The 57,099-nt window shown below is 61.7% G+C and carries 52 protein-coding genes, 1 other RNA gene and 3 pseudogenes (1 of these 56 cut by a window edge); 20 read left to right on the top strand and 36 right to left on the bottom strand.

All coding sequences use genetic code 11. The features are described 5' to 3' along the window. On the top strand, positions 1-251 hold the final stretch of the coding sequence (locus LQK84_RS09480; protein WP_230828455.1) for an inorganic phosphate transporter. It extends 754 nt beyond the left edge of the window; only the last 251 of its 1,005 coding nucleotides appear in the window; its start codon lies off the left edge, out of view; its stop codon occupies positions 249-251. Positions 252-255: 4 nt separating this feature from the next. On the opposite strand, the gene LQK84_RS09475 is transcribed toward LQK84_RS09480, so the two are convergent. From LQK84_RS09475 to LQK84_RS09455, 5 genes are all read right to left on the bottom strand, one after another. Continuing rightward, positions 256-657, bottom strand: coding sequence for a DUF1398 domain-containing protein (locus LQK84_RS09475; RefSeq protein ID WP_230828454.1), 402 nt, complete (start codon positions 655-657; stop codon positions 256-258). A 36-nt stretch (positions 658-693) separates the two neighbouring features. Continuing rightward, entirely contained in the window at positions 694-1,146 is a 453-nt protein-coding gene (locus tag LQK84_RS09470; protein WP_230828453.1) for a MarR family winged helix-turn-helix transcriptional regulator, read from the bottom strand. A 66-nt stretch (positions 1,147-1,212) separates the two neighbouring features. Then, a complete protein-coding gene (gene chrA, locus LQK84_RS09465) occupies positions 1,213-2,415 on the bottom strand; it encodes a chromate efflux transporter (protein ID WP_230828452.1) in 1,203 nt (400 codons plus the stop codon). A 188-nt stretch (positions 2,416-2,603) separates the two neighbouring features. After that, positions 2,604-3,176: an acetolactate synthase small subunit gene (ilvN, locus tag LQK84_RS09460; protein ID WP_230828451.1), complete on the bottom strand. Its 573-nt coding sequence runs from the start codon at positions 3,174-3,176 to the stop codon at positions 2,604-2,606. A gap of 21 nt (positions 3,177-3,197) precedes the next feature. Further along, positions 3,198-4,955: an acetolactate synthase 3 large subunit gene (locus LQK84_RS09455; protein WP_230828632.1), complete on the bottom strand. Its 1,758-nt coding sequence runs from the start codon at positions 4,953-4,955 to the stop codon at positions 3,198-3,200. Between the two features lie 330 nt (positions 4,956-5,285). Between LQK84_RS09455 and LQK84_RS09450 the strand changes: the two genes are divergently transcribed. After that, positions 5,286-7,256, top strand: coding sequence for an ATP-binding protein (locus tag LQK84_RS09450; protein WP_230828631.1), 1,971 nt, complete (start codon positions 5,286-5,288; stop codon positions 7,254-7,256). Positions 7,257-7,278: 22 nt separating this feature from the next. Here the strand turns inward: LQK84_RS09450 and miaA are convergent, their stop codons facing one another. Then, entirely contained in the window at positions 7,279-8,160 is an 882-nt protein-coding gene (gene miaA, locus LQK84_RS09445; protein WP_230828450.1) for a tRNA (adenosine(37)-N6)-dimethylallyltransferase MiaA, read from the bottom strand. A gap of 11 nt (positions 8,161-8,171) precedes the next feature. Here miaA and serB point away from each other — a divergent pair, with 11 nt between their 5' ends. Together serB and LQK84_RS09435 are read left to right on the top strand one after the other, a co-directional pair. After that, on the top strand, positions 8,172-9,056 hold the full coding sequence (gene serB / locus LQK84_RS09440; protein ID WP_230828449.1) for a phosphoserine phosphatase SerB: 885 nt from the start codon (positions 8,172-8,174) through the stop codon (positions 9,054-9,056). Next, a pseudogene (locus LQK84_RS09435) lies at positions 9,053-9,607 on the top strand (GNAT family N-acetyltransferase). The gene serB and the pseudogene LQK84_RS09435 overlap by 4 nt, the downstream one beginning before the upstream one ends. A gap of 118 nt (positions 9,608-9,725) precedes the next feature. Here LQK84_RS09435 and LQK84_RS09430 read toward each other — a convergent pair. The 10 genes and pseudogenes from LQK84_RS09430 to LQK84_RS09385 all read right to left on the bottom strand — a co-directional run bounded on the left by LQK84_RS09430 (position 9,726) and on the right by LQK84_RS09385 (position 17,456). After that, complete coding sequence (locus tag LQK84_RS09430) at positions 9,726-9,938, bottom strand: hypothetical protein (protein ID WP_230828448.1); 213 nt, start codon at positions 9,936-9,938, stop codon at positions 9,726-9,728. Between the two features lie 25 nt (positions 9,939-9,963). Further along, positions 9,964-11,463: a Do family serine endopeptidase gene (locus LQK84_RS09425; protein WP_230828630.1), complete on the bottom strand. Its 1,500-nt coding sequence runs from the start codon at positions 11,461-11,463 to the stop codon at positions 9,964-9,966. Positions 11,464-11,639: 176 nt separating this feature from the next. After that, positions 11,640-11,834, bottom strand: coding sequence for a DUF2065 domain-containing protein (locus LQK84_RS09420; RefSeq protein WP_330166402.1), 195 nt, complete (start codon positions 11,832-11,834; stop codon positions 11,640-11,642). Further along, on the bottom strand, positions 11,831-12,781 hold the full coding sequence (gene hflC / locus LQK84_RS09415) for a protease modulator HflC (RefSeq protein ID WP_230828447.1): 951 nt from the start codon (positions 12,779-12,781) through the stop codon (positions 11,831-11,833). The genes LQK84_RS09420 and hflC overlap by 4 nt, the downstream gene beginning before the upstream one ends. Next, positions 12,778-13,878, bottom strand: a complete 1,101-nt coding sequence (gene hflK, locus LQK84_RS09410) for an FtsH protease activity modulator HflK (RefSeq protein ID WP_230828446.1) — start codon at positions 13,876-13,878, stop codon at positions 12,778-12,780. The genes hflC and hflK overlap by 4 nt, the downstream gene beginning before the upstream one ends. A gap of 142 nt (positions 13,879-14,020) precedes the next feature. Continuing rightward, positions 14,021-14,536 carry a dihydrofolate reductase gene (locus tag LQK84_RS09405; protein ID WP_230828445.1) on the bottom strand — a complete coding sequence of 172 codons (516 nt, stop codon included), beginning with the start codon at positions 14,534-14,536 and terminating at the stop codon, positions 14,021-14,023. Continuing rightward, positions 14,533-14,814, bottom strand: a pseudogene (thyA, locus tag LQK84_RS09400) (thymidylate synthase); the annotation flags it as partial. The pseudogene thyA (LQK84_RS09400) and the gene LQK84_RS09405, both read right to left, overlap by 4 nt. 596 nt (positions 14,815-15,410) lie before the next feature. Next, positions 15,411-16,322, bottom strand: coding sequence for a thymidylate synthase (thyA, locus tag LQK84_RS09395; RefSeq protein ID WP_230828444.1), 912 nt, complete (start codon positions 16,320-16,322; stop codon positions 15,411-15,413). Between the two features lie 198 nt (positions 16,323-16,520). Further along, positions 16,521-17,042: pseudogene (locus LQK84_RS09390) on the bottom strand (thymidylate synthase); the annotation flags it as partial. 105 nt (positions 17,043-17,147) lie between these two features. After that, entirely contained in the window at positions 17,148-17,456 is a 309-nt protein-coding gene (locus LQK84_RS09385) for a DUF2853 family protein (protein ID WP_230828443.1), read from the bottom strand. Between the two features lie 136 nt (positions 17,457-17,592). Here LQK84_RS09385 and ssrA point away from each other — a divergent pair. The 4 genes from ssrA to LQK84_RS09365 all read left to right on the top strand — a co-directional run bounded on the left by ssrA (position 17,593) and on the right by LQK84_RS09365 (position 19,183). Further along, positions 17,593-17,966, top strand: a transfer-messenger RNA (tmRNA) gene (ssrA, locus tag LQK84_RS09380). A 264-nt stretch (positions 17,967-18,230) separates the two neighbouring features. Then, positions 18,231-18,740: an SspB family protein gene (locus LQK84_RS09375; protein ID WP_230828442.1), complete on the top strand. Its 510-nt coding sequence runs from the start codon at positions 18,231-18,233 to the stop codon at positions 18,738-18,740. A 12-nt stretch (positions 18,741-18,752) separates the two neighbouring features. Then, positions 18,753-18,971, top strand: coding sequence for a DUF4169 family protein (locus LQK84_RS09370; protein ID WP_230828441.1), 219 nt, complete (start codon positions 18,753-18,755; stop codon positions 18,969-18,971). Further along, a complete protein-coding gene (locus tag LQK84_RS09365; RefSeq protein ID WP_230828440.1) occupies positions 18,968-19,183 on the top strand; it encodes a ribbon-helix-helix domain-containing protein in 216 nt (71 codons plus the stop codon). Before LQK84_RS09370 ends, LQK84_RS09365 begins: the two co-directional genes overlap by 4 nt. Positions 19,184-19,189: 6 nt before the next feature. On the opposite strand, the gene LQK84_RS09360 is transcribed toward LQK84_RS09365, so the two are convergent. From LQK84_RS09360 to LQK84_RS09340, 5 genes are all read right to left on the bottom strand, one after another. Next, entirely contained in the window at positions 19,190-22,918 is a 3,729-nt protein-coding gene (locus tag LQK84_RS09360; RefSeq protein WP_230828628.1) for an AsmA family protein, read from the bottom strand. Between the two features lie 124 nt (positions 22,919-23,042). Next, positions 23,043-24,455 (bottom strand): FAD-binding oxidoreductase, encoded by a 1,413-nt coding sequence (locus LQK84_RS09355; protein ID WP_230828439.1) that lies wholly within the window; start codon positions 24,453-24,455, stop codon positions 23,043-23,045. Positions 24,456-24,576: 121 nt separating this feature from the next. Continuing rightward, positions 24,577-25,056 (bottom strand): type II toxin-antitoxin system VapC family toxin, encoded by a 480-nt coding sequence (locus LQK84_RS09350; protein WP_230828438.1) that lies wholly within the window; start codon positions 25,054-25,056, stop codon positions 24,577-24,579. Beyond that, positions 25,049-25,303 carry a type II toxin-antitoxin system Phd/YefM family antitoxin gene (locus LQK84_RS09345; RefSeq protein WP_230828437.1) on the bottom strand — a complete coding sequence of 85 codons (255 nt, stop codon included), beginning with the start codon at positions 25,301-25,303 and terminating at the stop codon, positions 25,049-25,051. Before LQK84_RS09345 ends, LQK84_RS09350 begins: the two co-directional genes overlap by 8 nt. Positions 25,304-25,405: 102 nt before the next feature. Further along, complete coding sequence (locus LQK84_RS09340) at positions 25,406-28,021, bottom strand: autotransporter outer membrane beta-barrel domain-containing protein (protein ID WP_230828436.1); 2,616 nt, start codon at positions 28,019-28,021, stop codon at positions 25,406-25,408. A 361-nt stretch (positions 28,022-28,382) separates the two neighbouring features. On the opposite strand from LQK84_RS09340, the gene LQK84_RS09335 reads away from it, so the two are divergent. Beyond that, a complete protein-coding gene (locus tag LQK84_RS09335; RefSeq protein ID WP_230828435.1) occupies positions 28,383-30,938 on the top strand; it encodes an ATP-dependent helicase in 2,556 nt (851 codons plus the stop codon). 31 nt (positions 30,939-30,969) lie between these two features. Here LQK84_RS09335 and LQK84_RS09330 read toward each other — a convergent pair whose 3' ends face one another. The 4 genes from LQK84_RS09330 to LQK84_RS09315 all read right to left on the bottom strand — a co-directional run bounded on the left by LQK84_RS09330 (position 30,970) and on the right by LQK84_RS09315 (position 35,526). Next, entirely contained in the window at positions 30,970-32,205 is a 1,236-nt protein-coding gene (locus tag LQK84_RS09330) for a GGDEF domain-containing protein (protein WP_230828434.1), read from the bottom strand. Between the two features lie 157 nt (positions 32,206-32,362). Beyond that, positions 32,363-33,175, bottom strand: coding sequence for a TylF/MycF/NovP-related O-methyltransferase (locus tag LQK84_RS09325; protein WP_230828433.1), 813 nt, complete (start codon positions 33,173-33,175; stop codon positions 32,363-32,365). A 169-nt stretch (positions 33,176-33,344) separates the two neighbouring features. Further along, the gene (locus tag LQK84_RS09320; RefSeq protein WP_230828432.1) at positions 33,345-34,088 is read right to left on the bottom strand and encodes a polysaccharide deacetylase family protein; all 744 of its coding nucleotides are present in this window, start codon (positions 34,086-34,088) and stop codon (positions 33,345-33,347) included. 154 nt (positions 34,089-34,242) lie between these two features. Further along, the gene (locus LQK84_RS09315; protein WP_230828431.1) at positions 34,243-35,526 is read right to left on the bottom strand and encodes an NAD(P)/FAD-dependent oxidoreductase; all 1,284 of its coding nucleotides are present in this window, start codon (positions 35,524-35,526) and stop codon (positions 34,243-34,245) included. Positions 35,527-35,753: 227 nt separating this feature from the next. Here LQK84_RS09315 and LQK84_RS09310 point away from each other — a divergent pair, with 227 nt between their 5' ends. Next, complete coding sequence (locus LQK84_RS09310) at positions 35,754-37,847, top strand: S9 family peptidase (RefSeq protein WP_230828430.1); 2,094 nt, start codon at positions 35,754-35,756, stop codon at positions 37,845-37,847. Positions 37,848-37,910: 63 nt separating this feature from the next. On the opposite strand, the gene LQK84_RS09305 is transcribed toward LQK84_RS09310, so the two are convergent. Next, entirely contained in the window at positions 37,911-39,890 is a 1,980-nt protein-coding gene (locus tag LQK84_RS09305) for an acyltransferase family protein (protein WP_230828429.1), read from the bottom strand. Between the two features lie 928 nt (positions 39,891-40,818). Here LQK84_RS09305 and LQK84_RS09300 point away from each other — a divergent pair. The 4 genes from LQK84_RS09300 to LQK84_RS09285 all read left to right on the top strand — a co-directional run bounded on the left by LQK84_RS09300 (position 40,819) and on the right by LQK84_RS09285 (position 44,733). Beyond that, complete coding sequence (locus LQK84_RS09300; RefSeq protein WP_230828428.1) at positions 40,819-41,940, top strand: SbmA/BacA-like family transporter; 1,122 nt, start codon at positions 40,819-40,821, stop codon at positions 41,938-41,940. 71 nt (positions 41,941-42,011) lie between these two features. Further along, on the top strand, positions 42,012-43,499 hold the full coding sequence (locus LQK84_RS09295) for a protein adenylyltransferase SelO (RefSeq protein ID WP_230828427.1): 1,488 nt from the start codon (positions 42,012-42,014) through the stop codon (positions 43,497-43,499). Positions 43,500-43,603: 104 nt separating this feature from the next. After that, a complete protein-coding gene (locus LQK84_RS09290) occupies positions 43,604-44,053 on the top strand; it encodes a MerR family transcriptional regulator (protein WP_230828426.1) in 450 nt (149 codons plus the stop codon). 284 nt (positions 44,054-44,337) lie between these two features. After that, positions 44,338-44,733, top strand: coding sequence for a GNAT family N-acetyltransferase (locus LQK84_RS09285; RefSeq protein ID WP_230828627.1), 396 nt, complete (start codon positions 44,338-44,340; stop codon positions 44,731-44,733). Positions 44,734-44,852: 119 nt separating this feature from the next. Here the strand turns inward: LQK84_RS09285 and LQK84_RS09280 are convergent, their stop codons facing one another. From LQK84_RS09280 to LQK84_RS09260, 5 genes are all read right to left on the bottom strand, one after another. Further along, on the bottom strand, positions 44,853-45,767 hold the full coding sequence (locus LQK84_RS09280) for a c-type cytochrome (RefSeq protein WP_230828425.1): 915 nt from the start codon (positions 45,765-45,767) through the stop codon (positions 44,853-44,855). Between the two features lie 85 nt (positions 45,768-45,852). Then, positions 45,853-46,290, bottom strand: a complete 438-nt coding sequence (locus tag LQK84_RS09275) for a c-type cytochrome (protein WP_230828424.1) — start codon at positions 46,288-46,290, stop codon at positions 45,853-45,855. A gap of 291 nt (positions 46,291-46,581) precedes the next feature. Then, positions 46,582-47,184, bottom strand: a complete 603-nt coding sequence (locus LQK84_RS09270; RefSeq protein WP_230828423.1) for a superoxide dismutase — start codon at positions 47,182-47,184, stop codon at positions 46,582-46,584. Between the two features lie 176 nt (positions 47,185-47,360). Then, positions 47,361-47,747, bottom strand: coding sequence for a type II toxin-antitoxin system VapC family toxin (locus LQK84_RS09265; RefSeq protein WP_230828422.1), 387 nt, complete (start codon positions 47,745-47,747; stop codon positions 47,361-47,363). After that, positions 47,744-47,983 carry a type II toxin-antitoxin system Phd/YefM family antitoxin gene (locus LQK84_RS09260; protein ID WP_230828421.1) on the bottom strand — a complete coding sequence of 80 codons (240 nt, stop codon included), beginning with the start codon at positions 47,981-47,983 and terminating at the stop codon, positions 47,744-47,746. Before LQK84_RS09260 ends, LQK84_RS09265 begins: the two co-directional genes overlap by 4 nt. Positions 47,984-48,225: 242 nt before the next feature. On the opposite strand from LQK84_RS09260, the gene LQK84_RS09255 reads away from it, so the two are divergent. After that, entirely contained in the window at positions 48,226-49,158 is a 933-nt protein-coding gene (locus tag LQK84_RS09255) for a sensor domain-containing diguanylate cyclase (protein ID WP_230828420.1), read from the top strand. A 44-nt stretch (positions 49,159-49,202) separates the two neighbouring features. Here LQK84_RS09255 and LQK84_RS09250 read toward each other — a convergent pair whose 3' ends face one another. Beyond that, the gene (locus tag LQK84_RS09250; RefSeq protein ID WP_230828419.1) at positions 49,203-50,075 is read right to left on the bottom strand and encodes a branched-chain amino acid aminotransferase; all 873 of its coding nucleotides are present in this window, start codon (positions 50,073-50,075) and stop codon (positions 49,203-49,205) included. 170 nt (positions 50,076-50,245) lie between these two features. On the opposite strand from LQK84_RS09250, the gene LQK84_RS09245 reads away from it, so the two are divergent. Continuing rightward, the gene (locus tag LQK84_RS09245) at positions 50,246-50,899 is read left to right on the top strand and encodes a haloacid dehalogenase type II (protein WP_230828418.1); all 654 of its coding nucleotides are present in this window, start codon (positions 50,246-50,248) and stop codon (positions 50,897-50,899) included. Positions 50,900-50,902: 3 nt separating this feature from the next. Continuing rightward, a complete protein-coding gene (gene tam / locus LQK84_RS09240; RefSeq protein WP_230828417.1) occupies positions 50,903-51,676 on the top strand; it encodes a trans-aconitate 2-methyltransferase in 774 nt (257 codons plus the stop codon). A 211-nt stretch (positions 51,677-51,887) separates the two neighbouring features. On the opposite strand, the gene LQK84_RS09235 is transcribed toward tam, so the two are convergent. Continuing rightward, positions 51,888-52,256: a hypothetical protein gene (locus LQK84_RS09235; RefSeq protein ID WP_230828416.1), complete on the bottom strand. Its 369-nt coding sequence runs from the start codon at positions 52,254-52,256 to the stop codon at positions 51,888-51,890. Between the two features lie 183 nt (positions 52,257-52,439). On the opposite strand from LQK84_RS09235, the gene LQK84_RS09230 reads away from it, so the two are divergent. Next, positions 52,440-53,996, top strand: a complete 1,557-nt coding sequence (locus tag LQK84_RS09230; protein WP_230828626.1) for a helicase HerA-like C-terminal domain-containing protein — start codon at positions 52,440-52,442, stop codon at positions 53,994-53,996. Between the two features lie 335 nt (positions 53,997-54,331). Here LQK84_RS09230 and LQK84_RS09225 read toward each other — a convergent pair whose 3' ends face one another. Next, positions 54,332-55,087 (bottom strand): VOC family protein, encoded by a 756-nt coding sequence (locus tag LQK84_RS09225; protein WP_230828415.1) that lies wholly within the window; start codon positions 55,085-55,087, stop codon positions 54,332-54,334. A gap of 103 nt (positions 55,088-55,190) precedes the next feature. Here LQK84_RS09225 and LQK84_RS09220 point away from each other — a divergent pair, with 103 nt between their 5' ends. After that, a complete protein-coding gene (locus LQK84_RS09220) occupies positions 55,191-55,646 on the top strand; it encodes a MarR family winged helix-turn-helix transcriptional regulator (RefSeq protein ID WP_230828625.1) in 456 nt (151 codons plus the stop codon). A gap of 5 nt (positions 55,647-55,651) precedes the next feature. Here LQK84_RS09220 and LQK84_RS09215 read toward each other — a convergent pair whose 3' ends face one another. After that, on the bottom strand, positions 55,652-56,071 hold the full coding sequence (locus tag LQK84_RS09215) for an organic hydroperoxide resistance protein (protein WP_230828414.1): 420 nt from the start codon (positions 56,069-56,071) through the stop codon (positions 55,652-55,654). Between the two features lie 128 nt (positions 56,072-56,199). Here LQK84_RS09215 and LQK84_RS09210 point away from each other — a divergent pair, with 128 nt between their 5' ends. Continuing rightward, positions 56,200-56,655: a MarR family winged helix-turn-helix transcriptional regulator gene (locus LQK84_RS09210; protein ID WP_230828413.1), complete on the top strand. Its 456-nt coding sequence runs from the start codon at positions 56,200-56,202 to the stop codon at positions 56,653-56,655. Between the two features lie 11 nt (positions 56,656-56,666). Here the strand turns inward: LQK84_RS09210 and LQK84_RS09205 are convergent, their stop codons facing one another. Next, positions 56,667-57,008: a DUF982 domain-containing protein gene (locus LQK84_RS09205; protein WP_230828412.1), complete on the bottom strand. Its 342-nt coding sequence runs from the start codon at positions 57,006-57,008 to the stop codon at positions 56,667-56,669. Positions 57,009-57,099 lie beyond the last annotated feature (91 nt).

The raw sequence follows: 57,099 nt of genomic DNA, 5'->3' as shown, positions 1-57,099 counted from the left end.
TGAACCCGATGCAGGGCTTCTGCGCCGAAACCGGCGGCGCGCTGACCCTATTCGGCGCCACCTGGCTCGGCATCCCCGTTTCGACCACCCACACCATCACCGGCGCCATCGTCGGCGTCGGCGCGGCCCGCCGCGTCTCTGCCGTGCGCTGGGGCCTGGCCGGCAATATCGTCATCGCCTGGATCGTCACCATGCCCGCCGCCGGCGTGATTGCGGCGGTGAGCTATTGGGTTGCGGGGTTGGTGGGGTAATCGCTTAACTCGGAAAATGCTCCACATGCGTCTCCGCAGTGCGTCCGAAATAGACGACACGGCGACCTGAGAAGGAGACGAGATAGCCGGCGCAGCCGGCTTTCTTGGCGCCTTCCGAAAAGCCGGCATAGGTGTAGTCGGCAGCACCCGATTGCGCCCAGCGCACCATGCGCTCGACGCCCTCCGCATCGAAGACGGCCTCGACCGTGCCCGGCGAAGCCGGCATCGGCAGGGTCACATGCTCGCCGGAAGGCAGATAATAGGTCTGGCTGTCGGCACGATAATCGACCGTATAGCCCTCGAAGCCAGCGCCGATCAGGCGGCCGACGATTTCGGGGAAGCTCAATGTGCCGTCATGGGCGGCGTGTAGGCATGTTTCGGCAACGGCAATATGGTCCGCGTCCATGGCGGGTCTCCTGTTCTGGTGTGATGTGGGTTCGGCTCAGTCGATCGGTATCGAGGAGAGCCCTCGCCGCTCGGCCAAGGCCTTCAGCAGCCGGTCGAGTTGGGCATGTTCCTCAGCCGAGAGAACCGCGAAGGCCTCGGCGTCATTGGCATCGGCATGCGCAGCAAGCTGCGGCACCTTGGCCCTGCCCTCCGCCGACAGTGCCAGATGATGCGCGCGGCGATCCTTTTCGTCCTCGGCCCGGGTGACGAGACCCTTCTCGATCAGCCGCTCGGCAAGCTTGCTGATCGCACCCTTGGTCATGCCCATCTTCTCCGCCAGCAGCGTCGGCGAAAGCGATGGCTCATCGTAAAGCGCCCGCAGGAACACCCATTCGGCCACCGTCACGCCCTCGCCCGCCACCCGACGCGCAAAGTCCTGCGACACGGCATTGGAAATCATGCGCATCCAGTAGCCCGTATGGGCGGTCAGATCGGAAATGTCGGACATGGAAACCTCATTGATTGACTAAGAAACTATCTGGATTTGGTTTCCCAGTCAACAAGAAGCGACAGTTCAGATCAGGCCGATCCCCAGCACCGCCAGAGGCAGGGCGATCACCACCACCCAGGGCGGCAGTTTCCACATGGTGAGCCCGAGAAACCCGGCAAGCGCGAAGGCGAAATCGGCGGGCGACAGCACGGCGCTCGTCCAGACCGGATTGTAGAGCGCCGCCCCCAGAATGCCGACCACGGCCGCGTTTGCACCGCGCATCGCGGCCTGCGCATCCTGCCGCTTCCGCAGGATTTCCCAGAAGGGCAGCACGCCTGTCACCAGCAGGAGACCAGGCAGAAAGATCGCGACCAGCGCCACGGCGGCACTCGAAAGATCGCCCGTCGCCTGCCCGATGGCCGCGCCCAGATAGGCGGCGAAGGTAAAGAGCGGTCCGGGCACGGCCTGCGCCGCACCATAGCCCGCCAGAAACACATCGTTCGAAAGCCAGCCCTTGTCGACAATCTCCGCCTTCAGAAGCGGCAACACGACATGCCCGCCGCCAAAGACCAGTGCGCCGGAACGATAGAAGGCATCGAAGAGAACGACATTCCCCGAGCCACTCATCGAAGCCCAGAGCGGCAGCAGGATCAGCAGCGCGAAAAACGCCACCAGACAGCCCATACCGAACTGTCGCGAAATCGGCACCGTGAGATGCCCGACCTGCCCCGCGCCTGCCTGCTGGCAGAGAATGAGCCCTGCCACGGCGCCAACGGCAATCGCCGCCACCTGCCCGACGGCACTCGCCATGAAGGTGACGATCAGCACCGCAACAAGCGCGATCCCCGCCCGCGTCCTATCCGGCGTCAGGCTTTTGGCCATGCCATAAACCGCCTGCGCGACAACCGCGACAGCGACCAGCTTCAGCCCATGCAGAATGCCCGCCTCCACCGGTCCACCAAAGGACGCGGCCCCATAGGCAAAGAGGATGAGAAGCAGCGCCGAAGGCAACGTGAAGGCCGTCCAGGCCGCGAGCGCCCCAAGCGGCCCTCCCCGCAACAGGCCGAGACAGAACCCGACCTGGCTGGACGCCGGCCCGGGCAGAAACTGGCAGAGCGCCACGATCTCCCCATAGCGCGCCTCATCGATCCAGCGTCGACGTAAAACCAGTTCGTCCCGGAAATAACCGAGATGCGCGATCGGCCCGCCGAAGGAGGTGAGCCCGAGTTTGAGAAAGGTGGTGAAGACCTCGCCGGCGCGGGCGGAAGCGCTATCACGGACTGTCATGTTCACCCTTTACCCTAAGGCCATGATGCTCGGCCATCCCCATCAGTGTCGTGCCCGAGGCTTTATCGAGCATATACGACAAGCACGTGTCTTTGGACACCGACGACAGATGAGACCATAGCCCCAAACAAATAATCCCCGGACAAGCCGGGGATCAAAGTAAACATCTGAAAGGCGTTTCCGCGCTGTCACATGCCCTGCGGGCCGCGGTTGAGCGCCGCAATGCCCGTCCGGCAGACCTCGATCAGGCCCATCGGCTTCATGATGGAGATGAACTGGTCGATCTTCGACGGCTTGCCGGTGATTTCGAAGATGAAATGGCCGACGGTGGCGTCGATCACCTTGGCGCGGAAGGCTTCTGCCAGACGCAGCGCCTCGACGCGCGCCTCGCCGGAACCCGCAACCTTGATCAGCGCCAGTTCGCGTTCGACCGGACGATCCGAGCCGAGTTCCAGCGCGCGAACCGTGAGGTCCACGACGCGGTGAACCGGCACGATGCGCTCCAGCTGCGCCTTGATCTGCTCCAGAACATGCGGCGTGCCGCGCGTCACGATGGTGATGCGCGACAGGTGTGCCTCATGCTCCGTCTCGGAAACCGTCAGGCTTTCGATATTGTAGCCACGGCCCGAGAAGAGGCCGATGACGCGGGCAAGCACGCCCGGCTCGTTGGTGACGAGTACCGAAAGCGTGTGGTTTTCAACGGCCTGCGTTTCCTTGTCGATGAAATAGGCGGAGCCGGTCGGTTGTAGGTGTGCGTTCATGATCCTTGTCCTTCCTATTCGTCAGACGAGCTGGCGGCCCTTGGCGTCGATGGCGTTGGCAACGGCTTCGTCGGTGGCCTCGTCGGGGAGCAGCATTTCGTTATGCGCCTTGCCGGACGGGATCATCGGGAAGCAGTTGGCGAGGTTTGCCACGCGGCAATCGAACAGAACCGGCTTCTTCACGTCGATCATTTCCTGGATCGCGTCGTCGAGATCGCCCGGCTTTTCGCAGCGGATGCCATGCGCGCCGAAGGCCTGCGCCATCAGCACGAAATCGGGCATCGCTTCCGTGTACGAGTTCGACAGACGGTTGCCATGCAACAGCTGCTGCCACTGGCGGACCATGCCCATATACTGGTTGTTCAGGATGAAGATCTTGATCGGCGCGTTATACTGAACCGCCGAAGACATTTCCTGCATGGTCATCTGCACCGACGCGTCGCCCGCAATGTCGATGACGAGGCTTTCCGGATGCGCGATCTGCGCGCCGAGTGCTGCCGGCAGGCCGTAGCCCATCGTGCCGAGGCCGCCCGAGGTCATCCAGCGGTTGGGCTTTTCAAAGCCGTAGAACTGCGCCGCCCACATCTGGTGCTGACCGACTTCGGTCGTGATGTAGGTGTCGAGATGCTTCGTCTTCTCATAGAGCCGCTGGATCGCATATTGCGGCATGATGACATCGTCATTCGGCCGATAGGCGAGCGAATTGCGGGCGCGCCAGCGGGTAATGTCGTCCCACCAGTCCTTGAGATGCGACTTGTCGGCCTTGTTGGCGGTGGCGCGCCACAAGCGAACCATGTCTTCCAGAACCCGGCCGACATCGCCGATGATCGGAACATCGACGCGAACCGTCTTGTTGACCGAGGACGGGTCGATATCGATATGGATCTTCTTCGAATTCGGCGAGAAGGCATTCAGACGGCCGGTGATACGGTCGTCGAAACGCGCGCCGATGCAGACCATGACGTCGCAATCATGCATCGCCATGTTCGCTTCGTAGGTGCCGTGCATGCCGAGCATGCCGAGCCAGTTCTTGCCCGAAGCCGGATAGGAACCCAGCCCCATCAGCGTCGAGGTGATCGGGAAGCCGGTGAGCTCGACCAGTTCGCGCAGGAGCTGCGAGGCTTCCGGCCCGGAATTGACGACACCGCCGCCCGAATAGATGATCGGACGACGCGCATTTGCCATCAGCTCGACAGCCGCGCGGATGCGATCGAGATCGCCCTGCATCTTCGGCTTGTAATTGCCCTTCGGCTGGGTAGCGGACGGCGGCGTATAGGTGCCGGTGGCGAACTGAACATCCTTCGGGATATCGACGACAACCGGGCCGGGACGGCCGGTCGTTGCAATGCGGAAGGCCTCATGGATGGTGGCGGCCAGATCGTTGACGTCCTTGACCAGCCAGTTGTGCTTGGTGCAGGGCCGCGTGATGCCGACCGTATCGCATTCCTGGAAGGCATCCGAACCGATCAGCGTGGTCGGAACCTGGCCGGACAGGCAGACGAGTGGGATGCTGTCCATCAAAGCGTCCTGCAGCGGCGTGACCGCATTGGTGGCACCCGGACCGGAAGTGACCAGCATGACACCGGGCTTGCCGGTTGCGCGTGCATAGCCCTCGGCTGCATGGCCGGCGCCCTGCTCGTGACGCACGAGAATGTGCTGGATGTCCTCCTGCTGGAAGATCTCGTCATAGATCGGCAGCACGGCGCCGCCGGGATAGCCGAAGATGTGCTCGACGCCATTGTCCTTCAGCGCACGGAGAACGATCTCCGCCCCGGTCATCTTCCCGTCGTTCTGAGTGTCCTTACCCGTCATCGTCCTTGTTCCGTTTTGCTTGGTTTTGCGGGGTGTCTAGCGTGTTTTAGGGCATAAAAAAAGGCCCCTTGGAGGAGCCTGTGTTTAGCGCATGGGTGGCTATCGCCGGATGGTTACACCATCCTGCCCATGCGCCGTCCCACCACGATAAGAGAAATCATGTTTGTCATGGAACGGAGTGTTAACGGCAAAGATGCAGGGCGTCAACGCCCCGCAACGGGAAAAAACTACGCCAAACGGGAAACCTCGCATTAAGACTGATGCCTTAAACTCGCGGTTCGAGCGAAAGTTGGAATGATGATGGATAAAGGTTCGGCGACGTCCGCCGCAGAACGCAGAGATGCAGACGCTCCAGGCGACCGTCTGCTTGGGCATGTCGTGGCCTGCAGCGGCGCGCGCGCGACCATTGCCGCCATCATCGAAAGCGGCACCACGGACCTGACCGAACGCTGGTCGGTCGGTCGCCTCATATCCATCAGCGTCGGCAAGAACCGCGTCGTGGCGCTGGTCGATTCCATGCAGACCGACAACAAGTCCTGGTTTCCGGGCATCGACAACGTCTTTCGTGTCGAAGTCGAACTGATGGGCGAAGTGGCCGTCGATGACGAAGGCGGCGAGAGCTTCTCCACCGGGATCAGCACCTATCCGCATCTCGGCGCGATCGCCCACCGCATCCGCAAGGCCGACCTGAAGCTCATCTACAAAAACCGCAACGGCGAAAGCTGCGTCATCGGCAAGCTCTCGCAGGACAACAGCATCGACGCCTCGGTGCATGTCCCCTCCATGCTCTCCAAGCATTTCGCCATCGTCGGGTCGACGGGCGTCGGCAAATCCTCGGCCGTGTCGCTGCTGCTGCGCGCCGCCGTGCAGTCGGACCCCAAGCTTCGCATCCTGATCCTTGACCCGCATAACGAATTCGCGGCCGCCTTCTCCGACCTTTCGATCGTAATCGATCCCGAACGGCTCGACCTGCCCTTCTGGCTGATGCGGCTGGAAGAGTTCACCGAGGTGATCTTCCGCGGCCGGCCGGGCATTCCGGAAGAAGTCGATGCGCTGCGCGATCTCATCCCCGAGGCCAAGAAGGCGTTTCGCGGCGAATCGAGCCTCATGCGCCGCCAGTCGGACCGCTCCTCGATCACCGCCGACACCCCGGTCCCCTATCGCATCTCCGATCTCCTGGCGCTGATCGACGAGCGCATCGGCAAGCTCGAGGGCCGCTCCGAAAAGCCGCATCTCCGATCGCTGAAGCTCAGGGTCGTCTCCGCCATCAACGATCCGCGTTATCGTTTCATGTTCTCGTCGAACACGATCAACGACACGATCATGGACACGATCCAGACCATTTTCCGCATCCCCGGCGACGGCAAGCCGATCACGGTTTTCCAGCTGTCCGGCATTCCTTCGGAAGTCGTGAACTCGGTTGCCTCCGTTCTGACGCGCATGGCGTTTGAAATCGGCCTCTGGTCGAATGGCGCGATCCACATGCTGGTTGTCTGCGAGGAAGCCCATCGCTACGTCCCGTCCGACCCCAGTCTCGGCTTCTTCCCGACCCGCCAGTCGATCGCGCGCATTGCGAAGGAAGGCCGTAAATACGGCGTTGCACTCGGCATCGTGACGCAGCGTCCGGGCGATCTCGACCAGACCATCCTGTCGCAGTGCTCGACCGTCTTCACCATGCGGCTGACCAACGAGAACGACCAGCACATCATCCGTTCGGCCATTCCCGAAACCTCGATGTCGGCCACGAACTTCATTTCGTCGCTCGGCAACGGCGAGGCCATCGCCTTCGGCGAAGCGGTCGGCGTGCCGATGCGCATGAAATTCGACCGGCTGCCGGCCATCCACCTGCCCAAGACGACGTCTTCGGAAGTGGCCGAGGTCGAGGATGCGGGCGACAACATCAACCTGCGCGGCATCATCGCGCAGATGCGGCAGATTTCGAGCACCCCCGACATCTCGGCCTTCCAGGAGAGTTTCGAGGAAAACAACCGCCGCCAGGTGGAACAGTTGCCGTCGATCGATGACGGAAGCGCGCTTGAGCCCTATAGCGCCGACATGCTCCCGGGCCGCGAGCCCCTTTCCGCGCCGGAGCCGGCACGCTTTCCGGTGCAGACCTTGCGGGCGGACAACAGTTTCGACAGCGGCACACACGCCCGTCAGTCGGGGGAAGCCTCCGGCCTCACCACGCTTCGCCGCGACCCCAACCGTCCCTCGACGCTGCGCGAAAGCCTGCTGAAAAAGCCGCTTTCCAGCCTCTACAAGGATTGATCGCGCAAGGCCCGTTCGCGCCTCAGGGCGCGACACGCTCCCAGCTCTCGTCCATCTGGTTGCGAAACCAGGTCATCTGCCGCTTGGCATATTGCCGGGTCGCCGTACTCGCCTGCTCGATCACCTCGGCGCGGTTCATCTCGCCCTTCAGCATCGAAACAATCTGCGGCACGCCGATCGCCTTCATGGCGGGAACGTCCGCCGGTGGCGAGAGCGAAAGCAGTGCATCGACCTCCTCGACTGCCCCCTCCTCCATCATCGCGGCAAAGCGGCGATTGATCCGGGCGCGCAGGATATCGCGCTCGGGCAGAACAACCATCTTGCGCGCCGTCAACGGATCGATGATCGCCGGACCGGCCATCGCCTGAAAATGCGCAATCGGCTTGCCGCTTGCCATCAGCACCTCCAGCGCACGCAGGATCCGCTGCCCGTCGCCCGGCTGCAGCTGGGCAGCCCCCTGCGGGTCACGCGCCGCGAGCACCTGATGCAGCGCCTCCGGCCCCTCCTTCGCCAGCCGCGCCCGAAGCGCCAGCCGCAACTCCTCCGGCACGTCCGGCATCTCGGAAAGCCCGCCCGTCAGCGCCTTGAAATAAAGACCCGTGCCGCCAACAATTACCGGCACCTTGCCAGCCGCACGGATCGCCGCGATCTCGGCCTCCGCTGCCCTGAGCCACGCCCCGGTCGAATAGGTCGTATTGGCCGGTACATGGCCATAGAGACGGTGCTCGACGCCCGCCATTTCGGCTTCGGAAGGACGGGCGGTCACCACACGCAGCGTGTCATAGACCTGCATGCTGTCGGCATTGACGACGACGCCATCGACACGGCGCGCCCAGTCAAGCGCCAGAGCGGACTTGCCGCTGGCGGTCGGGCCGGTTATCAGGATCGCGTCGTATTCGCTCACAAGGTATCTCCATGGCTCTCGTCGCCACGCTCATCGCCAATCCGCAAAACCCTGTACTCGTCCCGGCGCTCGGTGAAAAGGCCGCAGCCGCGGTTTCCGCCGCCGGTCTCTACTGGCTCGCCGACGGGATCGCCTGCGATATCGCACTCAGAGATGGGACGGACGCCGGCGAAGCGATGGCCGCACTCGCCGCGGCCCTTGACGGTGCGCCGGTCGACATCGTGGTTCAAGAGGCCGAGACCCGACGCAAGAAGCTGCTGATCGCCGACATGGATTCCACCATGATCGGCCAGGAATGCATCGACGAACTCGCCGCCGAAGTCGGCCTCAAGGATCTCGTCGCCGCCATCACCGCCCGCGCCATGAACGGCGAGATCGAGTTCGAGCCTGCGCTGCGTGAACGCGTCGCGCTTCTCAAGGGCCTGCCCGTCACCGTTGTCGACGAAGTGATTGCCAAGCGCATCACGCTGACACCCGGCGGCAAGGAACTGATCGACACGATGACCGCCAACGGCGGCTATACCGCGCTTGTCTCCGGCGGCTTCACCGTCTTCACCGGCCGCATCGCCTCCGTTCTCGGTTTCCACGAAAACCGCGCCAATGTCCTGATCGAGGATGACGGCAAGCTCGCCGGCATCGTTGCCGAACCGATCCTCGGCAAGCAGGCCAAGGTCGATGCCCTCCTCGACATCGCCGAAACGCTCGGCATCCACACCGACGATGCCATTGCCGTCGGCGACGGCGCCAACGATCTCGGCATGCTCCAGCTCGCCGGCTCCGGCGTCGCCATCCACGCCAAACCGTCCGTCGCCGCCCAGGCCAGGATGCGCATCGATCACGGCGACCTGACCGCGCTCCTCTATATCCAGGGGTATCGGAAGAGCGATTTCAGGTGACCACGCTCGAAACCCCTCGCCTCATCTCGCGCCCGTGGACGGAGACGGACATCGAACCGTTTTTCGCGCTCTGCAGCGATCCTGAAGTCATGCACTATTTCGGCGGACCACATTCGCGGGAAAAGGTCGAGGCGACGGTGCGCAGCTGCATGGAGCTGCAAGCGCGCTTCGGCATCTGGCTGCAGCCTCTGACCCTGAGGGAAACCGGTGAATTCATCGGGATCGCCGGAATTGCCGAGGTTCTGTTCGAGGAACATTTCACGCCGGCCGTCGAAATCGGCTGGCGGCTGGCGCGCCGCCACTGAGGCAATGGCTACATCACCGAGATCGGTAAGACGCTGATCGACTATGCGTTCAAGATCCGGAAGTTCGACGAATTGGTATCTTTCGCCGTACAGGACAATGCGCGGTCAATTGCGGTGATGAAGCGGTTGGCTTTCACCCACGACCCGGCCGATGATTTCGACCACAAGCGGGTTCCGGATGATCTTCCGCATCTGAAGCGGCATGTGCTTTACAGGTTGAGAAATCCAGCCACGAAAGCCGTCTGATAAAGTTACTCGCCGGGATGGTGCCTATGCTTCGTCTTGCGGCTGTCGTAAATCACCCACCCAAAGCCCAAAACGGCGACGATCAGCGGAAAAACGTACCAGAAGAAAATATCCGGGGTCATGGCTTGAGCCTTCCGAGAATTTGCCTTGCAGCCAAATGTAAGCCAGCAGCCGCCAAAATCCAAGTGGCAACGCCGACAAGGCCGATCCACATCTCCGCACCGGGTGAATAATTGAAGGTCCGCCCCAGAACCCCGACGACCACAAACGCCGTGGAGAGCCGATCCAGCGCGTTGGCGGCAAGCTTTATCCGCTCGTTATGGACGAGCATCCTTCCCCCCTGAAACCGAAAGCCCCTATTCCAGCCTGATCGCGACGAAGCGCAAGTCGCCCTTGTTGTTGGAGACCATCACCTGCGCGTTGCGCCGGTCGGCCTGCTTGAGCGAGGTGATCTTGGCGGCCGCGTCCGCCGGGGTCGAGATGAACTCCTGGGCGATCTCGACAATGACGTCCCCGGCGACGATACCCTTTTCAGAGGCCGGCGAACCGGGCTCGACTTCCGCCACGACAACGCCCTCGACGCTCTTCTCGATGGAAAACTGCTTGCGCAGGTCGTCGTTGAGCGCCTTCAGCGACATGCCGAGAACCGGGCCATCCGGAGAAACGGCCTTGTCGCCATCATGAGGCTTTTCAGGCTTCCCGGGCTTCTGCGGCTTCACCTCATCAGACGAGCCGCCATCATCCAGCGCCTCCGGAGCGGCTTCGGTATCGTCTTCGGCATCCTTTGCCATCTGCTTGAGACGAACGGTAACCGTCGTTTCCTTGCCGTCGCGCATGACGACAACCTGCAGATCCTTGTCGATCGGGCTTTCGGCGACGATCAGCGGCAGGTCGCGGGCCTGCTTCACCGGCCGGCCGTCGAAGGAGACGATGACATCGCCCGACTTGATCGGGCCATTCTCGACCGGACCACCGGCAATCACGCTGGCAACCATGGCGCCGCGCGCCTTGTCCATGCCGAGCGTCTTGACCATGTCGTCGGTGACCGGCTGCAGGCGAACGCCGAGCCAGCCGCGCCGCGTCTCGCCATAGGTCTTCAGCTGTTCGATGACGTTCATGGCGATCTCGGAGGGGATCGAGAAGCCGATGCCGATCGAGCCGCCCGTCGGCGATATGATTGCCGTGTTCACGCCGATCACGTCGCCTTCCATGTCGAAGAGCGGACCGCCGGAATTGCCCTTGTTGATCGCGGCATCCGTCTGGATGAAGTTGTCATACGGGCCGGCATTGATGTTACGCCCGCGCGCCGAGACGATGCCCACCGTCACCGTGCCGCCGAGCCCGAACGGATTGCCGACCGCCATCACCCAGTCGCCGATCCGCATCTTGCGGGAATCGCCGAACTTGACGGCCTTCAGCGGCGCCTTCGGCTCGACCTTGAGCACGGCAAGGTCGGTCTTCGTGTCGGTGCCGATCAGCTTGGCTTCGAGCGTCGTGCCGTCGGCGAAGTTGACGTCGATCTCGTCGGCGCCCTCGATCACGTGGTTGTTGGTGACGATGTAGCCGGCGGTGTCGATGACAAAGCCGGACCCGAGCGAATTGACCTTGCGGTTCTTGCCGCCGTCCTTCTTCCGCTTGTTGAAGTAGTCGTTGAAATATTGCTCGAAGGGCGCGTCCTTCTGCACCTTCGGCGATGGCGAACCGCTATCGCTGTCGCTGCCTTCGGCATCCTGCGAAATCGAGATGTTCACGACGGCATCCAGCAGTCCCTCTGCCAGATCGGCAACGGAGGCCGGCCCGCGCTGCTGGACTGCGGCGCTCTGCGCCTGGACGGGCATGGCAGGCATGATCAGCATAGACGCGGCCGCGACAGCCGAAACAAGCAGGAACGTGGAAGACGGACGTGACACGCGGCATTTCTCCCGTTGGAGATCGCGCCCGCAAATCGCCGGCGCATGTGATGAAGCAGGTCGCTCTTGTTATCGCCACCATCCTTCCGGGTAAAGTGGCGTTTCTGTGAGCGCGCCTTCGATTAGCGCAGCAGCCAGACCAGTCCGACGCCGAGGGCCAGCGTGACGATGCCGAAAATCCGGAGGCGCTCCTCGGACACGGCGGGGATCCGCTCCGCCATGCGCTTGATAAGCCGAGGGGCCAGCGCATAGGCCAGCCCCTCGATGATCATGAAGAATGCGAAACCGATCAGGAAATCGGTAGCAAGAACGCTCACGGTTGCGCAGCCGGCGCTTGCGGAGCCTTTGCCGCATCAGCCGGAAGCCGCTCGTCCAGCTTCTTCTTTCCGCCCGCATCGTTGAAATAGCGGAAGAAATCGGACGTGGGCGAGAGCACGAGGTTCGTGTCCGGCGAAGCAAGGCTGTTCTTGTAGGCATTCATCGAACGATAGAATTCGAAGAAGGCCGGATCCTTGCCATAGGCGTCGGCGAAGATGGCACTGCGCTGGCCGTCGCCCTCGCCTCGCAGGATTTCGGATTCGCGCCGGGCATCGGCTACGATCTCGACAACCTGACGGTCGGCGATGGCTTCGCGGCGCTGCCGTTCCTGCACACCGCGGGCGCGGATCAGTTCGGCTTCCGCCAGACGCTCGGCCTTCATGCGGTCGAAGGTCTGCTGCGAGACTTCGCGCGTCAGGTCCGTGCGGCGGATGCGAACATCAAGGATCGAAAGACCCAGCGCGCTGGCGTCGTTCTTCAGGTCCGTCCGCACTTCCTGCATCATCGAACTGCGCTCCTGCGAGAGAGCAGACTCAAACCCGCGCAGACCGTAGACGCGGCGCAGAGCAGCATCGAGACGCGTGCGCAGACGCGATTCCGCCGAGGTCCGGTCACCGGACACAGCCTCGCGGAACAGCTGCGCATCGGTGATCTTGTAGACGATGAAGGCATCGACTTCGTAGAACTTGCCGCCCTTTACCTGGACACGGATGTTGTCGAGGTCGAAGCGAAGCGCCTGTTCGCTGACATATTGAACGCGGTCGGCATCAAGGAACGAGAACGGCAGCTTGAAATAGATGCCCGGGTCGGTCTTCACCGACTGGATCTTGCCGAAGCGGATGACGAGCGCCTGCTCGCGTGCGCCGACGACAAAGACGGACGAATAGGCGATCAGCGCGATGAGAGCCGCGGCGACAATACCGATGGAAAGACGATTGCTGTTCATTTCGTCTCTCCCTTTGCCGGGTTCTTGCTGATCAGCTCATTGAGCGACAGATACGGCACCGACTGGCCGGCCTGGCCGTCCATGACGATCTTCTTGCTCGCCTTCATCACGCCTTCCATGGTTTCCAGATACATGCGCTCGCGCGTCACTTCCGGAGCCTTGGCATATTCGGTGTAGATGGAGTTGAAGCGGGCTGCTTCACCTTCGGCTTCCTTCACCACGCGATCCTTGTAGGCGGCTGCCTCTTCACGGATCTGCGAGGCTTCACCGCGGGCGCGGCCGAGCTTCTGGTTGGCATACTTGTTGGCTTCCTCGACGTAGCGATCCTCGTCCTGCTCGGCGCGCTGGACTTCGTCGAAGGCATCGGCCACTTCGCGCGGCGGAGCCGCATCCTCGATGGCAACCGTGCGGATCGAAATGCCGGTCTTGTAGGAATCGAGCGTCGCCTGGATGATGTTCTTCACGTCTTCCGCAACGGCCTGACGGTTGTCGCGATAGATGTCCTGGACAGGCCGCGAGCCGACGACTTCGCGCATGGCGCTTTCAGACACCTGCTGCAGCGTATCGCGCGGGTCTTCGACGTTGAAGAGATAGGCACGCGCATCAGTCACGGCGAAGAGCACAGAGAACTGCACGTTGACGATGTTCTGATCGCCCGAGAGCATCAGGCCGGCATCGCTGTTCGAACCGGACTTGGCGCCAATATTGGCCTGCTGTTCGGTCACCTTGACCAGTTCGACGCGTTCGACCGGCCAGAAATGGAAATGCAGACCCGGCATCGAGACTTCGTTCTTCGGAACACCGAAGCGCGAAACGACGCCACGCTCGTCCGGCTGCACCGTGTAGACCGACTGGAAGAGCCAGAGCGCGCCGACAACCACGACGGCGAGAAGAGCCAGACCGCCACCGCCTGCTCCACCGGGAATCATGCGTTTCAGGCTGTCCTGACTGCGCCGTATGATTTCGTCGAGTTCAGGCGGATTGTTTCCGTTTCCGGGCCGGTTCGGTCCGGAGCCCCAGGGGCCCTTGCCGTTTCCGTTACCGCCACCGCCGCCGCCCCAAGGGCCGCCGCCGCCATTCTGATTGCTCCAGGGCATCAAGTCCTCTTGCTGTTACGGGCAAGAGACGTTTCCCCCCACCCTCGTCTTATGGTGACAGGTTATAGGTATCGAGGAAGACTGTTTCAATGCGGCCTGTCATGTTTCGCATCCCGCAGATGCAAATTGCCGCAGGAAAGGTCTACTTTCGGCGTGTATAGGTAACGAAACGGGCCGAATGGTCATCCTTTTCGCCCGACTCCATGCGTCCGACCTCCACCGCATCCCACACCGCAGGATCGATTTCGGGGAACGTTGTATCGCCCGCGATATCCGCCTCGACATGGGTGATGTGAAGAACATCCGCGACCGGCATGCCCAGCCTGTAGATCTCGCCGCCACCCGCGATGCAGATTTCGTCTGCACCCGTCTCGTCTGCAAGGTCCGACGCCGTTGAAATTGCCTCATCGAAAGAATGCACGACGTGCACACCCTCGCGGGCATAGGTCGTGTCCCGCGTGATCACCACATGCGGCCGCCCCGGCAGAAGTCGCGGGAAACTCTCGAGGTTCTTCCGCCCGATGATGAGCGGCTTGCCCATCGTCATGGCCTTGAACCGCTTCAGGTCCGTGGACATGTGCCAGGGTAGATCGTTCTCGCGGCCGATGACGCCATTGCGCGCCACGGCGGCAATCATGGAGATCAGCGGCTTTATCATACCGCGATCGGCGCCTTGATCGTTGCGTCCGCCTCATAGCCCACCAGCTCGAAATCCTCGAACTTGAACGAGAAGATGTCCTTCACGTCGGGATTGATCTTCATGAAGGGCAGCGGCTTCGGGTCGCGCTTCAGCTGCGTTTCGGCCTGTTCGAAATGGTTGTGATAGAGATGCGCGTCGCCGAATGTGTGGACGAAATCGCCGGGGCGAAGGCCCGTGACCTGCGCGACCATCATCGTCAGCAGCGCATAGGACGCGATGTTGAAGGGTTTTCCGACATCATGTGTTTTTTTCATCATTCTGTACCACGTTCCTCCTTTACCCTTACAACTTCCTAAACAAAAAGCATCCGCCGATAGGCGGATTCCGCTCCTATAGAAAGCATGAATGAGCGGTATGGATCAAAGCTAAGGCGATCATTCAGGCTTTCTAAAAATAATGTGACGGCCATCGGCCGTCCCCTTGTCGGCGATTAAGCGAGGTGACCGAGTTGACACCCGCCAAATCTCCTATTTGCTTCCGGTCAACCTTACCGTCGCGTGTCTTGAGCGTTCCACTATCAATCAAATCTGCAAGGACAGCCTTCATACGCGGGATAGCCGCATCGATAGGATGCAAAATGCCGATCTTCTCTTCATAGGATTTTACTAACGGAAGGTGCGGTGTCAGAGCTGACTTCCCAACATCGAGCATGGCAGCAAGCTGATCTCTCGCGACGTGCCCATGCCTGTTTCGAGGTATGGTGCCTTTTGCATATAGTTCAGCCAGCAATACTGCTAAGCGATCACCTACTGTTAGCGATTGATTCACAGCAACAAGACTCCACCAGAGCCGTTGGTGCGACTCCGCCAAAAATAGCATTGGATTTCAAAAATTAGACTGCGACGGGCGCTTCGATTGCGGGGTGAGGATCGTACCCGGTCACCACGAAATCTTCGATCTTGTAGTCATCGATCCCATCGGGCTTCCGAGCAAAATGGAGCTTGGGGAACGGTCGCGGTTCTCTGGAAAGAACCGTTTCGGCCAGGTGCATATGGTCGAGATAAAGATGGACATCCCCACCAGTCCAGATCAATTCACCGGGCTGCATGTCAACCTGCTGGGCGATCATGGCTAGTAACGCCGCTTGTTGCGCGACATTGAACGGGTTCCCCAATCCCATGTCGCTTGAGCGCTGGGTGACCATTAGAGAAAGTCGCGGCACCTCGTCTCCGATCCCAGCCACAAAGAACTGGTAGGTCATGTGACACGGCGAAAGAGCCATCGCTTTCAGTTCAGGAACATTCCAGGCATGAAAAAGCATGCGTCGGCTGCCCGGATCATTACGGAGAAGCAGAATAACGTCGGCCACTTGGTCATATTCGGTTCCATCGGCAGCTTGCCAGCGACGCCACTGCTTGCCGTACACCGGACCTAAATCGCCCCATTCAGAAGCGAAATCAGCATCTGCGAGTATCTTTGCCTCGAACTCCTCCTGGGAGAGATTTGAACCGGTTGCCGAGCGATAGTTCGCCAAAGGCCAATCTGTCCAAATCCTGACGTTTTCCTCCAACAGCGTACGAATATTGGTCTGCCCAGTTAGAAACCACAGCATCTCCTTGACCGCAGTTTTCCAGTAAACTCTCTTTGTGGTGTAAACCGGAAATGTACCGTCCGACATGTCGAAGCGCATCATTGAACCGAACGTGGCAAGAGTGCCGGTGCCGGTCCTATCCTTACGCCGATCCCCGTGTTCCACGAGAGTTCTGAGGATGTCGAGATACTGAAATTCGGGATGCCTGGTCATGTTGTCGTCCGCTGTTGACGTAATCGATAGTGCGCAACGTTACCGAACTGTGCAATACCCTAATGACCCTCAAAAAACCGTTAAGCGAGGCTTAGCGCAATTTTATTGCGGTACCGGTACCATTTGAGCAACTGCGAAACGGCGCTACTTTCAGGCCGCTCGACGGAAAGGTACCGTTTCGATGTCGGAAAATGTCCGCACGCCGAGGAAGATGTCGGCCGAGCGCTGATAGAGCTGGCAGGAGAGCTTGCCGTCCGAAACATAGAACTGGAACAGGCAGTGGCAGGGCGGCAGCGCCATCTCGTCCACTTCCGCCGGGTTCCAGGCCGAGACGATGTGGCGGCGGGAATTGGGATTAGTCTTGATGCTTTCGATCAGCAGCGCGATCTGGTCGATCTTGCGCCCATCCGGCGCAGGCCAGGAACGCCATTGCGAGCCATAGACCGGGCCAAGTTCGCCGTTTTCATCGGCCCACTCGTCCCAGATGCTGACGCCATGTTCGTGCAGATAGGCGATATTCGTCTCGCCTTTCAGGAACCACAGGAGCTCATGGATGATCGACTTCAGATGCAGTTTCTTGGTGGTCAGGACAGGAAAGCCTTCCGACAGGTCGAAGCGCATCTGGTAACCGAAGACGGAGCGCGTGCCCGTGCCCGTGCGGTCACCGCGGTCGGCGCCGGTTTCCTTCACATGGCGGAGGAAGTCGAGATATTGCTTCATGGCCCGCTGATTCCCTTCTCTCAAGACGGGCCGCAGTGTAAAGCCAAGCAGCGGCGCTTCCAAGGCGGAAACGCCGCGCGGAATTGCCAATCCAGTGGAAAGGCTTCAGAGGTCGCCGAGCTTGCCGAGTTCCTTGGCCACCAGATAGTAGAAGGTGACGCGCGACTTCGAATGGTCGGCCTTCATCGCGGTGGCCACGGAGGCCACGGCCTTTTCGGCCGCCTCGCCCGTCACGCCGAGCTTCTTGCCGCACCAGCTCTGCACGACGCGGTCGAGCTCGGACTTGTCAGTGGCGGAAACCAGCGAGGAGTCACGGTTGCGCAATGCAATGCCGAGATGCTTCACGATCTTCGCCACAACAGCTTCATCGGCCTTGGCGTCATACTTGCGGACATCTGGAAGATAGTCGGTCATGTCATTACTCCCTGTTTTCCCAATGCTTGTGATGCATTCTCAAAATAAAATGTTTAGTCGAATTCGAGCCAAGTCAAGCAGAGATTGCGGGCCTTTCGAAAATCGCCCCGGCAATAAGCGATGTAATCCTCCAACGGGCCTTTTCATCCGCGCGCATAACACTTATATGAACTCTGCCGTCTTTCGGGGCGGCTATGGCAATAAACGGGCGATGGAATAAACCTATTGGACCCGGGGGCGGTACCCGGCGCCTCCACCAGAAACTGCTGAATGCGTCATGCTGCGAGCGGCTTCTGATGGGGGCGAAATAGGATCGACAAGGGTGTAAAGATCGACTTTTTGCCCGGCATGATACCGCCGTTATCGGGTCACAAGTGTAGTTGCAAACGACAACAACGCTAAGGGTTATGCTCTCGCTGCCTAATGGCGGTGCGGGAAATCCGACCTAAGTCCTTTTGGTTAGCACCTTAAGGCGGGGTTCGGAGGTACCTGGCAACAGAAACCTCCACTTTCTCTCCCCTCATCTCTTCATCTTGTCGCCTCACCTTCTCCCCATGGGCGGAATCAATTATATTGCCGTCGATGATAGGCTCGCATATAGCGGGTTTTCGGAATGCCTTGTTCGTGGCATAAAGCAGCTCGCGCAAAAGTGTGTGAGCGGTTTTGCGGTCACGAGCTGCGGAAAACAGAGAACCAAAGCGGTTTCGCGCGAATCTGAAAGATCGCGATACGATTTGGATGGCGTGAAACGAAATTCAGGAAGGCGGTCACAGTATGGGGCAGGATCACATCCGGTACGACATTCTCGCACAGGACGCACTGCGCGGCGTGATCCGCAAGGTTCTCGGCGAAGTCGCCGCGACCAACAGCTTGCCAGGTGACCATCATTTCTTCATCACCTTCCTCACCGGAGCTCCGGGCGTGCGCCTGTCGCAGCACCTGAAGAGCAAGTATCCGGAGCAGATGACAATCGTCATCCAGCATCAGTTCTGGGACCTGAAGGTCACCGACGCCGGCTTCGAGATCGGCCTTTCCTTCTCCGACACGCCTGAAAAGCTCGTCATCCCCTACAATGCGATCCGCGGCTTCTATGACCCCTCGGTCAATTTCGAACTCGAATTCGATGTCGCCGCCGATGCAGGTCTCGAAATCGTCGAGGACGAGGATGTCGCAGCCTATGTGACCCCGGTCGAAACCGCAGGTGATGCCGCCGCCAAGCCCGCCGATGGCGAGAAAGCCGGCGCCTCTGTCGTCTCGCTGGACGCCTTCCGCAAGAAGCAGTAACGGGCAAAAGCCTTGGCCGACGTCGTCAATCTCCGCCAGTTCCGCAAGCGCGCCGAGCGTGCCGAGAAGGAGAAGACGGCCGAGCAGAACCGGCTTGCCCATGGCCGGACCAAGGCCGAGAAGTCGCTGACCAGAGCGCTGAACGAGAAGGCAGAAAAGGCGCTCGATCAGGGCAGGCTGGAAAAGCGCGCGGACGTTTCAGAAGGCGACGACCGGGACGGCCATTCGTGATCCGGAAACATTCGGTCACGCTGCGCGGACACCGCACATCCTTTTCCCTTGAAGACGAATTCTGGAACGAGGCACTGACAATCGCGCGTCGGCGCAGCCTCTCGATTGCCGCCCTTCTCACCGAAATCGACGAAACGCGGGCACCTGACAGCAATCTCTCTTCGGCGATCCGTGTTCATGTCCTTGAGGAGCTGAAGCGCGCAAGCGCCTGATGCGACTCAGTGAGCGCCGGGCGGCGCAAGCTCGCCACCGCGAATGACATCCGGCTGAAAGCCCGGCACGCCAAATCCCGCAGCCGGGTTCTTCAGTCGCGGGATCGAATTGGTCTTCTGCCCGGATTTGTCACCGGAAGACTTGTCACTGGCCGCCTTGTCGGCCGCAGCCTTGTCCGCAGCCGCCTTGTCAGCCGCCGCCTTTTCAGCGGCAGCCTTGGCCGCAGCCTCTTCCGCCAGCCTCTCGGCTTCCGCCTTCTTCTCGGCCTCGATGCGGGCCTTCTCTCGTGCGTCGTCCAGCGAACGATAGTAAAGCGCCTCGCGGCGCAGCCGCTGACGCTCGGCCAGACGGGCCTGCAGGAGATCGGCCTTGCGGCGCTCGCGCTCGAAGGCGCGCAGGGACAGATAGTTCGCCAGCTCCGTCGCATCGATCGATGATGTCGGGCTCGCCAGCGTGCCGCCAAAGCGCATCACCAGCGCGGGCGTTGCACCGGCAACGTCGTCCGTTCCCGCCGCATAGGCAGCCCTGAGATCGGCGCGGATGACACCCTCCGCCAGTCCGACAGATCCATCAAGGCCGAGGCGCAGGTCAGGCGTCTCGGCGCGCACGTTCTGCACCAGCAGGCGGCCGTTGGAAATCGAAAACGGCAACGTCACGCCATCAAGCCTGGTCTGCCCCTTGACCACGATCGGCGCGACCATGCTCACGACCTTCGCCGCGTTGATCTCGCCCTCCAGCTTGTCCGCAGCAGCAAGGACCGCCGGCAGCGCAGCGCCGTTGAAGCCGCTGATCTGCAGCGTCGGGATCGTCACATTGCCAGAACCGCTCAACTGGCCGGCAATCTGCTTGAGATTGGCGCCGGAACTTTCGAGGCCGAGCGCAATATCGGCGCTGCCGGAGAGGATCGGTATGTCATCGCCCGTGCGCCAGGACAGCTTGCCGATATCCGCACCTTTGACGTTGAACTTGCCACGCAGGAAGGCCTGCCCCTGCCCGACTGTCAGCGAGAGACCGCCCTTTGCCGCACCTCCGGAAAACTGGCCCGTCGCATCCTCGATCGCCACCGCACCGGCGCTGTAACGGAGCCGTCCGGCAAAGTCGCTGACGGGGACCGGATAGCCAAGCCAGAGATTGGCGGCCGAGATCCGCACATCTGCCGCAAACGGGCCGGTGACCGGCGCGGGGAAGGCCTGAGACGAGAAGGCGCCATTGGCATCCTTCAGCGGGCCGGACACGAGTTCGGCAAGCCAGCCGGCGTCGAGCGTCTTCACCGAGAGTTCGCCGGTCAGCATCTGCGTGGCATCGCGGCTGAGCGTCAGGCCGCCGGCGACGTTTTCGTCCAGAGCCTTGCCGGCCAGCGATGACAGGACAAAGCCGTCGGGCTTGATATCCAGCGTCGCGGTGACCGAAAGCGGCAGTCCGCCGCCCATGTTCGGCAGGCTGTAGCCGGTGACCAGCAGGAAGGGTTCAACATCCTCGCTGTCGAGCAGGACCTTGTATTGCCCTTCCAGGAAATGCGCCGCCGAAAGGTCACCCGTCCCCTTGGCGTTGAAGCCGGTCGTCGCTGTCTGGGCGTTGAGCACGATCTGCGCCGGCGCCGAGCCCGTCCGGGTCATCTTCACCGAGGCCGCACCATGATTGCCATCCAGCATCGGCAGCAGCCGGAAGCCCGCCTGCCCCAACAGCGTGGCGTAATTGTCATTCTCGGCATTCGCCTGGATATCGAGATTGGTACCCGGCGACAGTCCGATATCCTGCCCCTGCAGCTTGACGGCAAGCTTGGTGCCGTTCGTCGTGCCCTGGACGGTCGCAACGACGGGGAAGCTTCCCGACTTGGCCGATGCAAGCTCGAAGGCGACATTCGTATCGGCGAAATAATGCGCATTGTTCGCCAGCGCCGAGACGACCGGATGATGCGGCAGGTTCCGCTCGGCCAGCAGCAGGAAGCCGCGCGGATCGACAGCCTTGAGCCGGCCCTTCAGGTCGAGCACGGGCGCTGCGACACTGCCCGATGCCGTCCCGGCCATTTCGATCGTCGCACCGGCCAGATCGCCAACCGCCAGCCTGTCGAGCACAAGCTTGCCGTTTTTCAGCGTGAAGGCGGTCGCGACGTCACTCGCCACGATCCCCTGCGAGGCGAGATTGCGGAATTCGAGATCGGCCGAAATCGTCTGCGCCAGGAAGGCCGCGCTCGTTTCCTTACCGGTCGCAAGGCTTGCAACCGCGCGCATGGCGTCGAAATCGAGATCACCGCCGGAAAGCTTGATGGCCAGCGAAGCCGCGTCGCCATTGTCCGGCACCTGCCGCTCGATGCGGCCTTTCAGGATCGCCCCGCCCGCCGCCAGTTCGAGATTGTCGAAGGACTGGATTTCGTCGTCAATCGTCACATCGGCGGAAAAGCCCAGTGCGTTGAGGCTGCGGATCTGCGGCGCGACATCGCCGGCAAGCCAGGCAGACAGACCCGACGGCTGGCTGGAGGCCGCCGTCAGCGTTCCCTTGAAGGAGCGCTTTTCGGAAAGATCAAGCAGGCCGCTCGCCTCGACCTTGGTGCGGCCCGGCAACTCGACAGAGGCCCGGTCGAGCTTCCAGCCCGTCCCGTTCGGCTCGGCAACCACCATGACATCGCGGAAAGACGTATCGGCCGAGACAATCGCCGGCAGTTTCAGCGTGGCCTTGCCCGGCACCGGCGGAACCGGAATGTCGGAAAGCAGCGCCAGAAACGTCTCCAGCCGCTCCTCGGCGGTGACGACCTGTTCACTGCGCGAGCGTTTCGCTCCCTCGCCGCTGGCGCCAATCGCATTCATGTCGACCTGCTGGCCTTCGGCCGTCAGCAGGAATTGCGGATTGAGCCCGGTGTCGAGCGTTGCCTCGCCGGTGATCGAGTAAGGGTCGCTGACCGCGCCCATGTCGAGCTGGTATTGCGGCAGGCGCACATGGTCGCTCGCAAGTTCGAAGGCACCCTTGATGCGCACCGGCGCCGGATCACCCGGCTTCTTCGCGCCATAGGCCGCGTTGAACGTGCCGTCATAGCGGAGTTTGAGATCAACGAGCCTGAGCGTGCCTTCCAGATCGGCCGTCACCGGCAGCGCGTCGGGGGTGACGTGCGAGGCAACGCGCACCTCGCCCTTGGCGTCGCGAATGCCGGTATTGATCGTGAACTTGCCGGCCACGCCGTCGATCAGCCCCTTGCCCTCGAAATGCCAGGGGCCGACGAGCGACTTGGCGGAGGCGACGAAGTCGAGACCGGTCAGTTTGCGCGTGCGCCCGGTCTGGTGATCATCGAAGGTCACTTCACCGCCGCTGACGCGGACGTTTTCCAGAACCACGATCTTGGCCGGGATCGACGGATTGCCGGTCTTCGCCCAGTCGAGCGTGCCGTCCTTCTGGAGCGCGATGTGAACCTTGGGCTCGATGATGCGCATTTCGAAGATGCGGGCCTCACCCGACAGGAACGGCGCGATCTCCATGTCCATGGCAAAGCGCGAGGCGGTGACCAGCGGCTTTCCGTCGTCGTCACGCCCGATCGTCACATCTTCCATGGTCACGGACGGGAACGGGATCAGCCGCGCGCTGACGGCACCATGAACCTCGACCTTCTTGCCGAGGATCAGCGAGGCGCGGCGCTCGAAATCCTGCCGAAAGCCCGTCCAGTCGACGAAATACGGCGCCACCAGCGCCGTGAAAAGCGCCAGAACCACCAATCCAGCAATGCCAAGCATGATCCGGCCGAGCACCGACAATCGCCCAATTCCCCACCTGGTTTCGGCACTTGAGCACCGTACAAATCGATTTGTGACAGACTAGCGCCAAATGACGCCGGAACAAGACAATTGCATGACCGGACGCTGAAATACCGACTTATTCCAAGGTAAAAATCTTGCCCGGGTTCATGATGTTGTCCGGGTCGAGCGCCCGCTTGACCTGCCGCATGACATCAACGGCCGATCCCAGTTCTTCGATGAGGAAGGGCTGCTTGCCCTGCCCGATCCCGTGCTCGCCGGTGCAGGTTCCGTCCATCGCGAGCGCCCGCGCATTGAGCCGGACGCAGAAGGCCTCGACCCGGGCAATTTCCGCCGGGTTCTTGTCGTCGAAAAGAACGAGAACGTGGAAATTGCCATCGCCCGCATGGCCGACGATCGGCGCCGTGAAGCCGTTTTCGATGACGTCTTTCTCGGTTTCGGCCACGCAATCGGCAAAGCGCGAGATCGGCACGCAGACATCCGTCGACAGCGCCGCCATGCCCGGGATCAGCGCCTTGGCCGAGTAATAGGCATTGTGCCGCGCCTTCCAGAGCTTCGCCCGCGCTGCCGCATCCGTCGACCATTCGAACGCCCCGCCGCCATTCTCGGCAACGATGTCGGCAAACTGCTCGGACTGCAACCGCACCGTCTCCGCCGTGCCATGGAACTCGACGAAAAGCGTCGGCTGCACGGTCAGCGACAGTCCGGAATAGGCATTGCAGGCTGCGACCTGCGCATCGTTCAAGAGCTCGATGCGGGCCACCGGAATGCCCATCTGGATGGTCATGATGACCGTGCTTGCCGCATCCTTGAGCGTCGGAAATCCGCAGACCCCGCCGGCAATCATTTCCGGAATGCCCTGCAGGCGAAGCGTGATCGAGGTGAGCACGCCGAGCGTGCCTTCTGCCCCCACCATCAGCCGCGTCAGATCGTAGCCGGCAGACGACTTGCGGGCGCGCCGCGCCGTGCGGATCGTCTCGCCATTCGCCATCACGGCGGTGACGGCCAGAACATTGTCCTTCATCGTGCCGTAACGCACCGCATTCGTGCCCGAGGCCCGCGTCGCCGTCATGCCGCCGATGGAGGCATTGGCGCCCGGATCGATCGGAAAGAACAGGCCCGTGTCGCGCAGATATTCGTTCAGCTGCTCGCGTGTCACGCCCGACTCGACCGTGCAGTCGAGATCCTCGGCATTCACCTCAAGAACCCTGTTCATCCGGCTGAAATCGATGGAAATGCCGCCGGAGGCCGCATTGACCTGACCTTCTAGCGAAGACCCCGTGCCGAAGGGGACCACCGGAACCTTGTGTTCCGCACACGCCCTGACCACGGCCTGAACCTCGTCCGCCGTCTCCACGAAGACAACGGCATCCGGCAGCTGCGCCGGCAGATAAGTCGTGGTATGCGCATGCTGCTCGCGCATCGCCTGCCCCGTCTGCAGCCGTTCGCCGAATGCCTGCTTGAGAATGCCGACAACGGCGGCAATCCCCGCTTCATTCCGCTTGCCCGCGCGCACACCTTCCAGAGCCATGATATCCTCCTGTTTTCTGCCTTCATGACGCAGCTCAAGCAGACTGTCGAGAGGCTTTATGGACGCAGAAAAACCGCATCGAGAATGGACATGACCAGAGAAAGGCGCTGCCTCACCGCGATCACCTATCTGTCGACGGAGAGGACGGTTCCACCCCGAACGCAGCCGGAAGCGTGCAATTTACCCCAAGCGGTGCGAAATGCCGGAGATTGCGTGTCACCACCGTCAAGCCATAGGCTCTGGCCGTCGCAGCAATGATAAGATCACCAAGCCCCGGATGATGCCCTGTGGATATCGCCGCATCCTCCAGCTTGCCCAGATGCCGCCCCACCACCGCATCGAGAGGCAGAATGCGGTCGGCAAACCGTTCCACCACCATGTCCAGCCAGCCATTGAGGCTCCGCGCCCGCTCGATGCCACCGCGCCGATGCAGCCCTCGCAGTCCCTTCTCGATTTCAGCAATCGTGATGGCCGAGAGAAAGAGCGTTCCCGCCTCGCCCTGCTCGTGAAACCATTGTCGCGCGGCCTCGGGCGCCGGTTCCTTGCGATCCGGCGAAAAGATCGAAATCACATTCGTGTCGATCATAAAGCCGTCAGTCAAAATCGACATCCCGGCCGAGCGAGGTGCTGCGAGCCAAATCCTCCGGCCCCGGATAGTCCGCCAGAACATCGCCGAAATTGGGCGTCGGCCGTGAGAGCGCGCGCTTCGCAGCCTCCGCCGCCTCGACGCTGACGAGAACCGCCGCCGGCTTGCCATGACGCGTGATCGTCACGAAACTCCCGGACGCGGCGTCATCCACCAGTCCCGCAAACCCCGCCTTCGCATCGGCAACACTGACAGTCGACATGACGGACACCCTTCGCAATATGACCATATATGGTCAATATGCGACCGATGGGGCCGAAAATCAACGGTGTCATGCCTGAAGGAGCGGCTTGCGCCGCCTCGCTCAGAACGCCACCTTGAAGCCGCCGCGGGCGGAGACAGAATAGGACTTGTCGGTAAAGGCCGAGCCGTCCAGGTTGCCATAGACGTCGAACTGCGGCGCCACCTTGTAGGAGAAGCCGACGCCGAGCGAGGCACCGGCCTTGGAGCGCGCATAGCCGTCCCCGACCGCAAAGCTCGTGCCGAGCACGCTGGCGGCAAAGGTTGCCGGGCCGATGCGCTGCGCGGTGATCGCAGCCGCCTGGACATAGACGCTCGACATCAGGCCGTCGTCACCCTTGATCTGCTTGGTCAGACGCACTTCGGCGCGTTCTTCCATGATGTTCGAGAAGCTCGAACCATAGCTGACATTCTGCGACGAACCGGTTTCGGTATAGGCACCGAGCGAAGACCCGACATAGCGCAGGCGTCCCGTCGGCGTCACGGTCAGACCGTCGCCGAGATCGAAATTATAGCCGAGCGCCGTCTCGGGCGAGACGAAATAGCCGTTGAAGTCGCCGCGTGCGATTTCCGTTCCATTGTTGACGAAACGGCGCGTATGAACGTTGAGCCCGCCGCCGGAGAGGGTAGCGTCGAGGTTGAAATTGCCGAATTTGTAACGGCCATAGACACCGCCGAAGACCGTGTCCGTGGTCATGTAATCGGAAGACAGCGACTGGTTTGTGCGCATGCGGCCAAGGCCGGCAAAGCCGCCAACGCGCAGGTTGTCCATGTGCCAGTCATAACCGAACATGGCACCGCCGCTATAGGAGCGCTGGCCGGAAGCCGTGCCATAGGGGTCCTGGAACTGCGCGCCGCCAAAGGCGCGGGTCCAGACGAGGTTTCCGTATTTGTCGACCGTCTGGCCGGAGCCCTGCAACACGAGATCGGTTGCCTTGACGGCAGACGACGCGCCGAGAACCTCGGCAAAGGCCGCAGTCGCGCGGTTTGTCTTCACCGACCGCTTGCGGTCGTTCTGATAGGCATTCGGCCCCACCGTCGGCGATGCGTCGCGGCCGATATCCTGCGGAATGACATCAACTGAACCGACATCCTGCAGGAGAATATCGCCAACGACAGCCGAAGCATAAGTCGCAACAGAGTTTGAAGCCGCCGTCGCGGCGACGCGGGGCGTGTTGTCGACAATCACGATATTGCCTGTGCCCGTGCCATCGAGCCCGGAGGTGACGAGCGTGGTGTTCGCACCGTAAAGCTTGATCGAATTTGTAGCCACACCGTATTTCTTGACGCCCAGCGTATAGCTGCCGGTGTAGAAATTCGTCGTGTTGCCAGCGGTGTTGTTATAGTCGATGCCGTTGGTGAAGACCGCCCCGTTGTAGATATTCAGCGTATTGCCGCCGGCCCCGAGATAGACCGCAGACGTGCCGCCCGAAATCGTGCCGGAATTCGTCAGCGTCATCGAACCGCTGTTGAGATAGACGCCATATTGGGCGCCCGAAATGGTCCCGCTGTTGGTGACAGTCGTGCCGCCAGTCGTATTGTCGAGATAGACACCGGAGATCTTCAATCGCGCGTCAGCGCCCGTCGCAGTCGCCCGGATCGTGCCGCTATTGGTAATATTGGCCGAAAGCGCGCCGCTTTCCACCTTGATGCCGGCACCAAGCGCGCTGATCGTCCCACGGTTGGTGAGCGTCAGGCTGCTGCGGGACGCCAGGCCGATGGCCGACCTATAGTTGAAGACGCCTCTGACGATGCTGGGGGCACCCGTTGCCGTGATCGTCCCGTCATTGACGATTGTGGCGCGGGTGTTTTCGAGAAGGAGAACGCTGCTGCCCGCGCTGATCGTGCCGCTGCTGGTATTGTTGATCGTGGACGTGAGCCCGCCCGTCAGCCAGAGAGCGTTCGTCGCGCCCCAGATGCCGCCGCTGTTCGTGAAGTTGACCGTTCCGCTGGTATCGGCGACGAAGCCGTAAAACGTCTGTGTGCCAGCTGCATTCAGCGAGCCGCTATTGTTGATGGTCGAGGAGGTGGAGCTGGAGCTCACCACCGTGAGTGCCGACTGGCCCGTGGTCGCCATGATGGTCCCGGCGTTGTTGACCGTATTGAATGCGCCCAGCATCTGAACGACGACGGCATTGTACCCTCCCGCTGTCGACTTGATGATGCCGCTTGCGGTGTTGTTCAGCGTGAAGGTGCTCGCCGCGTTGTTGGTGCGAATGACATTTTGCGCGCCGCCGCCGCTGGCCGCATCATCTCCCATGAAGCCGGAATTCGTGATCGTGGTCGTACCGGTCTGTGATCCATTTACCGTGATCGTGGCGTTGCTGCCGCCGGCAAGCGTCACGATCCGCCCGGAATTGTTCAGCGTCAGCCCGCCCCCGGCATAGACCGCACTGGCGTTCGAGCCTGCGCTGATCACCCCCGTGTTTGTATTGGTCAGGTCGAGATTGCCGTTCGCGCCAGTGGTGGCCTGGGCCGGTGTTGAAGACGTCAACGTCTGCGAGTTGGTGCAGGTCAGGTTGCCGTTCACGACGCCGACGGCGCAGGTGCCCGGAGCCTGCTGCGCGAAAGCCGCTTGCAGCGGCAGGAACCCGAAGCTGGAAACCACGAAAGAGCAGAAGCAAGCGGACGTCAATCGCGCCGAACGCGGGACGAGACGATGAACAGAGCTCAAAATCATTTATATATTTCCAGATTTTCTAATATTAGAAACTAATACAAAGAACATCCGGCAAGATCGAAAATCGAAATGCCGGTATCAGGCCTTGGACTATCGGAATTGGACACGCATAAACCCCGGCATATGCGGTCCAAAGAGCGGATAAACGTATGGCTCACCCCAATACTATTGCCAAACGCCCATTCCGACTTAAAATTTGCTAACCGAAACGCGAAACGGTTGCAAGCGGAGTCAATGTAAATCTGTTTGCATCCCAGACGATTTACAAACCCAGTCACCGCAGGCAGCCTGCTGTCGCCATACCGAACAAACCAAAAACGCCGCTCTGGCCATTCCCCCTCAAAATCACTAGATTGCGGCGATGATGAATCGTTTCGATGACATGCCCTTTTTCGGCGACGAGCCCGAACCCGCCCCGCAGCGTGCCGCAACTGGCGGCGGTATTGCCGCCCGCGCGCTGGCGCAACGCGATGCCGCACGCGCGCCGGACTACCTTTCCGGGCTCAATCCCGAGCAGCGCGAAGCGGTGGAAACGACGGAGGGACCGGTTCTGGTTCTCGCCGGCGCCGGCACCGGCAAGACGCGGGTTCTGACCACCCGCATCGCCCATATTCTGGCGACAGGCCATGCCTATCCGAGCCAGATTCTGGCCGTGACCTTCACCAACAAGGCCGCGCGCGAGATGAAGGAACGCATCGGCATGCTGGTGGGCGGCGCGGTCGAGGGCATGCCCTGGCTTGGCACCTTCCACTCCATCGGCGTCAAGATGCTGCGCCGTCACGCCGAACTCGTCGGGCTGAAATCGGATTTTACCATCCTCGACACCGATGACGTCATCCGCCTGATCAAGCAGATCCTTCAGGCCGAGAGCGTCGACGACAAGCGCTGGCCGGCCAAGCAGTTCGCCGCCATGATCGACGGCTGGAAGAACAAGGGGCTCGACCCGGCGCAGATCCCGGAAGGCGACGCCCGCGCCTTTGCGAATGGAAAGGGCCGCGAACTCTACATCGCCTATCAGAACCGGCTGCTGACGCTCAACGCCTGCGACTTTGGCGACCTGCTGCTCCACCCGATCCGCATGTTCAGGAAACATCCGGACGTGCTGAAGGAATATCACGAGCGCTTCCGCTACATTCTGGTGGACGAGTATCAGGACACGAATACCGCCCAATATATGTGGCTGCGGCTTCTGGCGCAGCGCTCGGCGCCGTCGCGAGGGACCTCCCCGGCCGAAGGCCGCAAGCCCGAAGGGGCGTCCGAGCCGTTGCGAGGCCCCCGCGGAGCGCAGGCGCAAGGCGCCGACAGCGTGAGCGCAAACAAGGTCAACATTTGCTGCGTCGGCGATGACGACCAGTCGATCTATGGCTGGCGCGGCGCGGAGGTCGACAATATCCTGCGCTTCGAAAAGGATTTTCCGGGCGCCAAGGTGATCAAGCTGGAGCGTAACTACCGCTCCACTGGTCATATCCTCGGCGCGGCCGGCCACCTGATCGCCCACAATGAAGGCCGGCTCGGCAAGACGCTCTTCACCGAGCGCTTCGATCCCGACCATGAGAAGGTGCAGGTCCACGCGGCCTGGGACAGCGAAGAAGAAGCCCGCGCGGTCGGCGAGGAAATCGAACAGCTCCAGCGCCAGCAACACAAGCTGAACGACATGGCGATCCTCGTTCGCGCCTCCTTCCAGATGCGCGAATTCGAAGACCGCTTCGTCACGCTCGGCCTGAATTACCGCGTCGTCGGCGGCCCGCGCTTCTATGAACGTCTCGAAATCCGCGATGCGATGGCTTACTTTCGCCTCGTCTGCCAGCCGGCCGACGACCTCGCCTTCGAGCGCATCATCAACACGCCGAAGCGCGGTCTGGGCGACACATCTGTCCGCGCCCTGCATGATTATGCCCGCGCCCGCAATATCCCGATGCTCGCCGCGGCATCGGACATGATCGAGACCGAAGAGCTGAAGGCCAAGGCCCGCAAGGCGCTCTTCGATGTCGTCACCGACTTCCGCCGCTGGCAGTCGCTGCTTGAAAATACACCGCATACCGAGCTTGCCGAGCAGATCCTCGACGAGAGCGGCTACACGGCCATGTGGCAGAACGACAAGTCTGCCGAAGCGCCGGGCCGGCTGGAAAACCTGAAGGAACTAGTGCGTTCCATGGAGCAGTTCGAAAGCCTGCGCGGCTTCCTCGAACATGTCGCGCTCGTCATGGATGCCGACAAGAACGAGAATATGGATGCCGTCAACATCATGACGCTGCATTCAGCCAAGGGCCTGGAATTCGAAACCGTCTTCCTGCCCGGCTGGGAGGAAGGCCTGTTTCCGCACCAGCGCGCGCTGGATGAAAGCGGCCGCACCGGACTGGAAGAAGAACGTCGGCTGGCCTATGTCGGCCTCACCCGCGCCAAGCGCCGCGCCCATATCTGGTTCGTGTCGAACCGGCGCATTCACGGTCTGTGGCAATCCACCATCCCCTCGCGCTTCCTCGAAGAGCTGCCCCTCGACCATGTGGAAGTGTCCGAAAGCCAGAGCTCCAACTATGGCGGCTATGGCCGCAACCCTTACGGCCAGTCGCGCTTCGACAAGCAGGAGCCCTTCCAGAACTCCTATTCGACGCCCGGCTGGAAACGCGCCCAGGCAAACCGCACGGAAGCCACCCGGGACAACTGGGGTTCCCGCTCCGGCCATCAGGTGGAACGCATCGGTTATGGCGAAAGCGGCCCGCGCAGCAAGACGATCCAGGGCGAGCTCGTCGCCAAGTCGACCGTCGACACGCCCTCGCAATTCTCCGTCGGCGATCGCGTCTTCCACCTGAAATTCGGCAACGGCAATGTTTCGGCCGTGGAAGGCAACAAACTGACGGTCGATTTCGACCGGGCAGGCCAGAAGCGGGTTCTGGACGGGTTCGTGGAACGGGCCTAGCCGCGGCCTCCGGCTTGCTGCGGCCTTGCCATCAATGCAGGACGCGCTTTGCCAGGGCGATTGCCGGCGTCACGCGCTGAGCGCCTGCGGGCGCTTCCCCATCAAGCGCCATGAAGCGGTTGCGGCCGCCGGCCTTGGCAGCGTAGAGCGAGGCATCGGCGGAGGCGATCAGCAACTGGAAGGTCTCCGTGTTGACCGTGCCGCTCGCCACTCCGAGGCTGACGGTGACGAAGGGCGAGATCTGGCTGCTGCCATGTTCGATCGAGAGGTCCTCGACAGCCACCCGAATGGCTTCGGCGCAGGCGATCGCCGCCGCCTTGTCCGTCTCGGGAAGCACTATCAGAAATTCCTCGCCGCCATAGCGAACCGCCGTACCGCTGAACAATCTTGAAGTCCCGTCGATGACCTCGGCGACTGTCTTGATGCAGTCGTCGCCGCGGCCGTGACCATAGAGGTCGTTATAGGCCTTGAAGAAATCGATATCCATGAGAATGGCGGAGACCGGGCACCCTTCCCCGTCGGCCTGCGGTAATCTGCTGACGAAATTGGCAAGATAGCGCCGGTTGCCGAGACCGGTCATTTGATCGAGCATGGCATCGGTTTCCGCTGCCCGAAGCCGAACATTCTCGCGCAGCCGCATCAGAAATCCGTAGCGCGAGTCACGCTGTGCACGCAGATTGGCGGCATGCCCGAGATAGCTCGAAACGACGATGAAGGAGAGGCCCGCCAGCTTCTGCTCCGGCAGCATGTTCTGGAAGATCAGAACGCCGAGATACATCAGGAGGATCACCAGCGAGGTTGCCCCGGCAACGCGTGTGTCGAGCCGCTGGTTGACGTTGGAGAACAACAGGATCAACGGGATGAAATACTGGTAGTAGCCGGCATTCGGCGCGGTGTTGAGCGCCATGACGGTCAGCGTCTGCGCGCAGATCAGCACCGGGATCGCCGCCTCCGCCACCTGTCGCTGCAGATATCCCTCAAGACGGAAATACAGAAAATAGAGAAGCAGGAGGCCCGGCGTCACGACGGCGAAATGCAGGAGGGCGGCCACCTTGGCAGTTTGCGGCAGAAGTGCGATATCCGTCACCAGCAGCAGATTGTAGATGACGAGCGTCGGCAAGAGCGCACGGCGAACCGCTCTTTCGCGCACCTTGCCCATGTCTCTCTGATAGGTTTGTTCGAGATGCGGCGGAAACACGCCACGCCACCCCTTGCGCGAAAGGGTGTCTTCAATCTCCGAAAGGGTCGTCTGCGTCTCGGCGTGCAAAGGGTGATACTCGTCCTCGATCGAGGCGAAATCTACCGCATGTCAATGAAGACTCAATTAGCAAATTGCATCGGATTGCAACTTTGAGACGGAAGATGCACGGCATCGCGAGGCGGTGACAGTCGTCACCCGCCCTCCCGAACGCGTATCAGGGCCATTAGGGCTTGATGACATAAGCCCCGGGCGCGTTGGCCCATGGGAAGCGCTTCACGCCAGCTGCAATCTTGTGGTCACGCGCGAAATAATCCCAGGCGCGCGTCTCGCCCGGCCATTTGCTTGTGCCGTATTCGTCCAGCAGCAGGACAGCGCCCGGCACCATGCGTTCCCAGCAGAGTTCAAGGATCTTGCGGGTCGGTTCGTAGACATCGACGTCGATATTGACGAGGCAGAAACGGGCCTCCGGGTTTTCCTCAAGAAAGGCCGGAAGCGTCTCGACGATATTGCCGACAACCACACGGCCCCGGTTCGACGGGATGACGCCATCCTGATTGTGAAGCTCCAGCAGCTCGCGAAACTCGTCGTAGAAGCTCGACGCATTTAAGCCGCCCTTCAGCTTCTGCACGGAAACATCCTCGCCGCCATCCTCCGGTGAAATGTCGGGAAAGCCGGCAAACGTGTCGAAACCGATCACCTTCTTGTGCGTCGCCGTCGGCGTCAGCACTTCAAGGAACTTGTGCCAGCTGAAGAACGAATTGCCGAAATAGACGCCGAAATCGAGATAATGACCGGGCAAATCCATGGTCAATTTGAAGAGTTCGTAGTGCGCCAGCTGACGGATGAAGCTGCGCCGGCTGGTGTAAACCGGAAACTGGTTCATGTAGTAGCGCATGTCATGCGGGTATTTCTGAGCCAGCGCGTCCAGCCTGGAAAAGAATATATCCTCATTCTTCGACGGATAATAGAATATCCCGTCCTCGGCTTTCACGGCAGACTCAGGGGTTTTCAGTGCTGTATTATAGAGGTCTGACAAGCTGTATCCTCGCTGAACATGTTTCTCATGACGATGAACATGCGAGAAATTCCAGCTCATCACGAATCATCTTGCAGACTACAGCAGCAAAATTCATACGCATGCGATATCGCTTATAGTAGCGATATGAATTAGGCCGACTCATCCTTGAGGCGCTGAGAAGACCCGGTCAGCCTCCCGTCTTTGCCAGCTTCCCCTCATCCGTCGGCATATCCCCCAGACGAACAAACCGGTAGCCCTTGGCCTTCAAGGCCTCGATACCCTTCACCACGCCCTCGCCGGCCTTGTGGGTCGGCTGGTTGATATGGGCGATGATGACATCGCCATCCTTCGCGCTTTCGAAGGATCGCACCGTGGCATCCACGCCAAGCAGCGAGCCGCCGTCGCCGTTCACCGAATAGCCGCCAATCTTGTAGCCCATGGCCCGGATCTGGCGGATCGCTTCGGGACTATAGATGGCGGTCGCGTCGCGATACCAGGTCGGCTTCGGCGCACCGGTCGCGGCAATCGCCTGTGCTCCGCCCTCGACTTCCGCGCGCACGCCGTCCGGCGAGCCCGCCGTCTTGATGCCATAGATATCCATCGGCCGGTCGACAGCCGGAATATGGTTCTCGCCGTGATTCTCGATCTGGAAGAGATCCGGCCGCGCCCGCAGTTGCGCATAGGACTCCGCATTCTTCCTGAGCCAGCGATGCGTGACGAAGATCGTCGCCGGTATGTTCTGGGTGATCAGCGTCTGAAGAATGCGCGGATCGGTCGCGCCCATGCAGGCATCGAAGGTCAGCGCCACGGTCGGCACGTCGTGCTTTCCCGAAAGACGCAGCTTCGGCTCCACCAACCCCTGCTTGGTATAGGTGTCGGCGAGCGCCGGTGTTGCGGCGAGAAGAAGGTACAGTGCGAGGATCGTTTTCATGAAAAGCGGGACGAGAGGCAATCGCTGGAGGAATAACGATAGTCCCCTCGTCCCGAACGGGGGCGGATTTATGGCTAACCGCCCCCCAGGGGAGACATATTCGGCCTTTCGCAATTCCGGACGCGAAACCGGTTCCCACTTTCGCTGGAATTGCTTAGTCGAATTTCACTTCCTTGAGCTTGTCGATGCCCAGAACCTGCAAGGCCAGCTTCTCATAGAAGGGCTCGGACTTGCCCTGCCTCACCTTGCGCAGGAAGTATTTCTCGAAGCCGATCTTGGCCAGATGTACCCATTTGCCGGAGGACGACCAGTTGACATTGCGCGGCGGGATCTGGGGCTGGGCCACGAAGGCCACGCCCCCATCGCCAAAGTCGGCAAGGCACACGGCGTTCCAGGTGCCTTGCGCATCCGGCGCGCGGCCGGCCACCAGATTGGTGATGTTATGCGCCGTCGCCGTCACCATGGATTCAATCATGAACCCGGTCTTCGGCACGCCGACCGGAACCGGCGTCGGCCCCATCGGCGGAATGGCGATGCAGACGCCGATGCCGAACACGTTCTGGTAAGTCGGATTGCGCTGATGCTTGTCGACGATGATGAAGCCGCGCGGGTTCGTCAGCCCCTCGATGCCGCGCACCGCCGCCACGCCGCGGAAGGCCGGCAGCATCATCGTATAGGCCATCGGCACTTCATGCTTCTTCTTCACCGATCCATCGTCATTGATCTCGTCAACGAAGAGCTTGCCCGGCTCGAACTTCTCGACCTTGGCATTGGTGATCCATTTGATGTGATGCGCCCGCATCTCGCTTTCGAGCAGGCCCTTCGTGTCGCCCACGCCGTCAAGGCCGAGATGGCCGATATAGGGCTCGGAGGTGACAAAGGTCATCGGCACCTTGTCGCGGATCTTCGCATCGCGCAGCGCCTTTTCGAGAATGAAGGCAAACTCGTAGGCAGGCCCGAAACAGGAAGCCCCCTGCACCGCACCGATCACAACGGGACCAGGATTTTTCAGAAGCTTTTCGAACTGGTCCTTCGCCGCCAGCGCATGGTCTATATGGCAGACGGACTGTGTATTGGCCGCCGGCCCGAAGCCCTCGATCTCGTCAAAGGCGAGATCCGGTCCGGTCGCGATGACGAGATAGTCGTAAGGCACGCTTTCGCCCGTCGTCAGCTCGACCCGGTTTTCCGCCGGATGCACCCGCGCCGCCCCTTCCGGCCGAAGCGTGATGTCGCGCTTGGCAAAAACCGGCTTCAGATCGACCTCGATTTCCTCCCGCTCGCGCCAGCCAACCGCCACCCACGGATTGGACGGGACGAAGGAATAGGTATCGCCCCGATTGATCACCGTCACCTTGTCGTCACGCGAAAGACTATCGCGCAACTCATAGGCCATGATCGTTCCGCCGAGCCCGGCTCCCAATACGACGACATGCACCATGCTATCCTCCTCCCGAAGCCCACAGAGCTGGCGGCGATCAGCCTCCAACGACCTCCGTAAACATTCGATACATTATATATATGTATTTCACTACTTATTGTCAAACCACCGAACCGGCAAGATCGGGGATTGATGAACAGGGGCTTGCCGCCGCGCGCGCCTTGCGATCCCTGCCCGGCCGAACTATCTGTGAAGTCCCGCCCTCATCCGATTTCCGGAGAAAACCATTGTCCGCATTCAAGTCCCTGCCCGAAGCCCCGCGCGCCGCCAAGAAGCCCGTCAAAGATACGCGTCACGGCGTCACGCGCATTGATGAATATCAATGGTTGAGGGCCGACAACTGGCAGCAGGTCTTCCACGATACAAGCGTTCTGGATCCGGAAATCCGCGCCTATCTCGAGGCCGAGAACGCCTACATGAAGGCGGCGATGGCCGACACGGAAGCGCTGCAGAAGCAGCTCTTTGCCGAGATGAAGGGCCGCATCAAGGAAGACGACAGCTCCGTTCCGATGAAGGACGGCCCGTTTGCCTATGGCTCCTTCTACGTGACCGGCGGCGAGCAGCCGCATTATTTCCGCATCCCCGCCGAAGGCGGCGAACGACAGGTCATCCTCGATGGCGACAAGGAAGCGGCGGGCAAGGACTATCTGCGCCTTGCCGGGATGGCGAGTTCGTCCGACCACACGCTCGGCGTCTGGGGCTATGACGACAAGGGCTCGGAATTCTTCACGCTGCGCGTCCGCGACCTGACGACCGGCGAGGACATGTCCGACCTGATCGAAAACACCGGCGGCGGCGGCGCCTGGGATGCGCAAGGCAAGAGCTTCTTCTATACGCTTCAGGACGAGAACCACCGCCCCTCGAAGATCTTCCATCATATCCTCGGAGAGCCGCAATCGGCAGACCGTCTCGTCTATGAGGAAACCGATCCCGGCATGTTCATGGGCGTCGGCGGCTCGCGGCTCGATGACTTCATCTTCATCGACATCCACGACCACGACACGACCGAATATCGCCTTCTCTCCACCAAGGACCTCACCGCCGAACCGAAGCTCGTCGTGGCCCGCGAGCCCGGCATGCAATATGAAATAGCCGAAGGCGGCGACCGCTTCTTCATCCTGACGAACTGCGACGGCGCCAAGGATTTCAAGATCATGGAAGCGCCCGTTGAATCTCCCTCTAAGGAGAACTGGCGCGAACTCGTGCCGCATGAGGCCGGCCGCCTGATCCTCAACCACATGGCGTTCACCCGCCATCTGATCTGGCTGGAACGCCGCGACGGCCTGCCGCGCATCGTCATCCGCGACCGGGCAACCGGCGTGGAGCATGCGATTGCCTTTGACGAGGAAGCCTATTCGCTCAGCCTGACGGGTGCGGCCGAATACGACACGGATGTCATCCGCTTCTCCTATTCGTCGATGACGACGCCGGGTCAGGTCTATGACTACAACATGGCGACGCGCGAGCGCACGCTTCTGAAGACCCAGGAAGTCCCCTCCGGCCACAACCCGGACGACTATGTCACCCGCCGCATCCAGGCCGTCTCGCATGACGGCGAGCTTGTCCCTGTTTCGCTGCTCTACCGCAAGGACACGGCGCTTGACGGCTCCGCCCCCTGCCTTCTCTATGGCTACGGCGCTTACGGCATCTCGATCCCGGCCAGCTTCTCGACCAATGCGCTGTCGCTCGCCGATCGCGGCTTCGTCTATGCCATCGCCCATATCCGCGGCGGCAAGGACAAGGGCTATCGCTGGTATGAAGACGGCAAGCTCGCCGGCAAGGAAAACACCTTCAAGGACTTCATCGCCGCCGCCGACCATCTGGTGAAGGAGCGCTTCACCTCCTACAACCGCATCATCGCCGAGGGAGGCTCCGCCGGCGGCATGCTGATGGGGGCCGTTGCCAATATGGCGCCGGAAAAATTCGCCGGCATCATCGCCGCCGTCCCCTTTGTCGACGTGCTGACCACCATGCTCGACGACACCCTGCCGCTGACACCGCCGGAATGGCCTGAATGGGGCAACCCGATCGAGTCGAAGGAAGACTACGACCGCATCGCGGCCTACTCCCCTTACGACAACGTCGCCGCCAGGCCCTACCCCGCCCTTCTGGCACTCGCCGGCCTCACCGACCCCCGCGTCACCTATTGGGAACCAGCCAAATGGGTGGCGAAACTGCGCGAGCACACGACCGGCAACGAACCGATCCTCATGAAAACCAACATGGGCGCCGGCCACGGCGGCGCCTCTGGCCGCTTCCAGCGGCTGGAGGAAACGGCGCTGGAATATGCGTTCGCGATCAAGGTTGCCGGCAAGATGTGAGGTCTCGCCGCTGTCGTTGAGGGGGCGCCGAACCTGTTGACGCGCCACCTTGCGACGGTTCGCTCATGGCCGGACGGGTGCAAACCCGTTCTGCCGGCGGAAGGCGGTGATGACATAGGCCGCGCCCTCCGCGGTCAGGTGGCTGTTGTCCCACTGGATGGGAACAGACTGGATGTCCAGCAGGCAATGAACGGGCGCCGGGCAGATCGTCCTGTAGGGTGAGAGATAGGCGACGCTGGTCTCGGCCGCCATCGCCGCAAGGTCGGCGTCCAGCGCGCGGGCATCGCCCGATTGCGCCGCAATCCCCGGTCTTTCCGTCCCGAACGCCTCGGCGCGCGCCAGAAGCCGCGCCAGCGACTGGTTGTATTCGACGATCGGTCCCAGCAGATAGACATTGGGCGTCCGGGTCTTCAGATATTTCAGCACCTCGGCGAGATAGGGTTTGTCGATCGCCTTCCACTCGGCCGAAATGATCACGCCATCAACCGGATGGTTCGGCAGGAACTGCCGCATCGCCAGCTCCATGATGGCAGTGCAGCCCTCCTGCCCGACGCTGATGAGAAACGGCTTGCAGCCCGACGCCGTCGCCTGAAGCACATGCGTCTCGGGCAGTCCCTCTTCCAGTGCCTTCCAGACATGGGCGGCATGACTGTCGCCGATCAGAAGCAGGTTCCGCTTTCCCGGCTCGATCTTCAGGCAGGTCGACGCATCGAAGGCCTCCGCCCCTTCCTGATAGGAATCGATGAAGCAGGTGCCGCGCCGATAGACCGGCACATCGTCATAGGCGGCATAGCGCGCCAGGCGATCAACCTCCGGCGTGAAGCGCCAGGGCATGCCGCCACTGACAATCAGGAAAAGTGCTGCCGCACCAGAGACGGCAATGCCGGCCCCCGCAGCCCAGGCCCATCGTGGCGACGATGTCTCTCGGGCGCGGGTTCGAAACGGCTGCTCGACAAATCGCCAGGAGGCCGCGCTGACCACGATCGACAGCGCTAAGAGCCCCAGCTGTTCCTCAAGCCGCAAAGCCCGCCCCAGCGCAAGATGGACGAGCACATAGATCGGCCAGTGCCAGAGATAGAGCGAATAGGAAATCCGTCCTATGAACACCATCGGCAAGGTCGACAGGAGACGGCTGACGAGGGTCGGGCCTTGCTGTCCCGAAAAGATGATCAGCACCGCACCGAGCACGGGCGCGCTCGCCCAGACGCCGGGATAGCCCATCTTGCTGAAATAGAAATGCACCGATGCCGCGATCAGCAGGAGCCCCGTGATCGCCAGCGCTTCGCGCAGGATCCGGCAGTCCCGACGCCAGCGCGGCACAAAAGCCAGGCACGCCCCGGCCGCAAGCTCCCATGCGCGGAAGACGAAGATGTAGAACGCTGCCTGCGAGGAATGGGCGGTCATCGAGACGCAGAGCACGAAGCTCCCGACGGTGACCGCCAGAAGCACCGTCGGCAGGATGCGCCGGGCATGGCGGCACAGCAGGAACAGAAGCGGCGGATAGAAGAGATAGAACTGCTCCTCGACCGCCAGCGACCAGGTGTGGAGAAACGCATTGGCATCCGAGCCCGGCGCGAAATAGTTGGTGTTGGCGTAGAGATAGATGTTGGAGGAGAAGAAGATGGCAGCAAGCGCATTCCGGCCAAGCCCCGCGAGCTCGCTCGGAAACAGCACGAACGTGGCCGCCAGCATCGTGACCAGCACAACGGTGAAGAAGGCCGGAAACAGCCGCCTGGCCCGCCGCTCGTAGAACCGCATGAGCCAACCCGGCCGCGACGGGCCTTCGAACTCCCGCAGCAGGATACCGGTGATCAGGTATCCGGAAATGACGAAGAAGACATCGACGCCCACAAAGCCGCCCCGGAAGAACGGCAGGCCCAGATGCGCGGCAACGACGGTGAGGACCGCGATGGCGCGCAGCCCTTCGATGTCCGGCCTGTAGGCGAGGTGATGCGCGACCGGCTCGCCATCGGCAGGCGCAGGATGCGCAACTTCAGAATTCTCACCCGCCAACGCCATGCCGAACCCTTTCGCGTCCGGCATAGACATGCCCGGAAAATGGTTCACGTTCCGTCAAGCAAAGTGAATTTTCCCCGCTTCACAACCATCGTTTATACTGAGTGCCTTCCGTCACCGGATGGGCCAGCGACGACTGGCTCAGGCGGGAGGAGAGCCCGGTGGGGTGCCGCGTAACGTGCGCGGAATTTCACCGGGGGACGCGGGCGGCGATGGACCTGACACGTCCACCGAAGCGTTTCCCCCGATGGGCCGCGAATGGCTCGGCGGCTTGGCTGCGCCAAAGAACCCGTCTGCCTCCGCAGACGGTTTAGCGAGGCGGCCCGCGTTTGAGGATCAGGGTCGGATGAGGCCCTGCCTCGGCAATCTCGACGGGCCGCGCTGGCGGGCCGCCGTTTTCATACCAATCAATCAGGGCGGCGCGTCAGTGCGGCTCTCCGGAAGTTTGCGCCCGGAGACAAGGGCAAGAGCGGTTAGACCGGAGTGGAACTCGGGGAAGGTTTTTCCCGGAGCTTTTTGCGTGCCTAAAATTGAGACCTCACCCTGAGGTGCCTGCGCAAAGCGCAGGCCTCGAAGGGTCCCTGCCACACACTCAAGGGCCCCGCGCCACAAGCGCATCCTTCGAGGCCGCCCTGCGGGCGGCACCTCAGGATGAGGGCCGAGCAAGGGGCACGACGCCAATCTCCCCCCTTGCGGGGGAGATGCCCGGCAGGGCAGAGGGGGGTGTGGCAAGGCAGCACGCTCGATCCTTCGAGGCCGCCCTGCGCGCGGCACCTCAGGATGAGGGCAGAGTAAGAGGCACGCAGCCAATCTCCCCCGCAGCGGGAAGGATTGGAAGGCACCGCCGCGGCCTCTCCACCTGCGGAAAAGAACGGAGTGAGGCCCCGCCCCGATTGGCAATCGGCACCCAACCGGGGTAGAGCTTCAACACCATGATGGCAACGACAGGCAGTCCATGACACCGATCGACCCGATCCGCCCGGCTGAGACCCGCCCCCGCGAAACCGACGCCTTCCGCTTCCAGATCCGCACCGTCTTCGGTTCGCTGCGCCACACGCGCACGAGAACCCGGATCATCTTTCTGAGCATCGGCCTCGTCATCCTCATCTGCCTCACCTCCTATATCCAGGTGCTGCTGAACAACTGGAACGGCCCCTTCTACGATTCGATCGAGAAGCGGGACCTTGGCGAATTCGGCCGCCAGCTCGAAATCTTCGCGCTGATCGCCGGCGCACTCCTGATCTGCAACGTCGTCCAGGCCTGGCTGACGCAGACGGCGACGCTGCTGCTGCGCCGGGGCCTTGCGGTCGATCTGCTCCGGCTGTGGAACAGCTGCGGACGGGCGGTGCCGGCAGAAGCCACGCTCGAGGGCGCCAGAAATCCGGACCAGCGCATCCAGGAAGACTCGCTCAATGTCGCCGACTGGACGGTGTCGCTCTCCATCGGCCTCTTCCAGTCGACCATCCTGCTGCTCAGCTTCGTCGGCATCCTCTGGTCGATCTCGGGAGCCTTCGCCTTCACGCTCTTCGGGCTCCATATCTCCATTCCCGGCTACATGGTCTGGATCGCGCTGATCTATGCCGGCGCCGGCACCTTCCTCAGCGCCGTCGTCGGGCGGCAGCTGGTCGACCAGAACAACCGCCGCGCCGCCTTCGAGGCCGAGTTCCGCAAGGCGCTGGTGGAGGCCAATACCGCACGCGGCACCGACACCGTCACCCGGCAATCTGTCTTTGCCACCAGCTGGCATCTCTACCGCATCTTCTCCAACGTGCTCGCCTCGACACGGCTGATCATCGTCTCGCAGACCAACCTCACCTGGATTTCGGCGGGCTTCGGCTGGGGCGGGCTGGTCGTGCCGGTGCTGGCGGCAGCGCCCGCCTATTTCTCCGGCCAGCTCACCTTCGGCGGACTGATGATGGCGGTCGGCGCCTTCAACCAGGTCAACACGGCGCTCCGCTGGCAGATCAACAACTTCTCGATGATCGCCCAATGGCGCGCCGCCATGCGCCGCATCGTGCAGTTCAAGCTGCAGCTCGAAGTCTTCCGCCAGTCGACCGGACGTCAGGTCCAGATGTGACATCCGTCAATTGATCTTGCGGCGGCAGTCACGCGGCCCCATCTTGAATCAGACTTTGAAAGGACGCCGCGATGCCGCTGATCGGATTCGACAATTCCTACACGCGCCTGCCTGAGCGCTTCTATGCGCCGGCCACGGCAGCCAATGCGTCCGAACCGTGGATGTTCGCCTTCAACGAGCCGCTGGCCCGCGACCTAGGCCTCGATGTCGAGCTTCTGAAACGCGACGGTGCTGCTCTCTTCTCCGGCAATCTGAAAGCCGACGACGCGGCCAATGTCGCGCTGGCCTATGCCGGCCACCAGTTCGGCCATTTCGTGCCGCAGCTCGGCGATGGCCGCGCCATGCTGATGGGCGAAGTGACCGCACCCGATGGCCGCCATGTCGATATCCAGCTGAAAGGCTCCGGCCCCACCCACTTCTCGCGCAATGGCGACGGCCGCGCCGCCCTCGGCCCGGTGATCCGCGAATATATCGTCTCGGAGGCCATGCATGCGCTCGGCATCCCCACCACCCGGTCGCTCGCCGCCGTCACCACCGGCGATGCCGTCTATCGCGAACAGGCGCAGCCCGGCGGCGTGCTCGCCCGCGTGGCGGCCAGCCATATCCGCGTCGGCACCTTCCAGTATTTCGCCGCCCGCGGCGATGAGGATGGCGTCAAGCTGCTGGCCGATCACGTGATTGCCCGCCACTATCCGGAGATTGAAGGCGAAACGGATCGCTATGTCCGCCTCTTCGAAGCGATCGCCGCGCGGCAGGCCGCCCTCATTGCGAAATGGATGGGCGTCGGCTTCATCCATGGTGTGATGAACACGGACAACATGGCCATCTCCGGCGAAACGATCGATTACGGCCCCTGCGCCTTCATGGACGCCTATTCGGCCACCAAGACCTTCTCCTCCATCGACCGCAACGGCCGCTACGCCTATGCCAACCAGCCGGGCATCGGCCAATGGAACCTGGCGCGGCTGGCCGAATGTCTGCTGCCGCTCTTCGGCGACGTGCAGGACGAGGCGATGGAAAAGGCGAATGCCGCGCTGAAAGCCTATGGCGAACGCTTCCAGGCCGAGTGGCTGAAGGTGATGCGGGCAAAGCTGGGATTGGTGCGCGAACGCGAGGACGATCGGAAGCTGATCCAGTCCTTCCTGTCCCTGATGGAGGAAGGCGAGGCTGATTTCACCCTCGCCTTCCTCCGTCTCACGGCCGCGGCTGGAGGTCCGTCGACCGACAGGGAACTTGCAGACAGGGAACTGCGGGGGGAATTCAGCGCTCCCGATGCGGCACAATTATGGCTCGATGGCTGGCGGCTCTATCTGGAGGGCGACCCGGCCACGCCGGAAGAGCGCCAGGCCCTGATGCAGAAGGCCAATCCGGTCTACATCCCGCGCAACCATCGCATCGAGGAAGCGATCCGCGCCGCAGTCGACGACGGCGACTTCTCGCTCTTCGAGGCACTGACCCGCGTTCTCGCCCGGCCCTATGAGGAACAGCCGGGCTATGAGCGCTACAAGGCAGCCCCCCTCAACCACGAGATCGTGCCGCGCACCTTCTGCGGCACCTGACCATCCCCGCTGATCGCCGCCGTGATAACCTGCCTATCGGGCTTGAATGCATGTCAAGAATCCCTAAATCTCCAAGGACTAGAGGTTCAGGAGCGATCTTTGACATGATGACGATCGGCAAGCTTTCCGACACGGCCGGCGTGAAGGTTCCCACCATCCGCTATTACGAGGAAATCGGCCTGATGCCGGAGCCGGAGCGGACGGAGGGAAACCAGCGCCGCTATGTCCGCGCCCATCTCGACCGGCTGAATTTCATCCGCCACGCCCGCGATCTCGGCTTTTCGGTCGAGGCGATACGCGATCTTCTGTCTTTGCAGGCAACCCCGGATGCCCCCTGCCACGATGCCGACCGCATCGCCGCCGACAATCTTGCCGATGTGCGGGCCAAGATCGCCCGGCTGAAGAAGCTGGAAGCGGAGCTCGAACATATCGTCTCCGAATGCGCCGGCGGCCGGGCGGGCGAATGCAATGTGCTGGCGACACTGGCCGACCATGCGCTTTGCGTCACCAATCACGGCCATGCGCATAATCCTCTTGACAACGTATCGAATTGAGGAAATGTTGCAGCCCATGATCGCACAGGTACACACCACGGCTGTATATTTTTGGGGCTACCGTTAACCGGCGGCCGCGATCGATCATATCGACAAGAGGCCGCCTTCGGGGCGGCCTTGTTGTTTTCAGCGGCTCTTCCGAAGGCAAAATGAGGAAGAAGGCAATGCTGAACTTGGAACAGACCATCACGATAGACGAAATCCCGGCGACAACACAGGCGGCTGAAGCCGCGCGCGTCAGCGTGCGCCGCGTGCAGAAGGCGGATCTCTTTGCGCTTGCCGCCATGATCGAGGCGCTCGCCGCCCATCACGGCGACAAGACGGCGAACAGCGCCACCAAGCTCGACCGGGATCTCTTCGGCGACCAGCCCTTCGCGACCGCCTTCGTCGCTGAAACGGGCGGGGAACTGATCGGCTACGCCCTCCTCTATCCCGTCTACCGCGCCACCGAAGGGGAACGCGGCATGGAATTGCACCACCTCTTCGTCAAGGACGGCCATCGCAGCGAAGGCATTGGCCGCCATCTGATCGACCGCGCCAAGGCCCATGCCCGCACACTCGGCTGCGACTTCCTCGGGCTCGGTGCCGCCACCGGCAATTTCGCCGCCTACAAGTACTACCAGGGCCTCGACTTCAAGGCCTACCCGGCAACCGGCATGCGCTTCCGCACCAGCCTCTGACGCTTTGATGAAAGGCTGGCGCGCCGGTTACCTGCCCGGTTCACCAGCCCAATGAAAATTGCCCGCGCAGGCCTCCGCGCGGGCAATTTTATCGATAATCAAACAATCCGATAATGGAATTACTTTGCCGGAATGGCCTTCAGATAGGCCGCGATCGCCGCACGATCTTCCTTCGTCAGATGCGCCATGTTCTGCTGCACAGCGACCATCGAGCCGCCGACGCTGTCGAAATCCGGCGTGAAGCCCGTCTCCAGATAGTTGGCGATATCGGCCCCGCTCCACGTGCCGATCTCCTTGGAGCCCGGCGTGATATCAGGGATCGTACCCTTGCCTTCCGGGTTCGGCCCACCGGCCAGCCATTGGCTCGTCTTCAGCCCGCCGAGAATGTCGCGCGGCGTGTGGCACTCGCCGCAATGGCCCGGGCCCTCGACGAGATACTGCCCGCGCTTCACCTCGGCCGAGGCATTGGCGATCTCGACGCGCGGCTGATCGTTCAGATAGAGCAGCTTCCAGCCGCCCAGCGTGAAGCGCAGGTTGAACGGAAAGGCCAGATCGTGCTCCGGAGCGACATTGTCGCTCTTCGGCAGCGTCTTCATATAGGCGAAAAGGTCGCGGACATCCGCGTCCGACATGCGCGAATAGGAGGCATAGGGAAAGGACGGGTAGAGGTGGCGCCCCTCCTCGTCCACGCCGCGCTTCATGGCCGAGGCAAATTGCGCCAGCGTCCACTTGCCGATGCCGGCCTTCTCGTCGGGAGAAATGTTCGGCGGATAGAAGGTCCCGAACGGGGTCGGCAGCGGCACACCGCCGGAAAGCACCAGTTTGGCATCGCCTTCCGCGCCCTTGGCCGCATGGCAGCTCTCGCACCCGCCGGCCCAGAAGATCGTCTCACCGTTCTTGACGTCCGCGGCGCCGAGATTGGCGAATTCGCTCTCCGGCAGGGGCTGCGGCCGGGTGATCCAGAAGAAGGCGCCCGCGCCGACAATGCCGATGCCGATCAGGGACAGGAGGGATTTGGTGAGTGCCGATGCCATGGTGCGCGCTCCTGAAGCTCTGCCCAAAACGGAAAAAGGGCGCTGCCCTCAAGAAAGGGAAGCGCCCGAAACGACCCGGAAGGTCTTACTTCTTCAGGCGGAAATCCTGATGGCAGGCCGAGCAGACCTTGCCGATATCGCCGAGAGCGGCACCAACAGCCTTCTGGTCAGCCGGCGGTGCGGCGAGCAGCTTGTCGGTGACCGAAGCGAGTTCCGTGGCATGGCCCTTGAAGCCGGCCATGTTTTCCCAGATTTTCGGGCTTGCAGCGCCGTCAGCGTCCGGCTTGCCGGCCGGGAACAGCGTCGGGAATTCCTTGATGGTCGTGTTGATGGTCGTCAGCGCGGTCTTCACGACGGCTGCGTCATAGGGCTTGTCGCCCTTGGCAATGCCGGCGAGCTGCGCCGTTGCGCCGCCGATCTTCTTCATGTCGGCTTCGCGCTTGTCGCCAAACTCGCTGGCGGAAAATGCGGCTGTTGCGCCGGCAAGACAGATAAGGGCTGCAGCAAATGTTCTCTTGATCATCCGGAATCTCCATTGTTCGCCCCGGCGGGGCTGACCGGGACTACCACATGACTATCCCGGTGCGATCACTTCAAAATCACATTCCGGTGAAATTCAGGCGACAGGGTCACAATAATTCAGAGAATCCGGAAAAACAGACGCCAAATCAAAGACCTGCGGCCAAAACCCCTATTGTTCACATATAGCGAACAGTGTGGTCGCAACTGTCTCCAAAAGCCGTTGAAAAACGGTCACAAACAAAAGCCCGCCGCGCGGGGCGCAGCGGGCTCTGAAACAAGATCGTAAAAAGCCTTACTTTGCAGCGGCTTCGTACATTTCCAGGACGTAATCCCAGTTGATCAGGCTGTCGACGAAGGCTTCGAGATACTTCGGACGGGCGTTGCGGTAGTCGATGTAATAGGAGTGTTCCCAGACGTCGACGCCGAGAATCGGCGACGCACCGTGAACGAGCGGGTTCTCGCCGTTCGGGGTCTTGGAGATTTCGAGCTTGCCGTTCTTGACCGAGAGCCAGGCCCAGCCGGAACCGAACTGCGTCGTGCCGGCAGCGATGAAATCGGCGCGGAACTTGTCGTAGCCGCCGAGGTCGCTGTCGATCGCAGCCTGCAGCTTGCCCGGAAGCGACTTGCCGCCGCCATTCTTCTTCATCCACTTCCAGAAATGGATGTGGTTGTAGTGCTGGGCAGCGTTGTTGAAGAGGCCGGCATTGGTGCCGAAGGACTTCTTGACGACTTCCTCGACCGAAAGGCCGCCGAGACCGGCTTCTTCAGCCAGCTTGTTGCCGTTGGTCACATAGGCAAGATGATGCTTGTCGTGGTGATATTCGAGAGTTTCCTTCGACATGAAGGGCACGAGCGCTTCGTAGTCATACGGAAGTGCGGGAAGTTCGAAAGCCATCTTGGTCTCTCCTTGGTGTCCATTACGGGGATTGAAGCGGATGCAGTGGAACATAGGTGTGTGACAGTTGCGAGGCAACCGCAAGAGCCGGAAAATTTGACGCTTTTCGCAATATGAAAAGGCCGGCGCAGCCACGTCTCGCGCCCTGCCTGCGATGCCAAACGGCAGGATTTCGCTCAAATTGGCAGGATGCCGGCCTTGTGCGCGATCAGCCCCGGCTTGGCGCTCATCAGCATCAGCCCCTCATAGCGGGCCTGTGCCAGCAGCAGCCGCGCGAAGGAATCGACCGGCAGGTCTTCGAATTCCTGCACCGCCATCGCATGCTCCGAGCGCACCGGCACCTCGCGATAGCCGGCGTCGAGCAGGCCCCGGCGCAGCATGCGCACATCGACCGGCGGGCCGTCGAAACTGGCGGCGCCGCGCAGCCCGATCTCCCAGATGCTGGCGGCGCTGAAATAGAGTTCGTTGCCCTCGTCGAGGATCAGCCGGCGCGCCTTGTCGTCGAGATGAACGCTATCGGCCGCGACCCAGACCAGAACGGGCGTATCGAGCAGGATCTTCAAAAGAAGCCTCCCAGCAGCCCATCGACGGAAGCGCCGCCCGACAGATCGAGCGAGTCCGCCCCCTTCACATGCCCCTTCAGGAAACCGATGCGGCCCGACGACGGCTCCACCTCGATCGGCACGATCTTCGCAACCGGCTTGCCCGCCCGCGCCAGGATCACGGTGTCGCCGCGCTCCACCTCCTCGATCAGCCGAGACAGATGCGTCTTGGCCGCATGCACATTCACCTGCCGCATGATGATCCCCCGAAAGCGAGCTAAGTCCACTTGGTCTAGGGCAAGCAGCAGGTGGTTTCAAGCATGCAAACGCCCTGCCCCATTTGATGAGAGGACACCAAAGATGCGCGTTTTGCTAGGTGTGGTAAGTTTTCGGAAGCTTTTGTTATGTAAAATTTAGCCACTGTCAATTTGACGCGCAGCGCTCAGACAACCCCGCGCGCAGAGCCGGTTCGTCTGAGGGGGCAGACGAAAGGTTAGGGATGCTGCAATCGTTTGGGACTGACAGATCGACAAAAGAGGCCTTCGATCGCCTCACCAGTCTCGTGAAGGACATCTTCAACGTCGATGTCGCCGCAGTCTCGTTGATCGAGGGAAATCGACAGACGTTCAAGTCCATCCAGGGCCTCGACCTGACGGAAATCCCGCTGGAGGCGAGCTTCTGCCGCGCGACCTGGCGCAAGGGCGTGCCGGTCATCATCCCCGATACGGCCAGGGACGAGGAATTCCACGATCATGCGCTGGTGAATGAGGAGCCGCGCCTGCGCTTCTATGCCGGCGTCATCCTGCGCACATCCGAAGGGACCCCCATCGGCACCATCTGCGCCATCCACACCAAACCCCGCATCTTCTCGGACAAGGAACTGCGCGTCCTGGAAAATCTCGCGGAGATCGCAGCAAGCGAATTCGAGCTCAGGGAGTTCGCCCATCGCGACGCGCTCACCGGTGCGCTGACGCGGCGGCAGTTTCTCAAGGAAGGAAGCCGGCTCTGCGAGATCGTGGCGCGCAAGGGGCTGGACGTCTCGGTCATCATGCTGGATGTCGATCACTTCAAGTCGGTCAACGACCAGTTCGGCCATGCCTCCGGCGATGAGGTCCTGCGCTCGCTGGTCGCCGCCTGCCGCGCCAATCTGAGGGATTTCGACCTCGCGGGCCGCCTCGGCGGCGAGGAATTCGCCATCGCTCTCGAAGCGACGAACCAGCATGCAGCGCGGACCGCAGAGCGCCTGAAGCGCGCAGTGTCGCGGCTTCAGTTCACCTTCGACGAAACACCCGTGCGCATCACCTCAAGCTTCGGCGTGGCGATGGTTCATCCGGGAGAACACGACCTCGACGGCGCCCTGCTCAGGGCCGACAAGGCGCTCTACAAAGCCAAGGCCGAGGGCCGGGACCGCGTCGTCATAAGCGACCTGTAGACTGCCAGCCGAGTTGAGGGGCCGCCTGGACGGCGTTTCTCCCCTCACCCATGCGCCCAATCAAAGTAAAGCCCATAGGCCCTCTCCGTCACCGGCCCCTTCTGGAAGTGGCGATCGTCGAGCTGGATGACCGGCTGGACCTTCGAATAGTTGCCGGACATGAAGACCTCGTCGGCATTCATGAAATCGCTGACCGAAAGGGTGGCCTCGCGAACCTCGACGCCCGCGCCGCGGAGCAGCTTCATCACGCGCGAACGGGTGATGCCGGCCAGGAACGTGTGGTTCTCGGCCGGCGTATAGGCCACGCCATCCTTGACCATGAAGATATTGGCCGAGCCGGTTTCGGCGACATTGCCCAGCATGTCGCGCACCAGCGCATTGTCGAAGCCGCGTGAGCGGGCCTCGGACAGGATGCGGCCGTTGTTGGGATAAAGGCAGCCCGCCTTGGCATTGGTCGGCATGCATTCCATCGTCGGACGGCGGAAGGGCGAAAGCGTCAGCTTGATGCCCGGCTGGTCCTTCGGCGGCATGGCAGCCTCGAAGAGGACGAGGGCAAAGCGGGTCGATTCCGGATCGACGGCGACGAGCCCCGCGCTGCCGGATTCGCCCCAGTACATCGGCTTGATATAGAGCGGGCTCGAACCATCGAAACGGGCAATGCCTTCGCGAGCAAGGGCCTCGATCTCTTCGGGCGTCTTCGTCGGCTTCAGGCCGAGTGCGAGCGCCGAACGGTTGATGCGCTGGCAATGCAGGTCGAGATCGGGCGCCACGCCGTCAAACCAGCGCGCACCGTCGAACACCGAGGAGCCGAGCCACATGGCATGCGTCGAAGGCCCCGCGACCGGCGGATTACCCGGCAGCCATTCGCCGTCGATATAGTTCCAGGTGGTGATCTTCGTGTCCGCGCTGCCATGCATGGCCGCCTCCTTCATTCGATTGCGGCGGCCAATGAAGGCTCATTTCGGCGCCACGTCAACCCGAGGCAAATCGGGAATATATTGACGCGAACGTCAATCTGCCTCATTTTGCGCCGCACAATGGGGAGCCGGCAAACAATTGTCGCGGCTCAATAAAAACCGGACGGGACATGTCATACGCAGCCTATGTTTTCGATGCCTACGGAACGCTTTTCGACGTTCATGCGGCCGTGCGCCGGCATGCGGGCGACGTGGGACCGGACGGGCAGCTCTTCTCCGACGTCTGGCGGTCGAAGCAGCTGGAATATTCCTGGGTCCGCGCACTGATGGGCGGCTATCAGGACTTCTGGGCGCTGACCGAACAGGCACTCGACTATGCCTTCTGGCGCGTGCCGAGCGTCAACAAAGCCTTACGCGACAAGCTGCTCGAAGCCTATTGGAAGCTCGACTGCTATCCGGAAGTGCCCTCCACGCTGAAGACCCTGAAAGCCGGCGGCGCGCGCATCGCCATCCTCTCCAACGGCTCGCCTTCCATGCTGGCGGCAGCGGTGAAGAACTCCGCCCTCGACATGATGATCGACGACATCTTCTCCGTCGACGAGATCCGCACCTTCAAGACCGCGCCGCAGGTCTATGACATGGTGACGACCAATTACCGGCTCTATCCGGGCGCCGTCTCCTTCCAGTCGTCCAACCGCTGGGATGTGGCGGGCGCCACCAAGTTCGGCTTCCGCACCGTCTGGATCAACCGCGCCAACGCGCCGGACGAATACAAGGACTACGGTCCCTCCCTCATCCTCCCCTCGCTCAACGGATTGGAATAGCCCATGGCCTGGTCGCCGGCGCAGTATCTGAAGTTCGAAGACGAACGCACCCGCCCCGCCCGCGACCTTCTGGCCCAGGTTCCACTCGATGCACCAGCTCTTGCCATCGACATGGGCTGCGGCCCCGGCAATTCGACCGAACTGATCGCCGAGCGCTTTCCCGACGCCCGCGTCGCGGGCATGGATAGCGACGAAAACATGCTGGAAGCGGCGCGCAAGCGCCTGCCCGATCTCACCTTCTCGCATGGCGATCTGGAAACCTGGCTGCCGGGCGAAAAGGCCGACCTGCTTTATGCCAACGCGGTCTTCCAATGGGTGCCCGACCAGCTTGCTGTGCTGAAGCGGCTGATGGCAAATGGATTGAAGCCCGGCGGCGTGCTGGCGATCCAGATGCCGGACAATCTGACCGAACCGACCCACCGGCTGATGGAGGAGACAGCGCTTTCCGGCCCTTGGGCGGCGCGCTTCGCCGGCGGCAAGGGCAAGCGCCCGCTGCTGCCGAGCCCGGCCGACTATATGAATGCGCTCGCCCCGATCTCGACGCGCGTCGATCTCTGGCACACGATCTATTATCACCCGCTTGAAAACGCGGAGGCGATTGTTGAGTGGGTGAAGGGAACGGGCCTGCGCCCATGGCTCGATCTGCTGGAGGAAAAAGACCGCCCGGCCTATATCGAAGCCTATACGGATGCGGTGCGCAAGCACTATCCGCCGCTCGAAAATGGCCGCGTTCCGTTGCGCTTCCCGCGTCTTTTCATAGTCGCAACAAAGGCTTGATTAAATACGATTATCTGAATCTTAGATTTTGGAGATTTCGGATAATCAAGATAAGTGATTATAGTATTGAATGCGGCAGCCACCCTCGGCGCACCGAACCGCCCTCCCCGAATTCATACAAAGCCAACGCCGAAATTTTCGTTAACGGCCCGCAGAAACGAAAAGGCCCGGCACTAAGCCGGGCCTTCCAAACAGCAAAACGGAAAACGGATCAGACGAACTGCCCGAGACCCGGAACCGAAGCAATCACGTCGTCAACGACCTGATCGCCGGCATACTGGCGGGCAACCGACATGGTTTCCTTGGCAAGCGAGGTGATCTCGCCCATGCCGAGACCGGCGCTCATCAGCTGCTGGCCGAGCGCCATGATGCCGCCGCCGAGCAGGCTGCCGAGGAAACCGCCGCCGCCGTTCTGTGCCGCTGCCAGCTCTTCCGCGCCCGGGATCGCCGCGATCATGGCCGACACGGCTTGATCATCGCCTTCCTTCTTCAGGAAGGAGAGCATGAGGCCGATCGCCTTTTCGGCAACGGCAGGCTCGAGGCCAACAGCATCGGCAACCTTGGAAACCAGTTCGTTCATGAATTTCTCCCGTAGAGTCAATATTGACGTGAACGTCAACGTAATAGAATTCGTGCCGGAAAACAAGCAGCCCATCGGCCTCTTGTTGCCGCAATGACCCTGTCACCATATAAAATCATGTCTACGATTCAATGAACAGTCGCCAGCCCTGACGGGCCGGCTAGGGGAGCGCACCGCATGACGATGCAAGTGGACGGAAAGATCTATATCGGCACCAGCCGCAAGCCGGACGACAGCATCAACAAGGGCGAATATCTCGAACTGAAATATGGCAACCGCCACGGCCTCGTCACCGGCGCAACCGGCACCGGCAAGACGGTGACGCTGCAGGTCCTGGCCGAAGGCTTCTCCAATGCCGGCGTGCCGGTCTTCTGCGCCGACGTGAAGGGCGACCTTTCCGGCATCGGCGGCAAGGGCGAGCCGAAGGACTTCCTCGAAAAGCGCGCCAAGGAAATCGGCCTCGACGATTTCGCCTACAACAAGTTCCCCGTCATCTTCTGGGATCTCTTCGGCGAGCGCGGCCACCGCATGCGCGCCACCGTCACCGAGATGGGCCCTCTCCTGCTCGCCCGCATGATGGATGCGTCCGACGCGCAGGAAGGCGTCATCAACATCGCCTTCAAGCTCGCCGACGAACAGGGCCTGCCGCTTCTGGACCTCAAGGACTTTCAGGCGCTGCTGACCTACATGTCGCAGAACGCCAAGGAAATCTCCAGCCGTTACGGCCTCGTCTCCCCGACCTCGGTGGGTGCGATCCAGCGCCAATTGCTGATCCTCGAACAGCAGGGCGCAACGAGCTTCTTCGGCGAGCCGGCGCTGAAGATCTCCGACCTCATGCGCACCACCTATGACGGGCGCGGCTATATCTCGGTGCTCGCGGCCCAGAAACTGATGCTGAGCCCGAAGCTCTATGCCACCTTCCTGCTCTGGCTGCTTTCCGAACTCTTCGAGGAGCTGCCCGAAGTCGGTGACCCGGTAAAGCCGAAGCTCGTCTTCTTCTTCGACGAGGCGCATCTCCTCTTCAAGGACGCGCCGAAAGTGCTGCTCGAGCGCATCGAACAGGTCGTCCGCCTCATCCGCTCCAAGGGCGTGGGCGTCTATTTCGTCACGCAGAACCCCGCCGACGTGCCGGATACGGTTCTCGCCCAGCTCGGCAACCGCATCCAGCATGCCCTGCGCGCCTATTCGCCGAACGAGGTAAAGGCCGTGAAGATCGCCGCCGACACGTTCCGGCCCAATCCGGATTTCAACGCAGTGGAAGTCATCTCCAATCTCGGCACCGGCGAGGCGCTGGTCTCGACGCTGGAAGCCAAGGGCACGCCCTCCATCGTCCAGCGCACCCTCATCCGCCCGCCGTCCTCGCTGCTCGGCCCGCTCAGCGACGATGGTCTCGCCGAAGTCCTGTCGCAGACGCCGATCGATGATGCCAACGACACCGATCTCGACCGCGTCTCGGCCTATGAAATGCTCGCCGGGCGGGCGCAGGCGGCCGAAAACAAGCAGCAGCAGGGCGAAGCTCCGCATCAGGAAGACGTCCAGCCGCCGGACGGCACGCCGGGCAGCAACCGCTGGACTCTGCCGGACCTCGGCTCGGTACTCGGCGGCGGCGGCACGACCAAATCCGGCGGCCGCCAGCGCGAAACCGTGGTGGAAGCCGCAATGAAATCGGCGGCGCGCTCGGTGGCAAGCTCGCTTGGTCGCGCGCTGGTACGCGGGATCCTGGGCAGTCTGAAGAAATAGGGGCGCGGCCTCCCCTTCTCCCCTCGGTGAGAAGGTGGCGCGAAGCGCCGGATGAGGGGGCTCGCGGGCAATTGCGCGGCAAGCCTGGAAGATGCCTTACCCCCCCTCTGCCTTGCCAGGCATCTCCCCCGCAAGGGGGGAGATTGAACTGCGGCACGCGCCGCGCAGCTCATTCATGTTTCAAGACACGGCAACCGTCTATTTCAACCTTCAGGCTCCAGCAAAACATCAGGAGGAGCCGAACGCACGCCGCTCTGCCGATCTCCCCCCATGCGGGGGAGATGTCCGGCAGGACAGAGGGGCGTGCCCAGTCCACAGACTGTCGCCCGTCGCCCCTACCGCTTGCCCGCCGTCAGCGCGAAAACCGCGCCTTGCGGATCGATGCCCTCGACAATCCAGGCATCCCCCGGCACCGGGTGTGGCCCGTTGGTGATCGTACCGCCGTTTTCCTTGACCCGTTCGACGGCCGCATCGATGGCATCAACCGTGATATAGAAACCCCAGAATGGCAGCGGAACCTGATCGTGTTTCTTCATCATGCCACCGATGTCCCGCCCCTCGTTGGCAAAGAGCTGGTAGACGCCCATTGCCCCCATCGGCACCGCCATGGATTTCGTCCAGCCGAACAGGCCGGAATAGAATGCAAAAGCCTCGTCGAGATTGCCGGCGTTCAGCTCGTTCCAGCCGAAGGTTCCGGGTGATCCCTGCTTCGGCATCTCCGGCATCGGCCCTTCCGGCATGATGGGCTTGAACAGATAGAAGGTCGCTCCATGCGGATCGGCAACGACCGAGAAACGGCCGATGCCTGGAATATCCGTCGGCTCCATATGCACGGCACCACCGAGCGCAGAAACCTGCGCCGTCTTCGCCTCGACACTGTCGACAAAGACATAGCCGATCCAGGCAGGCCGCGCACCGCCCGCCTGCATCGGCGGCGTCAGCGCCATCATGCCGGCAGTCCCCATGTCGAAACCGGGGATCTTGAACAACGTATAGTCCATGCCGCCGGCGGTCGTGTTGCCCGCCTTCTCGACCGCCCAGCCCACGACAGCGCTGTAAAACCGCGCCGCTGCCGCAGTATCTGTGGTCATCAGCTCATGCCAGATAAAATTCCCCTCGCCTGCCATGGTTTCCTCCGCCATAGTGAAAATTCGATATTTGACTATAGGTTGATACCAACATAATATGACATTCATGTCAAACGCCGAGACCGTCCCCTATTCGACAACCATGCATGTGCGCGATCACTGCCTGTGCCTCCATACCCAGCGGGCGGCGCGTGCGCTGGCGCGGCGGTTCGACCGTGCCTTCCGGCATCTGGGGATCAATAACGGTCAGTTCTCGCTGCTGATGTCGCTCAATCGGCCCGAGCCGCCGGCGATGTCACCGGTCGCAGACCTGCTTGCCATGGACCGCACGACGCTGACGGCCGTGCTGAAGCCGCTGACGCGGCGCGGGCTGGTGGAAATTGTGCCGGGAGAGAAGGATCGGCGCGAAAAGCGGCTCAAGCTGACGCCCGAAGGCCTTGCCCTGCTTGCGCAGGCAACCCCCATCTGGATTGCCGAGCATGCCGAGGTCGAAACGAAACTGCCGCAGGGCGACGGGGATCGCCTGCGGCAGAATCTGCTGATCATTTCAAAAGACGTCTAGCGGTCTCAGGCGAGAACGGCAGAGACTTCCTTCGGGGTACGCATGGCGTGGCTGTAGGGGCAGACCTGGTGTGCCTTGGCGACGAGGTCTTCAGCCTGCGCGCGGTCGAGGCCCGGGATCGAAACCGAAACGGCCGGATGCACTTCAAAACCGCCTTCGCGCGGGCCGATGCCGACGCTGACCGAAACATTGGTTTCTTCCGGCAGCTTCACCTTGGCCTGGCTGGCCACGAAGCGCAGAGCTCCGAGGAAGCAGGCAGCATAGCCGGCTGCAAAAAGCTGTTCCGGGTTGGTGCCGCGCGCGCCGTCGCCGCCAAGCGCCTTCGGCATCGTGAGGTTCAGGTCGATGACGCCGTCATCCGACTTCGTGTGGCCGGTGCGGCCGCCGCCGGTTGCCGTCGCATTCGCAGTGTAAAGTACAGACATTTCGATCTCCATCCTTCAAGGGTTGCTGTTGCATTTTAAATAGCGCATAATTATATTGTGCGCAATAGGATTTTGCAGAATTTTTGTCCGCCTGCTATCAAGAGGTGGGGAATTTGGGGATTAAGGCCATGAAACCGCATGACAATGTGCTGAAACTCGAGCAGCAGCTCTGCTTTGCAGTCTATTCTGCCGCCCACGCGTTCAACCGGGCCTACAAGCCGCTTCTGGATGCGCTTGGCCTCACCTACCCGCAATATATCGTCATGATGGTTCTGTGGGAGCGCAATTCCCAGACGGTCAAGGAGATTGGCGCCAAGCTCGATCTTGATTCCGGAACGCTGTCGCCGCTGCTGAAACGGCTTGAAAAGCTCGGTATGATCAACCGCACGCGCGACGAGAACGACGAGCGGCAGGTGGTGATTTCGCTGACGGAACAGGGCAAGGCCGCGCGCAGGCAGGCGCTCGACCGGATTGCGCCGGCCATCGGCTATCTGGTCGGCTGCGGCGTCGATGATCTGGATGAAATGCGCAACAGGGTGATCAAGCTGAAGACGGCACTCGACAGCGCCGCCTCCCACGATTGATCCGGCCGGGTTCAACCGGCCCCCTCAAGCCCGGCGGAGCGGGAGAGCCCGTCGCGGGTGAAAACCTGCCCGAACTTGCGCGTCTTGCTGACCTTGCGATCCACCTGCGGAACAAGAATGCCTGACTCGACACAGGCCGAGACGAAAGCCTTGCGGGCGTCTTCGACGGGGACGAGCCGCGCCAGCGCGCCACCCAGAACCTCGACGGCCTTTGCATGACGCTTGCCACGCGGGGACGGCCACTCGTGCTGCAGGCAGTCGAGCGCATCGTGGACGCAATCGAACTGCCGATCGGCGCCATTCCCGAACGTAACCATCACCGGCGTGGTCCAACGCACAGAGACCAACATCATCATAAAGCTCCTCGCATTCTCATGCACATTCAGTGCCGGACAAAGAACGGCCACCCGGCGCGAATGTTCCTTCGACCGGGACCAGAGATGA

Origin of the sequence: Rhizobium sp. C4 (assembly GCF_021026315.1) — a bacterium.
Taxonomy (GTDB): Bacteria; Pseudomonadota; Alphaproteobacteria; order Rhizobiales; family Rhizobiaceae; genus Ensifer_A.
Note: the sequence above shows the minus strand (reverse complement) of the source record. Positions and strands in the feature narration are given on the sequence as shown.

Excerpts from the sequence above, each read along its gene's own strand:
- LQK84_RS09475 (WP_230828454.1), bottom strand. The coding sequence starts at position 657 with ATGGACGCGGACCATATTGCCGTTGCCGAAACATGCCTACACGCCGCC.
- LQK84_RS09470 (WP_230828453.1), bottom strand. The coding sequence starts at position 1,146 with ATGTCCGACATTTCCGATCTGACCGCCCATACGGGCTACTGGATGCGC.
- chrA (WP_230828452.1), bottom strand. The coding sequence starts at position 2,415 with ATGACAGTCCGTGATAGCGCTTCCGCCCGCGCCGGCGAGGTCTTCACC.
- ilvN (WP_230828451.1), bottom strand. The coding sequence starts at position 3,176 with ATGAACGCACACCTACAACCGACCGGCTCCGCCTATTTCATCGACAAG.
- LQK84_RS09455 (WP_230828632.1), bottom strand. The coding sequence starts at position 4,955 with ATGACCGGGGCGGAGATCGTTCTCCGTGCGCTGAAGGACAATGGCGTC.
- LQK84_RS09450 (WP_230828631.1), top strand. The coding sequence starts at position 5,286 with ATGATGGATAAAGGTTCGGCGACGTCCGCCGCAGAACGCAGAGATGCA.
- serB (WP_230828449.1), top strand. The coding sequence starts at position 8,172 with ATGGCTCTCGTCGCCACGCTCATCGCCAATCCGCAAAACCCTGTACTC.
- LQK84_RS09430 (WP_230828448.1), bottom strand. The coding sequence starts at position 9,938 with ATGCTCGTCCATAACGAGCGGATAAAGCTTGCCGCCAACGCGCTGGAT.
- LQK84_RS09425 (WP_230828630.1), bottom strand. The coding sequence starts at position 11,463 with ATGCTGATCATGCCTGCCATGCCCGTCCAGGCGCAGAGCGCCGCAGTC.
- hflC (WP_230828447.1), bottom strand. The coding sequence starts at position 12,781 with ATGAACAGCAATCGTCTTTCCATCGGTATTGTCGCCGCGGCTCTCATC.
- hflK (WP_230828446.1), bottom strand. The coding sequence starts at position 13,878 with ATGCCCTGGAGCAATCAGAATGGCGGCGGCGGCCCTTGGGGCGGCGGC.
- LQK84_RS09405 (WP_230828445.1), bottom strand. The coding sequence starts at position 14,536 with ATGATAAAGCCGCTGATCTCCATGATTGCCGCCGTGGCGCGCAATGGC.
- thyA (WP_230828444.1), bottom strand. The coding sequence starts at position 16,322 with ATGACCAGGCATCCCGAATTTCAGTATCTCGACATCCTCAGAACTCTC.
- LQK84_RS09385 (WP_230828443.1), bottom strand. The coding sequence starts at position 17,456 with ATGACCGACTATCTTCCAGATGTCCGCAAGTATGACGCCAAGGCCGAT.
- LQK84_RS09375 (WP_230828442.1), top strand. The coding sequence starts at position 18,231 with ATGGGGCAGGATCACATCCGGTACGACATTCTCGCACAGGACGCACTG.
- LQK84_RS09355 (WP_230828439.1), bottom strand. The coding sequence starts at position 24,455 with ATGGCTCTGGAAGGTGTGCGCGCGGGCAAGCGGAATGAAGCGGGGATT.
- LQK84_RS09345 (WP_230828437.1), bottom strand. The coding sequence starts at position 25,303 with ATGTCGACTGTCAGTGTTGCCGATGCGAAGGCGGGGTTTGCGGGACTG.
- LQK84_RS09340 (WP_230828436.1), bottom strand. The coding sequence starts at position 28,021 with ATGATTTTGAGCTCTGTTCATCGTCTCGTCCCGCGTTCGGCGCGATTG.
- LQK84_RS09335 (WP_230828435.1), top strand. The coding sequence starts at position 28,383 with ATGATGAATCGTTTCGATGACATGCCCTTTTTCGGCGACGAGCCCGAA.
- LQK84_RS09320 (WP_230828432.1), bottom strand. The coding sequence starts at position 34,088 with ATGAAAACGATCCTCGCACTGTACCTTCTTCTCGCCGCAACACCGGCG.
- LQK84_RS09315 (WP_230828431.1), bottom strand. The coding sequence starts at position 35,526 with ATGGTGCATGTCGTCGTATTGGGAGCCGGGCTCGGCGGAACGATCATG.
- LQK84_RS09305 (WP_230828429.1), bottom strand. The coding sequence starts at position 39,890 with ATGCCGGACGCGAAAGGGTTCGGCATGGCGTTGGCGGGTGAGAATTCT.
- LQK84_RS09300 (WP_230828428.1), top strand. The coding sequence starts at position 40,819 with ATGACACCGATCGACCCGATCCGCCCGGCTGAGACCCGCCCCCGCGAA.
- LQK84_RS09295 (WP_230828427.1), top strand. The coding sequence starts at position 42,012 with ATGCCGCTGATCGGATTCGACAATTCCTACACGCGCCTGCCTGAGCGC.
- LQK84_RS09290 (WP_230828426.1), top strand. The coding sequence starts at position 43,604 with ATGATGACGATCGGCAAGCTTTCCGACACGGCCGGCGTGAAGGTTCCC.
- LQK84_RS09285 (WP_230828627.1), top strand. The coding sequence starts at position 44,338 with ATGATCGAGGCGCTCGCCGCCCATCACGGCGACAAGACGGCGAACAGC.
- LQK84_RS09280 (WP_230828425.1), bottom strand. The coding sequence starts at position 45,767 with ATGGCATCGGCACTCACCAAATCCCTCCTGTCCCTGATCGGCATCGGC.
- LQK84_RS09275 (WP_230828424.1), bottom strand. The coding sequence starts at position 46,290 with ATGATCAAGAGAACATTTGCTGCAGCCCTTATCTGTCTTGCCGGCGCA.
- LQK84_RS09270 (WP_230828423.1), bottom strand. The coding sequence starts at position 47,184 with ATGGCTTTCGAACTTCCCGCACTTCCGTATGACTACGAAGCGCTCGTG.
- LQK84_RS09260 (WP_230828421.1), bottom strand. The coding sequence starts at position 47,983 with ATGCGGCAGGTGAATGTGCATGCGGCCAAGACGCATCTGTCTCGGCTG.
- LQK84_RS09255 (WP_230828420.1), top strand. The coding sequence starts at position 48,226 with ATGCTGCAATCGTTTGGGACTGACAGATCGACAAAAGAGGCCTTCGAT.
- LQK84_RS09250 (WP_230828419.1), bottom strand. The coding sequence starts at position 50,075 with ATGCATGGCAGCGCGGACACGAAGATCACCACCTGGAACTATATCGAC.
- LQK84_RS09245 (WP_230828418.1), top strand. The coding sequence starts at position 50,246 with ATGTCATACGCAGCCTATGTTTTCGATGCCTACGGAACGCTTTTCGAC.
- tam (WP_230828417.1), top strand. The coding sequence starts at position 50,903 with ATGGCCTGGTCGCCGGCGCAGTATCTGAAGTTCGAAGACGAACGCACC.
- LQK84_RS09235 (WP_230828416.1), bottom strand. The coding sequence starts at position 52,256 with ATGAACGAACTGGTTTCCAAGGTTGCCGATGCTGTTGGCCTCGAGCCT.
- LQK84_RS09230 (WP_230828626.1), top strand. The coding sequence starts at position 52,440 with ATGCAAGTGGACGGAAAGATCTATATCGGCACCAGCCGCAAGCCGGAC.
- LQK84_RS09225 (WP_230828415.1), bottom strand. The coding sequence starts at position 55,087 with ATGACCACAGATACTGCGGCAGCGGCGCGGTTTTACAGCGCTGTCGTG.
- LQK84_RS09220 (WP_230828625.1), top strand. The coding sequence starts at position 55,191 with ATGTCAAACGCCGAGACCGTCCCCTATTCGACAACCATGCATGTGCGC.
- LQK84_RS09215 (WP_230828414.1), bottom strand. The coding sequence starts at position 56,071 with ATGTCTGTACTTTACACTGCGAATGCGACGGCAACCGGCGGCGGCCGC.
- LQK84_RS09210 (WP_230828413.1), top strand. The coding sequence starts at position 56,200 with ATGAAACCGCATGACAATGTGCTGAAACTCGAGCAGCAGCTCTGCTTT.
- LQK84_RS09205 (WP_230828412.1), bottom strand. The coding sequence starts at position 57,008 with ATGATGTTGGTCTCTGTGCGTTGGACCACGCCGGTGATGGTTACGTTC.